Here is a 50,465-nt window from a genome sequence, read left to right as displayed (position 1 = left end):
AGGTCCGGGGCTTGAACGCCCCGCCGCGCAGCAGCGTCGCGCCGGCGGCCTTGGCCATCAACGCCGCCGCCAGTGTCTGGTCCGGCGTCTCCACCGCGCACGGACCCGCGATCAGCGTCACGGTGCCCGGCCCGATCGGCACCCCGCCCACCCGCACCGTCGTGCGGTCCGGATGGTTCTCGCGGCTCACCAGCTTGTAGGGCGCGGTGATGCGCATGACCTCGGCCACGCCGGTCATGCCCCCGAGGGCGAGGGTGCCGAACTGCGCCACGTCCCCGACCAGGCCGATGATCGTACGGCTCACGCCGCGGCTGACGAACGCGCTGCCGCCTGCCGCGGCGACGACCCCGACGACGGCGTCGACGTCCTCTTGGGTGGCCTCGGGGGCCATGACGATGACCATGGTTTTTGTCCCTTCTCATGCAAAAAGGCCCCGGGTCCAGACGGACCCGGGGCCTTTGCGACGTTTACCTGTCAGCGCAGCGTCTGACGGCGAACGGTCCACTCCACGGGTCCGTCGCCATACCAAAACTCGAACGCGGTACGCATCGCCGCCGAGTCTAGCGCAGCCGGATCCGGACTCGCCCCCGTGGGTGCCGATGCCGCGCGGCCGGGGACGCGGTGGGAGGATTGCCAGGTGCCGGACCCCACCGAGGAAGCCCGACTGCCCCCCGGGCAGTACGTCCCACGCGGCCGACCGGTCGTCCACTACGGCAGGATCCCCAAGTTCCGCCCGGAGACCTGGAGCTTCTCGGTGTTCGGCGCCACCGCCTCCGGCGCGGAGACCAGGTTCACCTGGCCCGAGTTCTCCGCGCTGCCGCACGACACGGTGCTCGCCGACTTCCACTGCGTCACCAAGTTCTCCCTGATGGGCAATGAATGGGGCGGCGTCCCCGCCGCCGCGCTGCTCGCCGCGGCACCGCCCGCGCGGGGCGTCAGGCACGTGATGATCTGGGGCGAGTACGGCTACAGCGCCAACCTTCGCATCGAGGACTTCGACCGCGAGACCACGCTGTTCGCCACGGAACTGGACGACAAGCCGCTCAGCGCCGACCGCGGTCATCCGGTGCGGATCATCGTTCCCCACCTGTACGCGTGGAAGAGCGTCAAATGGGTCCGCGCGGTGGAGTACATGCCCGAGGACCGCCGCGGGTTCTGGGAGGACCGCGGCTACCACAACATCGGCGACCCCTGGCTCGAGCAGCGTTACTCCTACCAGGAGGAGCCCGGCGAGGGCCCTGCGTAGGGTTCGCACCCGATCACGCCCCGTCACCCAATACGGTTTTCCGCATGCTCGACAGCGGATGGATCCTGCTGTGCGTCGCCACCGGCGCCGCCGGATACGTTCTCGGCCGCCGCGGCCGGGGACGCGGCCGTGACGACGCCGGCGCGGCCCACACCACCCTGCACGTCGCCGCGATGGCCGCGCCGTACCTCCGGGCCGGCCTCACCCGTGAGTCGGCCCGCCGGGCCGTGCGCCACCTGCGGGCCCTCGCCGGGACGTCCGCGCTGGCCGTCACCTCCACCGACCAGCTGCTCGCCTGGGACGGCGCCTGGGAGCCCATGGACGAGGCGCGGGTGCGCGACCTGCTCGGCCACGTCTCCGGCGTCCTCGGCGGCGGGCGGCCCCACCTGGTCGCCGGGGACGACCTGTTCTGCGAGGCCGACGACTGCGCCGTGCGCAGCGCCGTGGTGGTGCCCCTCATCGTCGGCGGCCGGGTCATCGGGGCGCTGGCCGCCTACCACGCGCAGGTCGACGCGGGGCTCGTACGGGCCGCCACCGAGCTCGGCCGGTGGGCGTCCGGCCAGCTGGAGCTCGCCGAGCTGGACGCCACCCGGCGCCGGGCCCTCGCCGCCGAGACCCGGGCCCTGCGCGCCCAGATCTCCCCGCACTTCGTGTGCAACTCGCTCGCCACCATCGCCTCGTTCACCCGCACCGAACCCGCCCGAGCCCGCGAGCTGCTGCTGGACTTCGCCGAGTTCGCCCGGCACGCGCTGCGCCGCGCCGGGGACTTCACCACGCTGTCCGACGAGCTGACCTGCGTGGACCGCTACCTGCTGCTGGAACGCGCACGGTTCGGCAGCAAACTCCGGTACGTCGTGGACGTGGTCCGCGAGGTGCTGCCCGTCCCCGTGCCGTTCCTGTGCCTGCAACCCCTGGTGGAGAACGCCATCACCCACGGCATCCGCCGGGGCGGCGGCACGGGCGAGGTCAGCGTGGTGGTCCGCGACGCCGGGGACGAGGTGCACATCACCGTCGAGGACGACGGCGCCGGCATGGACCCCGCCCGGGTGCGCGACCTGCTGGACGGCGAGCCGCCGAGCGGGGACAGTGGCATCGGTCTCGCCAACGTCGACGTGCGGCTGCGGCAGATCTACGGCCAGGAGTACGGGCTGTCCATCGACACCGCGCCCGGCGAGGGCACCACGGTGCGGATGCGGCTGCCCAAGCGGCACCCGCGTCCATAACTCAGTGCCGTCAGGCAACTACACAATGTCGCGACAGGTCTTGCCCGGCGGGCGGTCCGGGCGGCAGCGTAGGGGCCATGCTCCGTGTGCTGGCTGTTGACGACGAGGAACACGCGCTGTCGGAGCTCGCCTACCTGCTGCGGCAGGACAGCCGCGTCGAGCAGGTGCTGACCGCGTCCGACGGGGTCGCCGCGCTGCAGGACATGGTGGCGATGATCGGCGCGGGGGACCGGCTCGACTGCGTCTTCCTCGACATCCGCATGCCCGGCCTGGACGGGCTGGACCTCGCCCGGCTGATCGGCGCGTTCCCCGTGCCGCCGAAGCTCGTGTTCGTGACCGCGCACGACGACCGGGCGGTGCAGGCGTTCGAGCTGGAGGCGGTCGACTACCTGCTCAAGCCGCTGCGCCCCGACCGGCTCGCCGAGGCCGTCCGCCGCCTCGAACTCGCCACGTACGGCTCGGCCACCGACGCCGGCACCGAGGACGTCATCCCCGTCGAGCTGTCCGGCCGCACCAGCTTCATCCCGCAGCACGCCGTCAGCTACGCCGAGGCCAGCGGCGACTACGTCCGCCTCCACACCGCAGAAGGCACCCACCTGGTGCGGATGTCCCTCGCGGCCCTGGAGCGCCGCTGGGGCCCTCTGGGCTTCATCCGCGTCCACCGCAGCACCCTGGTCTCCACCCGCCACGTCACCGAGATGCGCTTCGAAGAGGGCCGCGCCCTCCTCCGCGTGGGCGACACGACCCTCCAGGTGAGCCGCCGCCACACCCGCCACGTCCGCGAACAACTGGTCCGCCAAACCCGCCCCCACGCCCCACCCCCCGACCTCCTCCCCCCACGCCCCGCCCCCTGACGACCCCCGCCCCCTGACGACCCCCGCCTCCGCCGGCTCGCCCCCGCCTCCGCCGGACGGCTCACCCCCGCCCCCGCCGGACGGCTCGTTCCCGGCCGCCCACCTTCAAGCCCCGCCGCTCGTCCCCGCCGACCGGCGCCGGGCTCCCGTATGTCCCGCAGACCGGGTGCTGTCCGGCCCGGTCACGAAAACGGCCCCGGCGCGAGCCCCCACGACACCGCTCGTCGTCCGCCGGGCGCCGCTCGTCGCGTCGGAGCGCTCCGTATACCGCTGACTACTGACCGTTGAGCGAGCGGCCTCCCAAGCACCTCACACGGCCCTGATGACCCAACGTAATGTCGTGCGCGTCGAAGAGCCACACCGCGTGACCAGGCCTGACGCAGTTCCCGGTCACGCGGTTCCAATGGTGGTCGCCACCGGGTGCCGCGCACCGGCGTACCCAGGCGACCGCCAGAGGCCACCGGGCCCTGACCGGGGGGTAGGGCCGGGTGGCCTCGGCGAGGTGGGGTGTTCGCCGACCGGCCGCAAGGCCTCTCACACGATCCGGCCCCAGGGGGGCGGCCGGATCGCGTCAGCGAACACCCCGCCCCCCGCCCCGCAAAACGGGGAGACCCCACCCCCGCCCCCGAAAACGGTGCCTTCGGCGCAGTCCTTTTTTGAGGCGACCCTCGCCGCACGGCGTGGCCGACCGCTCCGCAGCGTGCGAACGTCCCCGGGCATGGACCACCCGCCGGACCATGCACCCGGGCTCAGCGACTCCTCTGCGCCGGTCCGCACAACTCCCGATACGCCTCACGCAGTTCGGTGGCCTCGGGTACGTGGCGGGACTCCACAGACGTGACGACCTCGGCCGCGCGCCAGAAGTTCGACGGTACGAGGCGCCCACTGGTGATCGCCGCGAGCGTGACGTGGGCCGCCTCGTCCGGCTGGTCGGCGGCCAGCAGCGCCAGAGCCAGATCCAGGCGGGCGGACGCGGCCCTGCGAGGGCGGGGCGGGCCGTCCGTCGCCGACTCCAGCCGTTCGAGGACGCCGCGGGCGTACGGCTCAGCCGCGGGGTCGCCGAGCCACGACAGGGTGGTGGCGGTGTAGGCGTCGGACTTGGCGGGGTCGTACCGGTAGTGGTGCTCGGGCCGGTCGGGCGCCCGCAGCGGCGCCACCAGGCGGTCCACGCGGTCGAGGGAGTCGCGTGTCTCCCGGGCGGCGCCCAGCCGCGCCCATGCCCGCCCTTCCTGGGCAGCGGCCTGGATGTAGGCCGAGCCGTTCTTCGGCGCGACCCGTTGCGCGGCCTGAGCCAGCGAGAGGGCCCGTCTGTGATCCCCCGCGGTGAGCACCTGCCACGCCTCGGTCTCCAGGCACCAGGCCGCGATCTCGGCATGCTCGGCGTGCGCGGCCAGCTGTGATGCCGTACGCAGCCGTGCGCGGCCGGCGGAGAACTGGTGCAGGTCGATGTGGCACGTCGCGGCCAGCAGTGACAGCCACCCGCCGGCCACGAGCAGACGCCGATGCTCGGCGAGCGTCTTCCGTCCTTCGAGCAGGCGGGTCACGTAGCTCAGATGCCGCCTGACCCGTTCCAGCAGCACGGCCGGTGGTGTCCCCGGATAGGCGACGGCCAGTTCGTCCACGGCCATCTCCAGATGATCCAGCGTCTCCGACCCCACATCGCTCGCGACGGCACGACGGCACAACTCAAGACTCTCCGTGTCGTCGTCGCACGAGCCGCCGCCGAAAAGTTCCGTCTCGTCGAGGCCGAACACCCGGCAGTACAACATCCGGTAGGGATCGTCGGGCTGGTGCTCCCCGGCCTCGTGGGTCCGGACGCGACGGGCGATCGACTCCCGCGAGGGCAGATGAGCACGCGTGCGTTCGTCTGCGGCGTCGATCAGCCGACGAACCAGCTCCTTTTGCGACCATCCGTGCCTGCGCCGCTCGCTGCGCAGCCTCACCGCCCACGCGGGCCTGTCGCCGGTCATGTCCTGCACCTCTCCAAAGGCTCGGAGGACACCACGCCTGTCCTCCAGTGTCCCCCAACCGCCGCTCCCTCGGCGGCCGGACCTGCGGGTCTGATGGATGCGTACGCGAAATGGGCGGGACCCGCGTCGGCCGGGTCCCTTGATTGGGAATCGAGGTTCTGCGCCATGGCGAACGGCAGAGGCAGGCCATCCGATGAGACGGCACCGAGATGGCGGGTCTTCCGCAGCGACACCGGACGCTGGTGGGCGACACGTGAAGACCCGTTCGATCAAACTCAGCAAGCCGCCGGCGCCGCACGAACCGTGGACGCCGACGACGAACTCGCGCTCGCGCGAGCCATGGCCGAACAGGAAGCCTCGCCGTCCTCGCGGTGACGCCGTGATCGCGCCGACGGCCCGGCTGCCCCCCCAGATCGCTGAGCTGATCGCCCAGCAGATCGACGCACTCCGCCGCCTCTACCCAGCCTGGCCCCTCTGGACCCGTACCGAGTGGTCCACTGTGAGCCTCCTCACCCGGATGGCCGTTGCCAGAGGCGGCCCTGCTGAAGGAGGTTCGGACGTGACCACGTACGCAATGGGGAAAGAGGTTCGGGCGTGAGCGAGGTGTTCGATCGGATGCCGGAGTTCCGGCTTGAGACGTATCTGTCGCGGTGGGAGTTCGCCGCGCGTTATCACCTGACGGCGTCGGACGCGGAGACGTTGACCGTGGGGGAGTTGCTGGAGCTCGGGAGCGAGGAGGATCGGCGGGCGTTCGGGGAGCTGCCGCTGAGTTACACCGAGACGTGGGGGAGTGGGCGGCTGCGGGAGGCGGTCGCGGCGACGTACGGGACCTGTGCGCCGGAGGACGTGCTCGTGTTCGCGGGCGCCGAGGAGGCGATCTTCTGGGTCATGCAGGTGCTCGCGGGGCCGGGTGACCACGTGATCATGACGGTGCCGAACTACCAGTCGATGGAGACGGTGCCGCTGGTCACCGGGGCCGAGGTCACCGGGGTGCTGCTCGACGAGGCGGACGGGTGGCGGCTGGACGTCGACGCGGTGCGGGCGGCGGTACGGCCGTCGACCCGCGTGGTGGCGGTCAACTTCCCCAACAACCCCACCGGGGCCGTACCCGATCACGAGACCTGGCGGGCGCTGGTGGAGCTCTGCGAGGAACGCGGGCTGCGGCTGGTCTCCGACGAGGTCTACCGGGGGCTGGAGACGGACCGGGAGCGCATGCTGCCGCAGGCGGCCGACCTCTCCGGCACCGCGGTCTCGATCAACGTGATGTCCAAGTCGTATGGGATGCCGGGGCTGCGGATCGGCTGGGTCGCCAGCCACGACCACGCCCTGCTGGAGACCCTGGAACGGCACAAGCACTACACCTCGATCTGCAGCTCGGCGCCCAGCGAGTTCCTCGCCACGGTCGCCCTCGGCGCCGGGGAGCGCATCCAGGCCCGCAACCGGGGGATCATCTCGGCCAACCTCCCGGTGTTCGCCGAGTTCTTCGCCGCGCACGAGGACCTGTTCGCGTGGGCACCCCCGGACGGCGGCTGCGTCGCCTTCCCCCGCTACCTCGGCGCCGACGGCGTGGAGACGTTCTGCCGCGAACTTGTGGAGACCGCCGGGGTCGTGCTGCTGCCCGCGAGCATCTACGACTCCCGCCTCGCCGCCGTGCCCGCCGACCGGTTCCGCATCGGCGTCGGCCGCCGCGACCCGGAGCCCGCCCTGGCCGCGTTCGACCACTTTCTGGCCGGGCGGCGCGCGTCACGGGTGTAGTCAGGCGGTGCCGTCGCGGAGTCTCTTCAGGAGCAGGATGTCCTCGCGGTGGCGTTCGCCCTTGCCTGGGGTCTCGATGCACAGCGGCACCCCGGCGGCGGCCGGGTGGCGCATGAGGGCGGCGAAGGCGGCGGCGCCGATGTGGCCCGCGCCGATGTTCTCGTGGTGGTCGCGCTTGGAGCCGCAGGGGTGCTTGGAGTCGTTGGCGTGCACCAGCTTCAGGCGTCCGGGGGCGATGGCGTGCAGGTCGTCGAGCATCCGCACCATGCCGTCCGGCGCGGCCAGGTCGTGGCCGGCGGCGTAGGCGTGGCAGGTGTCCAGGCAGAGGCCGGCCCGGGGGTGGAACTCCAGCGCTCCCAGGTACGGCTCCAGGTCCTGCACGGTGGCGCACAACATCTTGCCCTGGCCCGCCATCGGCTCGAACAGCACGTCGGGCCCGCCGTCCGGGATCTCGTCCAGCAGCGGAAGCAGGTGCTCGCGCAGCCCGCGCAGCGCCGCCTCCCTGGGCTGGGTGACCGCCGACCCGGTGTGCACGACGACGCCGGCCGCGCCGATCTCGGCCCCCCGGCGCAGGGCGTGCCGGATGGACGTCAGGGACTTCTCCAGGATGGCCGGGTCGGGGGAGCCCACGTTGACCATGTAGGACGTGTGGATGAAGACGGGCACGCCGGACTCGCGCATCGTCGCGTCCTCGGTGCGATTCCCGTCGTTCAGCGCCCATCCACGAGGGTTGGTCACGAACACCTGGACGATCTCGGCGTGGATCTCGGCGGCGTACTTCAGCCCGCCCGTGGCGAGGCCGCCCGCCACGGTCACGTGCCCGCCGATGGGTGAGGTAGGGGTCATGGGTCGCTGGACCGCCGCCCCGGGCCGCGATGCCCCTGGGCCGGCGTGCCGTCTCCTTCGGGTGAGTCGTCGAGATCGATGATGATGAGCCGCGGCGCCCTGACGGCGGCCTTGGCGCGTCCATCTTGCCCGCCTCAGGGAGGACGCGCCGCCAGGACGGCGTCCGGCCGCCGAAAAGCGCAGGTCAGGCCAGCTCCAGCTTAGGGGAGGCGCGGTACCGGGACGGGGCGCCGGGGGCCGCTCGAGCCGCAGGGGTGCCCGGAGCCGACCGGCTTCAGGGGGTCGAAGGCGACGGTGCGCGGGGGCGGTTGGAGCATGACACGAAAAGTCCTGGGGATGTGTTGGGGCACTTGGGAGCTATCGCCGCTGGACCGATCGGCGTGGCGGGCGATCTACTGGCTGGCATGCCGAACGTCACACCGGTGCCCGCCGGGCTTGCGGCGCTCAACGGGCTCAGCCCGCCGGACGCCGAGCGCGAGCTGCTCGCCTGCTGCGCCTCCACGGCGTTCGCCGCTCGGGTCGTCGCGGGGCGGCCGTACGGCTCGGGGGAGGAACTGGCGGACGCGGCGGCCGCCGCCGTGCTCGCACTGGCCTGGCCGGACGTGGCGGAGGCCCTGGCCGCGCACCCCCGGATCGGCGAGCGCGCGTCCGGGGCGGGACGGGAGGCGTCCTGGTCCCGGGGGGAGCAGGCGGGGACCGGCGGAGCGGCCCGGGAGACGATGGAGGGGCTGGCGGCGGGAAACGCCGCCTACGAGCGGCGGTTCGGGCACGTGTACCTGATCTGCGCCACCGGGCTCTCGGCGGCGGAGATGCTCGAACGGCTGACGGCACGCCTGGACAACGACGAGGAGGCGGAACGGGCCGTGGTACGGGAGGAACTGTCCAAGATCACCCGGCTACGGGTCGCCAAGCTTCTGGCCACGGACATCGGCGGTGAGCCCCGATGACCCAAGGACCCGGCCGCGTCCCCCTCGGCGTGCAGCGCGCCGAGGGGGACGCCGGCCGACGGGGGGTGGGCCGATGAGCCTGTCCACGCACGTCCTGGACGCCATGCTCGGCCGTCCCGCCGAGGGGGTCGCGGTGCGGCTGGAGCGGGACGGGCGGGTGGTCGGGGAAGGGGTCACCGACGGGGACGGGAGGCTGCGGGACTGGCTGCCGGACGGGGAGCCGGGGGCGGGGGTGTACCGCCTGGTCTTCGGGACCGGCGCCTACTTCGCCGCCGCCGGCGTCGACGCGTTCTACCCCGAGGTGGTCGTCACGTTCGCCGTGGCCGACCCCACCGCGCACCACCACGTGCCGCTGCTGCTCAGCCCGTTCGCCTACTCGACCTACCGTGGGAGCTAAGCCAGTGACCGTCGTCCTCGGCGCCAACCGCTACGGCAAGGCGGAGACCCGTGTAGTCCGCGTCACCCGTGACGGCGACGTGCACCACCTGAAGGACTGCAACGTCAGCGTGGCACTGTCCGGTGACATGGCCGAGGTCCACCTGACCGGCGACAACTCCGCCGTGCTGCCGACCGACACGCAGAAGAACACCGTCTACGCCTTCGCCCGCGAGCACGGCATCGGCCAGATCGAGGACTTCGCCCTGCTGCTGGCCCGCCACTTCACCGCCTCGCAGCCCGCGATCCACCACGCCCGGGTCGCGATCGAGGAGTACTCCTGGGAGCGCCAGGGCCCGCACTCGTTCACCCGCTCGGCCACCGAGATCCGCACGTGCGTGGTCCACCACGACCAGGACGGCACCACGAGCGTCGTCTCCGGCCTGCGCGACCTGGTGCTGCTCAACACCACGGGCTCGGAGTTCCACGGCTTCGCCCGCGACCGGTACACGACGCTCCAGCCGGCCACCGACCGCGTCCTCGCCACCGCCGTCACCGCCGGGTGGCGTCACCTCCCGGCGGGCACCGGGGCGTACGATTACGGCAAATCGTACGACGACGTGCGGCGATGCCTGCTGGAGGCGTTCGCGGGCACGCACAGCCTCTCCCTGCAGCAGACCCTCTACGCCATGGGCGCCCGGGTGCTCACCGCCTGCGAGGAGATCTGCGAGATACGGCTGGCGCTACCCAACAAGCACCACTTCCTCGTCGACCTCACCCCGTTCGGACTGGACAACGACAACGAGGTGTACTTCGCCGCCGATCGCCCGTACGGCCTGATCGAGGGCACCGTCCGGCACGACCACGCCCCCGACCCCGGGCCCGCGTGGGACTGAGGAGGATCGACATGGAGTTCCTGCGTCCCACGACCTGGCAGGAGGCCCTGGCCGCCAAGGCCGAGACCCCCGAGGCGGTGCCCCTCCAGGGCGGCACCGACGTCATGGTGGAGATCAACTTCGATGCGCGCCGCCCGGTGGCGCTGCTGGACCTCGGCCCGGTCGCCTGCCTGCGCGACTGGGAGGTCGCCGCGGACGGGCGGCTGCGGGTCGGCGCGGGGGTCCCGTACGCGCGGATCATCACCGAGCTCGGGGACCGGCTGCCGGGCCTCGCCCAGGCATCCCGCACGGTCGGGTCGCCGCAGATCCGCAACCGGGGGTCGGTGGGCGGCAACCTCGGCGCCGCCTCCCCGGCCGGGGACAGCCACCCGCCGCTGCTGGCCGGGGACGCGGTCGTGGAGGTCGAGTCGGCGGCCGGCGGCGTGCGGATGATCCCGGCCAACGAGTTCTACCTCGGCGTCAAGCGCAGCGCCCTGCGGCCCGGCGAGCTGATCCGCGCGTTCTGGATGAGCCCCGCCGCCGGGCCGCAGTACTTCTCCAAGGTCGGCACCCGCAACGCCATGGTCATCGCCGTGTGCTCCTTCGCGGTCGCGCTGCACCCGGCGGAGCGGCGCGCCGGGACCGGCCTCGGGTCGGCGGCCCCCACCCCGAGGCGGGCCCACGCCGCCGAGGAGTTCCTCGCCGCCGAGCTGGACTGGGACGGCGCCCCGCCGCTCGGCGACGCCCTGCTGACCCGGTTCGGCGAGCTTGCGGCCGAGGCGGCCTCCCCGATCGACGACGTGCGGGGCACCGCCGCCTACCGCCGCCACGCGGTGGCGGTGATGGCCAGAAGAACGCTCGGCTGGGCGTGGAACGACTACCGCGAAGGGGTGGCGGCATGCGCGTGAACTTCACCGTCAACGGCCGGGCGGAGACGGCCGACGGCGTCTGGGAGGGGGAGAGCCTTCTGTACGTCCTGCGCGAACGGGTCGGCCTCCCGGGGTCCAAGAACGCCTGCGAGCAGGGGGAATGCGGGTCCTGCACGGTGTACCTCGACGGCCTGCCGGTGTGCGCGTGCCTGGTGGCCGCCGGACAGGTGGAGGGCCGCGAGGTGCGCACCGTCGAAGGGCTGGCCGACGGGGACCGGCTCGACCCGCTGCAGGAGACGTTCGTCGAGTGCGGCGCCGTCCAGTGCGGCTTCTGCACGCCGGGCCTGATCGTCCAGGCGCACGACCTGCTCCAGCGCACGCCCGAGCCGTCGGACGCCGAGATCCGCGAGGCGCTGGCGGGCAACCTGTGCCGCTGCACCGGCTACGAGAAGATCCTGGACGCCGTGAAGCTGGCCGCCGCCCGCAAGGCCGGCCGATGACGGGCACGCGGGCGACGGTCGTGGAGAACGTCGCCGTCGCCCCCGTCGCCGGCCCCGAGATCTCCAACGGCTACATCCACATCCAGGACGGACGGATCGCGGCCCTCGGCCCCGGGCCCGCGCCGGACGTCCCCGGCGCGGAACGGATCGACGGCACCGGCTGCCTGGCCACCCCCGGGCTGGTCAACACCCACCACCACCTGTACCAGTGGGCCACCCAGGGCGTCGCCCAGGACGCCACGCTGTTCGAGTGGCTCACCGCGCTGTACCAGGTGTGGGCCGCCATGGACGCCGAGGTGGTCAAGGGCGCCGCGACGGCCGGGCTCGGCTGGCTGGCGCTGTCCGGCTGCACCACCACGACCGACCACCACTACGTCTTCCCCAAGGGCCGGGGCGACCTGTTCGCCGCCGAGATCGAGGCGGCCAGGGACATCGGGGTGCGTTTTCATCCCTGCCGGGGCTCGATGGACCGGGGCGTGTCCGACGGCGGGCTGCCGCCGGACGAGGTCGTGGAGACCCTGGAGGAGATCCTCGACGCCACCGCCGAGGCCGTCGACACCTACCACGACCCCTCGCCCGGCTCGATGCTGCGGGTCGCGGTCGCGCCGTGCTCGCCGTTCTCCGTCACCGCCCGCCTGATGACCGAGTCGGCCGCGCTGGCCCGCGACAAGGGCGTGCGCCTGCACACCCACCTGTGCGAGACCCTGGACGAGGAGGAGCACTGCCTGGCGCAGATGGGCTGCGCACCGGTCGACTACATGGAGAAGCTCGGCTGGCTCGGCCCCGACGTCTGGGTCGCGCACGCCGTCCACCTGCGCGACCGCGACATCACCCGCTTCGCCGAGACCGGCACCGGCTCCGCCCACTGCCCGAGCTCCAACGGCCGTCTCGGCGCCGGCATCGCCCGCGTCTCCGAACTCCTGCGCGCCGGCGCCCCCGTGGGCCTCGGCGTGGACGGCAGCGCCTCCAGCGAGCTCACCGTCCTGTCCGGCGAGATGCGCCAGGCCCTGCTGTTCCAGCGCGCCCGCTACGGCCCCGCCGCCCTGACCGCCCGCCAGTCCCTGGAGATGGCCACCCTCGGCGGCGCCCGCTGCCTGGGCCGCGCCGACGAACTGGGCTCCCTCGAACCCGGCAAACTGGCCGACCTGGTCCTGTGGCGCGTGGACGGCTTCGCCTCCGCCGTGGCCGACCCCGTCTGCGCCCTGGTCTTCGGCCCGCCCCCGCCCATCTCCCGGGTCCTGGTGGCGGGCAAGACCATCGTCGGCGACGCCGAACTCCGCACCGTCCCCCAGGACCAGGCCGCCGCAGCCGGTACCAAGGCCCACCACCGCCTCCTGGAACTGGCCGCCACCCAGGGCCACACCGTCTCCCGGCAGGTCCACCGTTGACCCCCGCCACGCCGCGGCCGGTGTGCGGCTGGAGGGGGCCGTGACCTCGGGACATGTGCTGGTCGCACCGGACAAGTTCAAAGGGTCCCTCACCGCGGTCGAGGTGGCGGAGCGGGTGGCCGCCGGGTTCCGCGCCGTGCGGCCGGAGGTGGCGGTGGTGACCATGCCGGTGGCCGACGGCGGGGACGGAACGGTGGACGCCGCCGTCGCCTGCGGGTTCTCGCGGATGGAGGCGACGGTCACCGGGCCGGTCGGTGATCTCGTGAGAGGCGCGTACGGGCTGAGCGACGGGGTGGCGGTCGTCGAACTGGCGGAGGCGTCAGGGCTCCGGCGCCTTCCCGGGGGACGGGCGGCGCCGCTGACGGCCACCAGCGCGGGGACCGGCGACCTGATCGCGGCGGCCTTGGCGCACGGGGCGCGCCGGGTGGTGATCGGGCTCGGCGGGAGCGCCTGCACCGATGGGGGCGCGGGCATGATGCGAGCCCTCGGTGTGCGTCTGCTGGACGCGCAGGGGCACGATCTGGCGTCCGGGGGAGCCGCGCTCACCGGTCTCCACGCGCTGGACACGACGGGCTTCACCCGGCCGGACGGCGTCACGTTCGCCCTGGCGAGCGACGTGGACAACCCTCTGCTCGGGCCGGACGGCGCCGCCGCCGTCTACGCACCGCAGAAGGGGGCGAGTCCGGCGGACGTGGCCAGGCTGGAGGAAGGGCTGGCCCGGTTCGCCGACGTCGTTGAGCGCGAGCTCGGCGTCCGGGTGCGGGACGCGCCGGGGGCGGGCGCGGCCGGCGGGACGGGGTTCGCCGCGATGGCCTTCCTCGGCGCCACCTCCGGCTCGGGCATCACGCTCCTCCTGGACCTAATGGGCTTCGCGGCCCACCTCCCCGGCGCCGCCCTCGTCGTCACCGGAGAGGGAAAACTGGACGACCAGACCCTCCGCGGCAAGGCCCCCGCCGGAGTCGCCGCGGCCGCGGCCGGCGCCGGGATCCCGGTGATCGCGGTGTGCGGCCGCAACACCCTCACCCCCGGCCGCCTCCACCAGGCGGGCATCGCCCAGGCATTCGACCTCGCCGCCATCGAGCCCGACCCGGAACGCAGCATGACCCAGGCCGGCCCCCTGCTGGAACGGCTGGCCGCCACCATCGCCACCCAGTGGCCGACCCCATCAGTCAGGGAGTGGAGCCGATGAGCGCGTTCGACCTGGTCGTGCGGTCCCGCCGGGCCGTGACCCCGGACGGCGAGCGCCCGCTGGCCGTGGCCGTCCAGGACGGGAGGATCGCCGCGCTGGCCCCGTACGACGAGCCACCCGAGGCGGCCGTGCGGACGGACCTCGGGGACACCTGCCTCCTCCCCGGCCTCGTCGACACGCACGTGCACGTCAACGAGCCGGGACGCACCGAATGGGAGGGCTTCGCCACCGCCACCAGAGCCGCCGCCGCCGGCGGCGTGACCACGATCGTGGACATGCCCCTCAACTCCCTGCCCCCCACGGTGGACGCCGCGGCCCTGGCGGTGAAACGAAAGGCCGCCGCCGGCCAGTGCGCGGTCGACGTCGGCTTCTGGGGCGGGGCGATCCCGGGGAACGTCCCCGCCCTGCGGCCGTTGCACGAGGCGGGGGTCTACGGGTTCAAGTGCTTCCTGTCCCCGTCCGGAGTGGACGAGTTCCCGCCCCTGGACGACGCCGGCCTGCGCGCCGCCCTCACCGAGATCGCGGCGTTCGACGGCCTCATGGTGGTGCACGCCGAGGACCCGGCCCTGCTCACCGAACCCACAGGCCCGGGATACGCCGAGTTCCTCGGCTCCCGGCCGGGGGAGTCCGAGCGCCGGGCCGTGGAGAGGGTCATCGACGCCGCCCGGGACACCGGCGCCCGGGTCCACATCCTGCACGTCTCGTCCGCCTCCTGCCTGGACCCCCTGGAGGCGGCCAGGCGGGACGGGGTGCGGATCACCGCCGAGACCTGCCCCCACTACCTGACCCTCACCGCCGACCAGGTCCGCGGCCCCGAGTTCAAGTGCTGCCCCCCGATCCGCGACGGCGGCAACCGCGACGCCCTCTGGGAGGGCCTGGACCGAGGCGTGCTCGACTGCGTCGTCTCCGACCACTCCCCGTCCACCCCCGACCTCAAGGTCCCCGACTTCGCCGCCGCCTGGGGCGGCATCTCCTCCCTCCAGCTCGGCCTCCCCGCCGTCTGGACCGAGGCCAGGGAACGCGGCCACGCCCCGGCCCGCGTGGTGGAATGGATGTCCGCCCGCACGGCCGCCCTGGCCGGCCTCACCGCCAAGGGCGCCATCGCCACAGGCAGGGACGCCGACCTGGTCGCCTTCGACGACACCGCCGAGTTCACCGTGGACGCCGCCCACCTGCGCCACCGCAACCCGATCACCGCCTACCACGGCCGAACCCTGACCGGTGTGGTCCGCGCGACCTGGCTCCGCGGCCGTCCAGTGACCGACGCCACCCAGCCGTTTGGAGACCTCCTGTGACCCATCTTCGCCCGCCGGGCACCACCGACGGCCGGCGCCCGTCGCGCGGCCGCGAGGCCGGTGACCGCACGTGAGCGACGTCGGCAGGCTGCCCGACCTGGCGTCCCGCGCGTACGGCGGGTCGGTACTCGCCGCCAGCGACGAGTCGTTCGCCGAGCGCCAGTCGCTCATCCTCCCCGGCGCCTCCACCTTCCGCCCGCACACCTTCGGCGCCCGGGGCCAGGTCTACGACGGCTGGGAGACCCGCCGCCGCCGCGACCCCGGCCACGACTGGGCGATCATCCGCCTGGGCCTGCCCGGTATCGTCCGCGGCGTCGTCGTCGACACCGCCTGGTTCACCGGCAACCACCCCGCCTTCGCCTCCGTGGAGGCCTGCGCCGCCGACGGCCACCCCACGGTGGCCGAAGTCCAGCACGCCACCTGGACGGAGATCGTCCCGAAGAGCCCCCTCACCGGCGACACCGCCCACGAGTTCGCCGTGGAACACCCCCACCGCGTCACCCACCTGCGCCTCAACATCCACCCCGACGGCGGCGTCGCCCGCCTCCGGGCTCACGGCGAGGTGATCCCCGACCCGGCCCGCTACGAGGGCCTCACCACCGACCTCGCCGCCCTGGAGAACGGCGGCCTCGTCATCGCCTGCTCCAACGAGTTCTACTCCTCGCCGTCCAACGTCCTCGCCCCCGGCCTCCCCCGCACCCAGGCCGAAGGCTGGGAGACCGCCCGCCGCCGCGACGACGGAAACGACTGGCTGATCATCCGCCTGGGCCTCCCCGGCGTGATCCACCTGGCCGAACTGGACACCACCAACCTCGTCTACAACGCCCCCGCCTCCGCCACCCTCACCGCCACCCACCTCCAGCCAGGCGCCCCCCTCGAAGACGCCTCCTGGTTCCCCCTCCTGGAGAAAACCCGCCTCCAGCCCGACACCCGCCACCACTTCCGCCTGCCAACCCCACCCCCCGCCACCCACGTCCGCCTGGACATCCACCCCGACGGCGGCCTGGGCCGCCTCCGCCTGCACGGCACCCCGTCCCCATGACGAGGCCCGGCCGCGCCACGATGCGGCCCGGCCGGGAATCGACGCGTCAGTCGCTGCTGAAGATCCCGTCGCGGAACAGCTCGTCGACGGAGTTCACGCTGCCGGAGCGCAGCAGCCACACCTCAAGCCGGTTGAGGCTGGCGCACGACATGATGCGCGTCCGAGCGTCCTCGGAGACATGAAGCTCACGACCCGTCAGAACCATCAGCAGGGCCTCGGCCACGCCCTCCAGGCGTCCCTCGGCCTTCCCTTCGGCCTTCCCCTCGGCCTTCCCCTCCAGGCGTCCCTCGGCCTTGCCCTCCCGCTTGCCTTCCTCTAGCCCCGCCGCGCGGCCCTTGCCGAAGTGCTCGCGGGCGAACGGGCTGTAAACGGGCCAGTCGGTGGATGACATGATCTCCTCCAGGGTGCGCCGTGCGGCCTTCGACTGCGGAGCGTGTTCGGGTGGCGACCTTGGCGTCACCACAGACCACCAGGACGGTGACCGGGCAGTCCAGCCGCAGCCAGAGAGCCGCGGCGTACCGGGCCAGCGCACGCCTCTTGGACTCCCTGATCTCCTGCTGGATCTCGACGACGATGCCGTGCACCGGCTCACGCCGGGTACCGAGCACGATCACCGTGTCGGCGTGGAAGTCCACGGACGGCCGGTCGTTGAAGTCGCTCCCGGCCAGCTCCACCGGAGCGTTGCAGGGAAGCGGTATGTCGAGCTGTTCCCGGAGGAGCTCCACGGCGAACTCGGGCCGGTTCCGGAACAGTGAATTGAGAGTGTCGTGTACAGCGGATGGCATGTCACGGGAAGTTAGCAGGGGAACACTTTACGTGACGGGGTTTCGCGTTCGGCGGCGGTGATCGGACCGGACCCGGTGCGTCAGTGCCAGATGGTGATGCGGGTGCCGGCGGGGGCCTGGCCGAGGGGGTTTTCGGCGATGACGGCGCCGGAGCCGGCGATGCGGCGGACCTTTACCTGGAAGCCTGCCTGGCGGAGTTCCAGGGTGGCGTCTCTGATGCTCTTGAAGCGGACGTCGGGGATGGCGACCAGGGTCTGGCCGGGCTGGACGTTGTCGTCGCGTTCCCAGGGCCAGCGGAAGCCTGTGTCGGGGCCCTTGGAGCAGGTCAGCTGGACCTGCTGGCCGGCTGTGACCTCGGCACGGGGGGCGGGGTTCTGGGCGATCACGGTGCCGGGCTGGGCGTCGTCGACCTGCTGGACGACGGTGGGGGTGAAGCCCTTCTGGCGGAGGAAGGCGTCGGCCTGGTCGCACTGCATCTCGCTGACGTCGGGCATCAGCTGGCCGGCGCTGAGGACGAGGCCGACCTTGCCGCCCTCGCGGACCTTGGTGCCCACCTGGGGGCTGGTGCGCAGGACCAGGCCGCGTTGCACGGTGTCGCTCGGGACCTTGCTGACCGAGCCGGCGGTCAGGCCGGCTTCGGAGATCTTGGCGCGGGCCTCGGCCTCGGTGAGGTTCACGACGTTGGGGACGGCGATCTTGACGGGGCCGGACGACGGGACCAGCGTGATGGCCGAGCCGCTCAGCACCTCGCGGCCCGCCGCGGGGTCGGTGCGCAGCACCTTGCCCTCACCGAGCTTGCTGTCGTGCTCGGCGGGGCCGACCTTCACCTCGAACCCGCGCTTGGCGGCCTCGGCCTTGGCGACCGTGAGGTTCATGCCGAGCAGGTCGGGGACCTTGTCGTAGCGGCCCTCGGAGAACCACCACCCGGTCCCCACGATGGCGCCGATCATCACCACGGCCAGCGCGACCAGGAACCAGTTGGGGCGCAGTCGCCGGGACTCCCGCGGCGGCCGGAGCGGCGCGGGCGGCGCGGTCAGCAGGTCGGCCGCGGGATGGATCAGCGTCGGGTTGGCGGGCGGGGCATGCCCCGCCGGGCCGGCCGGGACGGCGTGCCGCGCGGGGACACCGCCGCCGGCGGGCAGGGTGCGGTGGGCGTCCACGGCGGCGACCAGCAGCGCGGTGGCGTCGGGCGGGCGCCGGTCGGGCTCGCGGTCGGTGGCGGCCAGCACAAGGGCGTCCAGCCGCGGCGGCGTGTCGGGCACCAGCGCCGACGGGGCGGGCACCCGGTCGTGCACGTGGCGGTACGCCACCGACATGGGGTTCTCCGCCTCGTACGGCTGCCGGCCGGTCAGCAGCTCGTACAGCATCACCCCGGCCGCGTAGACGTCGCTGCGCGCGTCGGTGTGCCCGGCGGTGACCTGCTCGGGCGACATGTACGCGATGGTGCCGATCATGACGCCGGTACGGGTCTGGTGGCTGCCGCCCTCGATGGCCCGCGCCAGCCCGAAGTCCACGACCTTGACCCGGCCGTCGTCGGTGAGCAGGACGTTCTCCGGCTTGACGTCGCGGTGCACCATGCCCGCCTGATGGGCCGCGCCGAGCGCCGCCAGCACCGGGATCATGATCTCCAGCGCCTCGCGGGCGGGCAGCCGGGTGCGGCGGCGCAGCACGTCGCGCAGCGTGCTCCCCGGCACGTACTCCATGGAGAGGTACACGTGGTCGCCGTCGGTGCCCTGGTCGAAGACGTGCACCACGTTCGGGTGCGACAGGCTCGCCACGGACTTGGCCTCGCCGATGAACCGCCGCACGAAGTCGGGGTCCTCGGCCAGCGAACGATGCATGACCTTCAGGGCCACCGTGCGGTCGAGGCGGATGTCCAGCGCCAGGTAGACCGCCGCCATCCCACCCCGGGCGACCCGGGACTCAACGCGGTAGCGCCCGTCCAGCAGCCGCCCTACGAGGGGATCCGCAACCGTCGTGTCCACAGGAGTGAGTTTACGGGCGGTTTGCCAGGCTGAGGGTGGGGTCATCCCAAACCGATGCCGACATGTTTCCCCACCCCAGCTCAGCGATCCCGGTCGGCCGGCGCGACCGCCGGCGAGGACGCCTCAGCGTACCGGCGGCGGGGGATCCTGCCCGCCAGGCGCGCCCGGCGACCGGCCACGACGGCGTCGCGCATGGCCGCCGCCATGAGGCCGGGCCGCTTGGCCCGGGTGACCGCGCTGGCCAGCAGCACCGCGTCACAGCCGAGCTCCATCGCCAGTGCGGCGTCGCTGGCCGTGCCGATGCCGGCGTCCAGGATCACCGGCACGCCGGCCGCCTCGACGATGAGCTCGATGTTGTGCGGGTTGCGGATGCCGAGGCCGGACCCGATGGGGGAGCCGAGCGGCATGACGGCCGCGCACCCCGCCTGCTCCAGCCGCCGGGCCAGCGCCGGGTCGTCCCCGATGTACGGCAGCACGGTGAAGCCGTCGGCCACCAGCCGCTCGGCGGCGTCGAACGTCTCGATGGGGTCGGGCAGCAGCGTGCGCTCCTCGCTGATCACCTCGAGCTTCACCCACGACGTGCCGAGCGCCTCGCGGGCCAGCCGCGCGGTGAGCACGGCCTCCCCGGCGGTGAAACACCCCGCGGTGTTGGGCAGCACCTTGATGCCCCGCTCGCGCAGCACGTCCAGCACCGACCCCTGGGCGGCGGGGTCCAGGCGGCGCATGGCCACCGTGGTGATCTCGGTGCCGGACGCCTCCAGCGCGCGGTCCAGCACGTCCAGGGACGGCGCGCCGCCGGTGCCCATGATGAGGCGGGAGCCGAACTTCTCCCCGCCCAGGATCAGCGTGTCGTCGTCCGTCATGTCCGCCTTCCCGTACACCTGTTCAGCCACCCTGCACCGCCGTCAGCACCTCGACGCGGTCGTTCTCGCCGAGCGCGGTCGACTCCCAGTCGCCGCGCCGGACCACCTCGTCGTTCAGCGCCACCGCCACCCCGCCCGCGGCGGGGGTCAGCTGCCGTACGGCCTGCCCGACCGTGGTGCCGTCAGGCAGATCGCGGGCCTTGCCGTTGATCGTCACCTTCATATGCCTTTACGGGGCGCGTCCCGGCCGAGGGGCCGGGGACGGCGCCCCATCCTCCTTGCCGTCTGTTCAGGGGTACGGGTGCGCGGCCCGGCCGGCGAACCGCATGGGCGAGCAGATGGCCGCCACCGGCGGGTCGCCCTCGGGACGCCCGCCCGCGAGCTCGCCCGCCACGTGCTCGGCGGTCAGCGGGGCCAGCAGGACGCCGCCGCGGTGGTGCCCGGTGGCGAGCATCAGGCCGGGCAGGGACGTGGGGCCGATCACCGGGAGGTTGTCCGGCGTGCCGGGGCGCAGGCCGGCGAAGGTGTCCACCACCTCCAGCTCGGTGATGCCCGGCACCAGCTCGCGGGCGTCGCGCAGCAGCTCGTACAGCCCGCCCGCGGTCACCCGGGTGTCGAACCCCATCTCCTCCTGCGAGGCGCCGAGCACGACCTCGCCGTCCCCGCGCGGCACGAGATACGCCGACGAGCCGTGCACCACGCCGCGCACGCAGTGCCCGAGGAACCCCGGCGCGCCGCGCAGCCGCATGATCTGCCCCTTGACCGGCCGCACCGGGGGCAGCACGCCCGGCGGCAGCCCCTCCAGCGCGCCGGACCACGCTCCGGCCGCGAGCACGACGTGGTCCGCGTGGACCGTCCCGCCGCCCTCCAGCCGCACGCCCCGCGCCGCGCCGCCCTCGGTCGTCACCCCGGTCACCCGCGCGGGCACCAGCGTCACCCCGCGCCGCCCGGCGGCGGCCAGCAGGGCGGCGACGACCCGGCGCGGGTCCACCCAGGCGTCCCCCGCGGCCAGGATGCCGCCGCGCACCGACGGGGCCAGCATCGGCTCGGCCCGGCGGCACTCGCGGCCGGTGAGCCGTTCCACCGGCAGTCGCAGCTTGTCCATGAAGTCCGCCAGCTCGCCGAGCGCCGTCACGTCGTCGGCGCCGAACGCCACGGCCAGGGTGCCGTCCGACCGGTGGTCGACGTCCATGCCGGACTCGGCGGACAGCTCGGCGGCGAACGCGGGCCACCGGGCCAGGGACGCCATGCCGAGCCGCAGCAACGGCTCCTCGGTGTAGGTCACCTCGCTCACCGGGGCGAGCATCCCGGCCGCCGCGTGGGTGGCGCCCGACCCGGGGGAGGGGTCGGCGACGACGACGGACAGGCCGAGCGCGGCGGCGCGCCAGGCGACGGACAGGCCGATGAGCCCGCCTCCGGCGACGCACACGTCGGCCCGGTAGGTCCCGGAGGCCATGGCGGCACCGTCTGCGTGCGGCACGTTCACGTGGGTCCCGCTCCCTTCGCCGGTATGATCCGGATCAGGTCTCTGGCGGTCGAGGGCCGATGAGCCCTCCTCTCAGCCCGGTCTCGCCGGACTCCCGCGCGTACTGGATGGCACCAGCCTATTCCTGCCCTCCTACGGCATGCGCACCCGGTTGAGTAGTCTCATTACCGCGCGTGCAGGGTGGTGAGCCAATTTGTTATCAAATCGCCGTTGGCAAGTTACCGGCCCGGCCGCTTAGGGTCGAGTTGTGAATCATGTCGCGGTAGTAGGCGCCGGGCTGGCCGGTGTGCGGAGTGTCGAGGCGCTACGGGCCCGAGGATTCAAGGGACGCATCACCCTGATCGGGGAGGAGTCCCATCGTCCCTACGATCGGCCCCCCCTTTCCAAAGCGGTGCTGCAGGGAGATCTGGACTCGACGGTCGTCGACTCCGACTTCGGCTCGCTCGACGTCGACCTGCGGCTCGGCGTCGCGGCCAAAGGGCTGCACGAGGGCACGCTGGAGACGACCGAGGGCGAGCTGGAGTTCGACGGCCTGATCATCGCGACCGGCGCGACGCCGATACGGCTGCGCGGCGAGGGCCCGCAGCACGTGCTGCGCACCATCGACGACGCCCTCACCCTGCGGGAGCTCATGACGTCCGGCACCAAGGTCGTGATCGTCGGCGCCGGCTGGATCGGCGCGGAGGTCGCGACGGCGGCCCGCCGGGCCGGCTCCGAGGTCGTGGTCGTGGAGGCCGCGACGTCGCCGCTGGCCACGGCGCTCGGCCGCGAGGTCGGCTCCCGCACCGCCGCGTGGTACGCCGAGGCGGGTATCGAGCTGCGGCTCGGCACCATGGTCGGCTCGGTCGACCCGGGCGGGCTGACCATGATGGACGGCACGTGGATCCCCGCCGACGTGGTGGTGACCGGCGTCGGCGTGCGGCCCAACGTGGCGTGGCTCGCCGGGTCGGGCGTCGAGCTGAACAACGGCATCGTGGTCGACGAGCACCTGCGCACGTCCATGCCGGGCGTGGTCGCGGTGGGCGACTGCGCCAACTGGTGGTCGCGCCGCTTCGGCCGCCGCCTGCGGGTCGAGCACTGGGACACCGCGCTGCACGCGCCGGAGACCGCCGTGGCCACCATGCTCGGCGGCACCGCCGTGTACGACCCGGTGCCCTACTTCTGGTCCGAGCAGTTCGGCCGCATGCTGCAGTACGCCGGGCACCACGACGGCGCGCGGCTGGTGCTGCGCGGCGACCCGGACGCCGACGCCAAGTGGGCGGCGTGCTGGCTGACCGGCGACGACCGGCTGGCGGCCATCCTGACCGTCGACCGGCCGCGTGATCTGGTCCAGGGCCGCCGCCTCGTCGAGGGCGGGCAAAGACTCGACGTCGATCGCTTGAGGGACCCCGCGACACCCTTGCGCGACTGTACATGACCTCTCTGGGGTGTTTGCGGAGTCCCGGGACGTGGTAATTGTGGTTTCGTGACGCTTTCTGTTGCGCAGATCGACCGGGAAACCGACCAGTTAGTGGGCGAATGGCTCCCCCTCACCGAGGTGGGCAGACGGCTCGGGCTCAGCACCGGCCGCGCCAAGCAGCTTCTGAAGGACAAGAAGCTGATAGGAGTCCGCCGGGGCGGTCCCGAGCCGGAGGTTCCGGCCGTGTTCATCCACCGCGACGACGTGGTCAAGGGCCTCCCGGGCACCCTGACCGTCCTGTCGGACGCGGGGTACGACGACGTGGAGGCCCTGCGGTGGCTCTTCACGTCCGACGATTCCCTGCCGGGGGCGCCGATCGACGCGATCGTCGCGGGCCGGCACACCGAGGTGAAGAGGCGTGCCCAGGCGCTCGCTTTCTGACGCCAGGCTCTACCTCTGCACCGACGGACGTCGCGCGCGGGGCGACCTGGAACCCTTCCTGGACGCCGTGCTCGGCGCGGGCGTGGACATCGTGCAGCTCCGCGAGAAAGGCCTGGAGGCCGGCGAGGAGCTCGCACTGCTGGAGGTGTTCCGCGCTGCCTGTGACCGGCACGGAGCGCTGCTGGCGGTGAACGACCGGGCCGACGTCGCGTACGCGGCCGGCCCGGACGTGCTCCACCTCGGCCAGGACGACCTCCCGGTCTCCGTCGCGCGCGCGATCGTCGGCCAGGACATGCTCATCGGCCGCTCCACCCACGCCTCCGCAGAGGCGTCGGCCGCGGCCGTGGAGGACGGCGTCGACTACTTCTGCTGCGGCCCGGTGTGGCCCACCCCCACCAAGCCCGGCAGATCGGCCCCCGGCCTGCCCTTGATCGACCAAGCGGCAGCCCTGGAGACCGACCGCCCGTGGTTCGCCATCGGCGGCATAGACCTCACCACCCTCGACGAGGTCATGTCCCACGGCGCCACCCGCGTAGTAGTCGTCCGCGCCATAACCGACTCCGACAACCCCGCCGCCATCACCAAGGAGTTCCTCCGCCGCCTGCACACGGCCTGAGCGGCCGTGTGCAGGCGGGAGCCTTGGCACGGGAGCACCCCCTCCCGCCCCCCTGTCGCTGCACTTCCGCCCCGCACGCCCGCTCCCGCCCCCATGCGCCCCACCCCGGTCGCTCTCCAGGACGGCGCCGCGACGGCGAGACGCGGCGCGGCGAAATCGGCGCCGCCGTACGGCGGATAATCCGGCGTGGGCGTGGCGCCGGTGAAATGGTCCTCGCGGGAGGCCGCGCTCCGCGCGAAGGGCGCAAGGGCTGTGCCTGTGCGGGGGACACCCCCGCACCCCCGGCCCTGCCGGGCTCATGGTGCTCCCCCCACGACGCGTTCCGCCGGGCCGGTGTCCCGCCGTATGACGGCGCCGTGTTCACCGTCCGCCCTCCCGCCGACCCGGCGCCGGTAAGACAAACCCGACGGGTGCTTCGGCGGCGCCTTTCGGCGCCCCGCCGGTTCACCCCCCACGGCCCCGCGCGGTCCCCCCGCCATCAAGACCTCACCTATCTGGCGCCGCAGCGGCGAGACGTGGGGCGGCGAATCCGGCGCCGCCTTACGGCGGTTAACCCGGGGTGTGCGGGCGCCGCCTGACATGGTCCTTGCAGAGGGCGCGCTCCGCGCGAAAGGCGCAAGGGCTGTTTTCATGCGGTGGGACACCCCCGGGCCTGCCGGGCTCCTTGTGCCCCGCCGCTACTAAGGAGTTGCTCCGCCGTCTGCACACGGCCTGAATGGCCGTGGGCGGACGGGGAGTCTTTGCGTGGCTGGGGGCTCTTTGGACGGCGCCGCGACGGCGGAGCGTTGTACGTGAATCCGGCGCTGCCGTACGGCGATGCACCCAAGGTCGTGCGGTGGCATAGTCCTTGCAATGGCGCGCTTCGCGCGAAAGGCGCACGGGCTGTTCTTATGCGGGGGACCCTCCGCACCCCTGGCCTGCCGGGCTCGTCGTTCCCCGTTGCGACCCATCCCGGTGGGGTGTGTCCCCGCCGTCCGGGCGGCGCCGAGATGGCCACTCGATGTCCCACCGCCCCGTTGCCGAAGGAAGACCTCGGCGGCCTCGGCCGTAGACGCGGCGACAGGTCGCGCTGCGCGGTCACGTGAGGTGAGATGGGGGGAGGTGACGTCCCTGGAAGTGGTGCAACTCCTGGGGATCTACTTGAAGGGTCTCGATGGCCGGCCGGCTGGCACCGAGGGCGGCGCGGTCATGATCACGGCAGCGGAATTCACACCGCCTGACGGGACGTCACTTGGGTGAGGTGATCTGCCGTGGGGAGGTTGTGGGTTCCCGGGGCGCCGCCGCTCGTGCGCGGGCGGTGCGTCGCAGGGGAGTTGGATGGGCGCTGATGCCAAGCTCGGACACGACAACGGGTGAGCCAGATCACGCCTACCGGATAGGGGTTGCTCCTGTGTTCACCGCCAAGATCACAGCTGTCCCTGGCCGATCATGTGCGGAATCGCCTATAGGAAAAGAACGCGGGACCGGCCGCCGTACAGCGGTGCCAGGTGGGGCGGATCTCCCGGCGGGGATGTGGGTGGGTGTCGCTCGGGTGGGACGTGGTGGGGTTTCTCGCCGTGCTGGTCTCGCCGTCGCGGCACAGCCGGAACGGTGCGATACATCCCACCGGGATGTGTCGCGGCGGGTCACGATGAGCCCGGCAGGCTTGGGGGTGCGGGGGTGTCCCCCGCAGGACACAGCCCTTGCGCCTTTCGCGCGGAGCGCGCCCTCTGCAAGGACTATGTCTGGCGGCGCTCGCACCCCCCGGGTTTACCGCCGTACGGCGGCGCCGATTTCGCCGCGCCGCGTCTCGCCGTCGCGGCGCCGTTCTGGAGAGTGACCGGGTGGGGTGGCGCTGCGAGGACCGTGTGAGGCGGCGCCCGCACCCTCCGGGGTTGCCGCCGTATGGCGGCGCCGATTTCGCCGCGTCTCGCCGTCGCGGCGCCGTCCTGGAGAGTGACCGGGTGGGAACGGGGTGGGAGGTAGCTCTGACGGGGGTGCAGTGGCGGCGGGGTGGGGGCAGGTGTGACGGGGGTGCGGTGGCGGTGGGGTGGGGGAGGGGGGGTTAGCTGCGGCGGGAGGTGGCGGCTATGGCTAGGTCGGTTAGGGCTTGGTGGGATTGGGGGGTTAGGGGGGCGTGGTCTAGGGAGGTCAGGGCGTCGTAGAGGTATTGCTTGATCATTTCTTCGCTGGCGGTCAGGGCGCCGGTGTCCTCGATGATTTGGCGTAGGCGGGACAGGCCCTCGTCGTCCAGGGCGGGGTCGCCCAGGAGGCGGTGGACGTCGGCGGACTGGGCGGGGGTCGCGGCGGCCAGGGTGCGGGCCACCAGCATGGTGCGCTTGCCTTCGCGGAGGTCGTCGCCGGCGGGCTTGCCGGTTTCGGCGGGGTCGCCGAAGACGCCGAGGACGTCGTCGCGCAACTGGAACGCAATGCCGACCTTGTGGCCGTACTCGACGCACAGGCGGTCGATCCACGGGCCCTGCTCACGGGCGGCGAGCACCAGGCCGAGGCGCAGGGGCTGCTCCACCGAGTACTTGCCGCTCTTGTGGAGCGCTACCCGCAGGGCGCTGTCGAACGTGCCGCCGCCCTGGGCCTGCTCCAGCAGGTCGAGGTACTGGCCGCACATCAGCTCGGTGCGCATGCGGTCGTGCACGGGCTGGGCGGCGGCGATCGCCTCATCGGGCAGCCCGCTGGTGCGCCACATCTCGCCCGACCACACCAGCAGCAGGTTGCCCAGCAGCACCGCGGCGCCCTCGCCGAACTGCCGCCCCGAGCCGTGCCACCCGGACGCCTCGTGCAGCGCCTGGAAGCGGCGGTGCGCCGACGGCTTGCCGCGGCGCAGGTCGCTGGCGTCCATGACGTCGTCGTGGATCAGCGCGCTGGCCTGCAGCAGCTCCAGTGAGGCGGCGGCCGTGAAGATCGCCGGATCGTCGTCGCCACCGGCCCCGCGCCATCCCCAGTAGCAGAACGCCGGGCGCAGCCGCTTGCCCCCCGCCAGGAAGTCCTCCGCGGTCTCGAGCAGCGGCGCCAGCTCGGGCGCGCTGACCAGGGGACGCTGCCGGTCGACGAACGCCCGCAGCCGGGCGTCCACTTCGGAGCGCAGGGCGTCCGACACGGCGAAGGAAGTGGTCATGTTCCGAGACTAATGTCCCTGTCGCCGCGACCTGCCCCACGGGGCGCCCCCTGTCACCGCCTACCGGACCCGAGCCTTTGAAGTGAGGGCCACGTATCGGGGCCGCGGTACGGGCCGGAGCCGGGGATCCACCTGTAGCCTGGGACCCATGGCTTTGGGTCGTTCTTCCGTCCTGCCGGGCCGCGTGCCCACCGTCCGCGAGCTCCTCGCCGACGGGGACCGGTCTTTCTCGTTCGAGTTCTTCCCCCCGAAGACCGACACCGGGGAGCGGCAGCTGTGGCGCGCGATCCGCGAGCTGGAGGCGCTGCGCCCCACGTTCGTCTCGGTCACCTACGGCGCGGGCGGCTCCACCAGGGACCGCACGGTCGACATCGTCGAGCGCCTCGCGCACGAGACTACGCTCACCCCCGTGGCCCACTTCACCGCGGTGGACCACTCGCTGCGTGAGCTGCGCCACCTGATCGGCAGGTTCGCCGACGCCGGGGTGCGCAACATCCTGGCCGTCCGGGGCGACCCGCCCGGTTCCGACCCGCTCGCCGAGTGGGTCGCGCATCCCGAGGGGGTGCACTACGCCGAGGATCTCGTTCGGCTGATCCGTCAGGCCGGGGAGTTCTGCGTCGGCGTGGCCGCGTTCCCGTACCGGCATCCGAGGTCGCCGTCGGTGGAGTCCGACACCGACTACTTTGTCAGGAAGTGCCGGGCGGGCGCTGATTACGCCATCACCCAGATGTTCTTCCGCGCCGAGGACTACCTGCGCCTGCGCGACCGCGTGGCGGCCCAGGGCTGCGACACCCCGATCATCCCCGGCATCATGCCCGTCACCCAGATGAGCACCATCGCCAGGTCGGAGAAGCTCTCGGGCGCCCCGTTCCCCTCCGAGGTGGCCGACCGCTTCGAGGCCGTCGCCGACGACCCCGCCGCCGTCCGCGCCCTCGGCATCGAACACGCCGCCGAGCTGTGCCAGACCCTGCTGGACGAGGGCGCCCCCGGCATCCACTTCATCACCTTCAACAAGTCCAGCGCGACCCGCGAGGTCTACCAGGCCCTCTCGCCGTCCCGCCGCCCCAGCGCCACCGCCGTCGTCTAGCGGTCCACGGAGACGTCGCCGCCGCCCGGGAGAAGGCCGGAGACCGCCGTGCCGCGGTGAACGGCTTGCCCGCGGGGCCGTGGACCGGCCGGGCGCGCGGCCTGCGGAAGGCCGCGATGATGGGGAGGCGCCCCGTGGAACAGCGCGCCGGGCCGAGCAACGTGCCCGCGGGGGGAGCGCGCCGGGTCGAGCGACGTGCCCGTGAGGGAAGCGCACTGGGCCGAGCAGTGTGCCCGTGTGGGGGGGAGCGCGCCGGGTAGAGCAATGTGCCGCTGGTGGAGCACGCCAGGTCGAGGAGCGTGCCCGTGGGGGAGCGCACTGGGCCGAGCAGTGTGCTCATGTGGGGGGAGCGCGCCGGGTAGAGCAGTGTGCCGCTGGCGGAGCACGCCGGGTCGAGGAGCGTGCCCGTGGGGGAGCGCGCTGGTTGAGAAACGCGCCGGTTGAGTGGCGCACCCGGGAGAAACGCGCCTGTGGGGGATCGTCCTGCCTGTAGGGGAACGTCCCGGGGGACAGGTGTGGTGGTTCAGCCTGCGAGGGGTGCGCGGACCGGGAGGGTGGACTGGCCGGGGACGCCGAGGATCTCTTCGACGACGCGGACGAAGGTGTCGGCCTCGGTGATGAGCTCGTCGGCGTCGCGGGCCGACACCGCGCGGACCATGCCGGCCTCGGCGGCGGCGCGCTTGGTGGCGCTGACGGCGAAGTAGGCGGCCCACTGGGCCAGGCGCGGCTCGGCCTCGGGGAGCAGTTCCCAGGCGCTGCGCAGGCGGCGCCTGCGGCCGTCCATCGGGCGGGGGAGTGCCGCGATGATCGCGGCGGCGGCGCGCAGCGCCGCCAGGTGCGCGGAGACGTACCGCTCGGCGGCTATGGATGCCGCGGCGGCGTCCGCGAGGCAGGAATGCGCGTCGGCCAGGTGCGCGCGCACGGTCTGGGAAACCCGGGGGCCTTCTCCGGACGTTCGAGTCATGTCACCCTCCTTGGGGTCGTGACCCCGGCGGTCACCGCCGGCGAGAAACACAGTCGCAGATTCCACCGACAATTCAGATGGCCCTGCATTTCGTGGTCGCTCGGACGTTCGCTCCTCGCTCTCTCCCCGAGGCACGCCCCGTGCCGCGGGCCCGCGATTCCTTTCCGCCTTTTCCGTCTGTCTCGTCGCGCGCGTGCGTATCGTGGTGGACGGGCCGGGGTGCCCGCCCAGGGCCGGACGAGGAGCTTCCCCTCTCCCCGCCCGGCCGACGCCACTTGGCCGAGGCCGCCGACGGCCGTCGCCAATAGGTGAGGGCGGGCCGCGAGTCCCACCCTCACGGTATCGAACATAGATTCGATGCGCGGGTGTGTCAAGCAACACGCGAACATGAGTTCGATCGCGTGATCGGCCGTCTCCGGGGCTCGCCGTGCCGCTTCGCGTCCTCCCGCCTGATGCCTTGACTAAAGACCCATGAATGGTGAACTTCGGCCCCTGCCTCCAGGAATGGCCGATGCCTGACTCTGTTCATGGAACGGCCGGTGATCGGGAAACTGGGCCCGGGCTTTCCCTCCCTTTCTCCTACGGGAGGACCCATGTTCAAGGCATCCGAGAACGTCACCGCCAATCAGCAGACGATTCTCACCGACCAGGAAACGATCCTCGGCAATCAGCGAGTGATCGTGAAGAACCAGGAGAAGCTCGACACCGTGCTGGGCGACCAGGCCACGATCGAAACCAACCAGGCACGCATCCTGGCCGGCCAGGACATGATCGCCAAGTCCCTGCAGGAGCTGCTCGCCAGGCAGCGGGACGAGGTGTGCGATCACCGGTGACCCGCGGGACGCAGCGCCGTGGACCTGACGGTGGGCGATCTCCGGGGTGCTCAGCGTTCCGGGCGCCCTGATCGGATGACGGAGCCGTGGACGGCGCGGGCCGCGGGCGGCGCCGCGCCGTCCGGTGTGTCAGCGGCGGAACTTGCCGCGGACGTGCACGGGGACGCCGGTGCCGAGCATGCCGGGAAGGATCTCCGCGACGTGCATGGGCAGGCGTACGCAGCCGTGTGAGGCGGGGTAGAGCGGTACCGACAGCGCGCCGTGCAGCGCGATGCCGCCGTTGAAGAAGATCGGGTTGTACAGCTGGCCCAGGTAGGACTTGTGCCAGCCGGGCCGTCGCCATGTCGTCTTGAAGTTCCCCGTGGGCGTCCGGGCGTCGCCGCAGAACCTCTGCTCGCGACCCTGCCAGACGGCCGTCTCGCAGTAAGGGATGCCGCTGCCGGAGGAGATGTGCGTGATGAGCTTCACCAGCCCTTCGTCGTAGAGCACGGCGATCTGCTTGGTGAGGTTCACCTCCACCCGGTCCGGCTTGCCGCTCGGGACCAGCACCTTGGGCGCCTTGGGATTCTCCAGGGCGTTCCACGTGCGGGAGGAGATGGTGCTGGTGGGCGTGATGCCCTGCACCTTCTGGAACGCCCAGACGGCGGACTGCGTGGTCCCCCCGTACTTGGCGTCGATCTTGCCGGGCACGTAGCCCAGCTCGCGCAGCCGGGTCTGCAGGGCCTTGACCGCCGCGCCCTTCGCGCCGAGCTTCAGCCGCCGGCCCGGCGCCGTGAACGGCGTCGGCGCCAGCGCCGGGCTCGCGGACGCCACCTGGAAGGTGACCGCCGCGCCCGCGGCCGCGCGCGCCGTCGCGGTGGCCGGGACCGGTGCGGCCGAGGCCGCCGTCCCGCCCGCGAGGAGCACGGCCGTCGCGGTCATCGCCGCCGCGGCGGCGAGCCGCGTTCCAACCCCCATGTCGGTTTTCCTTTCCCCTTCTCCATGATCTGGTCAACGGACATTAGCGCACCGATCATGACCGAACGCGCTCTGTTCCGCAGATGTAATCAATGGCCCATCTCTCGTCATGGTGTTTAGAGTGTGCGGATGCCAGAAAAGTTGCATCCGAGCGTGGTGAGGGTGTCCGCGGCGCTGCGCGGCCTGGGTGTGGAGGGCGAGGTCGTGGTTCTCACCGACCCGGCTCCCACCGCGGTGACCGCGGCGGCGCAGGTGGGCTGCGAGGTCGGCGCCATCGCCAACAGCCTGGTGTTCGACGCGGACGGCGAGCCGCTGCTGGTGCTGACCAGTGGCGCCCATCGGGTGGACACCACGCTCGTGGCGGGGCTGGTCGGCGTGGCCAAGGTCAAGCGGGCCACGCCGGAGTTCGTGAAGGCCGCGACCGGCCAGACGATCGGCGGGGTGGCGCCCGTGGGGCACCCGGCGCCGATCCGTACGCTGGTCGACAAGTGGCTGAGCCGGCACGGGGTGGTCTGGGCCGCCGGCGGCCATGCGCACACCGTGTTCCCCACGACGTTCGACGAGCTCGTCCGCATCACCGGCGGGACCCCGGTCGAGGTGGAGTAGACCCGGTCACGGGATTCGGCGGGCGGGCCCCGCTGTGCGGCGGGCGGAAAAGTTGATGCGCCGAGCGGGGGCGGCGGTGCGCCGGGTGGGGAAATCGGGGGGCAAGATCGCTTTGACCCGGTTTCGACCCTGGGGGTATCGGAGCCCTGCTAATGTGCGAAAAGTGATCGAACTGCGACGCACCGGTCCGGAAGGGTTCACTGCCGCACTGGACACCGTGATCGAGATCTACACGGCGGCCATGCGCCCCCCGGCCGAGCAGCTGACCGGGCGGCAGGGCATCATGCGCAACCACGCGACGTTCCCCGACTTCACCTGCCTGCTCGCCGAGACCGACGGCGACGTGGTCGCGGGGTTCGGCTACGCGTTCCACGGCGCGCCCGGCCAGTGGTGGCACGACGTGGTGCGCCGCGCGCTGGAGGACCGGGCGGGCCGGGACGCGGGCCTGGCGTGGTTCGGCGACGCCCTGGAGATCGCGGAGATCCACGTGCGCCCCGACTACCAGGGCAAAGGCATAGGACGGCGCCTGGTGCAGGGATTGTGCGAGGGCCGGGCCGAGCGCACCGCCGTGTTGTCCACCCACGACCAGCCGACGGCGGCACGCCATCTGTACCGGCGGCTGGGTTTCGTGGACCTGCTCGGCGCCTTCGTGTTCCCCGGTGGCTACGAGCGCTACGCGATCGTGGGGGCGACGCTCCCGCTACGGCCTGTGGCGTAGCGGGCGGCCCGGCCCGTCGCGGTGCGTCAGAAGGACTCGACGGCGCGGCGCGCCTCGGCGTCCAGGACTCCCCAGTTGATGAGCTCCTCGGTCAGCTCGGTGGGGGACTTGTCATAGATGACGGCAAGCGAACGCAGGTCCTCCTGGCGGATCGACAGCACCTTGCCGTTGTAGTCGCCGCGCTGGCTCTGGATGGTGGCCGCGTACCGCGCGAGCGCGCCGGCCTTCTCCTTCGGCAGCTGGGCGAGGCGCTCAAGGTCGATCACCAGCTTGGGTGTCGGTCCAAGCGGGCTCGGCGCGGAGCCGCCGGGGAGCAGCTCCGAGACCGGCACTCCGTAGAAGTCGGCCAGCTCGGCCAGCTTCTGCACGGTCACAGCCCGGTCACCACGCTCGTAGGAGCCGACGACGACGGCTTTCCATCGCCCCCGCGACTTCTCCTCGACTCCGTGCAGCGAAAGTCCCTGCTGGGTGCGGATGGCGCGAAGGCGCGCCCCCAGCGACTTGGCGTAGTCAGACGGCATGTGTGGCCCCCCGGCTTTCTATGAACGTTCTCACTAATTGTGCGCCTTGCGACGTATCACCCGACGCGCGGGTCTGGTGCCCGGGGCAGGCACCAACCGTGACCACTGCGTCGGGGTTTATCCGAGAACGTCGCGAGGTGTGGTTACGGACAGTGACGGTAAAGGTGTGGGCGTGATTGGTCAAGCTGATTGGAAAAAAGATGCCGAATCCTGTCCGGTTCGGCCCTGATCTGGTCAGTCACCTACGCAGCGTCGGTTTCACCGGCCGAAGCCGCCCCGCTCGGACCCGCCGCGGCGCGCCGCGCCGTCGGGAGGCACGGCACGGGGCCGGGTGGCCCGCTGGTCGGCGCCCACTATACGGGCATCTGCGCAGCTTGCGGGACTGTACACCCGGACGGAGCCTTCCTCGGAGGGCTGCTACGGTGGTGGGGTCAAACTTCCTTTAAGACCCGTCCTGTGAGGCGGGAAAGGCGGTGACCTTCATGGACGGCGCCCAAAAGACGGCGCACGACGGTGACCAGGCGCGCGAAGGCGAGCGGGCAGTGCTCGAGGCCCCGGACATCAACCGGGCCCTCACCCGCATCGCCCACGAGATCCTCGAACGCGCCAAGGGACCGGAGAACCTCCTCCTGCTCGGCATCCCCACCAGGGGCACCATCCTGGCGCGCAGGCTCGCCGACCGCATCGAACAGGTCGAGGGCCACGCGGTGGCCTTCGGCTCCCTCGACGTCACCATGTACCGCGACGACCTGCGGCTCAAGCCCGCCCGCGCCCTGGGCCGCACCGACCTGCCCGCCGAGGGCGTGGACGGCCGCATCGTGATCCTGGTGGACGACGTGCTGTACTCCGGCCGCACGGTCCGCGCGGCCCTGGACGCCCTCAACGACCTCGGCCGCCCCACGGCCGTGCGGCTCGCCGTGCTGGTGGACCGCGGCCACCGGGAACTGCCCATCCGCGCCGACCACGTCGGCAAGAACCTGCCCACCTCGCGCGCCGAGACCGTGCGCGTGTGCCTGCGGGAGACCGACCAGAGGGACGCCGTCCTGCTGCGGGGAGGCCACTGATGAAACGCCATCTGCTGTCCACGGCCGACCTGTCACGCGACGACGCCCTGCTCGTCCTGGACACCGCCGAGCAACTGGCGCGGGTCTCGGACCGTTCCATAAAGAAGCTGCCCACCTTGCGCGGGCGCACCGTCGTCAACCTCTTCTTCGAGGACTCGACCCGCACCCGCATCTCGTTCGAGGCCGCCGCCAAGCGCCTGTCCGCCGACGTGATCAACTTCTCGGCCAAGGGCTCCAGCGTCTCCAAGGGCGAGAGCCTGAAGGACACCGCGCTCACCCTGCAGGCCATGGGCGCCGACGCCGTCGTGATCAGGCACGGCGCCTCCGGGGCGCCGCACCGCCTGGCCACCTGGGTGGACGGCAGCGTCGTCAACGCCGGCGACGGCACCCACGAGCACCCCACCCAGGCGCTGCTCGACGCCTTCACCATGCGCCGCCGCCTCGGCGACCTGGACGGCCGCCGGGTCACCATCGTCGGCGACGTGCTGCACAGCAGGGTCGCCCGCTCCAACGTCCACCTGCTGCACACCCTCGGCGCCCAGGTCACACTGGTGGCCCCGCCCACGCTGCTGCCGGTCTCCATGGACGGCTGGCCGTGCGAGGTCTCCTACGACTTCGACGCCGTGCTGCCCAAGTCCGACGTGGTCATGATGCTGCGCGTCCAGCACGAGCGGATGAACGCCTCGTTCTTCCCCTCGGCCCGGGAGTACAGCCGCCGCTACGGCCTGGACACCGACCGCCTCGGCAGGATGCCCGACGGCGCCATCGTGATGCACCCCGGCCCGATGAACCGCGGCATGGAGATCGCCGCGGACGTGGCCGACTCCGTCCGCTCGACCATCGTCGAGCAGGTCACCAACGGCGTGACAGTGCGCATGGCCGTCCTGTACCTGCTGCTGTCCGGTTCCGAGCCCGCCATCGGGGGAGACAAGTGACGTACCTTCTCACGGGCGCCCGCCTGCTCGGCGGCGACCCGTGCGACATCCTGATCGACGGCGCCCACATCGCCGAGGTCGGCGCGCCGGGCGAGGTGGACGGCGGCCGCGCGGCCCGCGTGGACGCCGGCGGCCTGGTCGCGCTGCCCGGCCTGGTCGACCTGCACACCCACCTGCGCGAGCCCGGCAGGGAGGACGCCGAGACCGTCGGGTCGGGCACGGCCGCCGCCGCGCTCGGCGGCTACACGGCCGTGCACGCCATGGCCAACACCTCCCCGGTCGCCGACACCGCCGGCGTGGTGGAGCAGGTGTGGCGGCTCGGCCAGGAGGCCGGGCACTGCGACGTGCGCCCGGTGGGCGCGGTCACCGCGGGCCTGAAGGGCACCCAGCTCGCCGAGCTCGGCGCGATGGCCGACAGCGCGGCACGGGTCCGGGTGTTCTCCGACGACGGCGTGTGCGTCTCGGACGCGGTGCTGATGCGCCGCGCGCTCGAGTACGTCAAGGCGTTCGACGGGGTGATCGCCCAGCACGCCCAGGAGCCCCGGCTGACCGAGGGCGCGCAGATGAACGAGGGCGAGGTGTCCGGCAGGCTCGGCCTGGCGGGCTGGCCCGCCGTCGCCGAGGAGGCGATCATCGCACGCGACTGCCTGCTGGCGGCGCACGTCGGCTCCCGGCTGCACGTCTGCCACGTCTCCACGGCAGGCTCGGTGGAGATCATCCGCTGGGCCAAGTCCAAGGGCTGGGACGTCACCGCCGAGGTCACCCCGCACCACCTGCTGCTCACCGACGCCCGCGCGGAGAGCTCGCCCGCGGGCCCGTACAACCCGATCTACAAGGTGAACCCCCCGCTGCGCACCGCCGCCGACGTGCGGGCGCTGCGCGAGGCCCTCGCCGACGGCACCATCGACTGCGTGGCCACCGACCACGCGCCGCACCCGGTGGAGGACAAGGAGACCGAGTGGCCCGCGGCGGCCATGGGCATGATCGGCCTGGAGACGGCCCTGTCGGTGGTCCAGGAGGCCATGGTGGAGACCGGGCTGCTCGACTGGGCGGGCGTGGCCGACCGCATGTCCGTCCGCCCGGCCCGCATCGGCCGGGTGGCGGGCCACGGCGCCGCGCTGCGCGCCGGGGCGCCCGCCAACGTCACCCTGGTCGACCCCTCCGCCCGCGCCGAGGTGGACCCCTCGGGGTTCGCCTCCCGGAGCCGTAACACGCCCTACGTGGGCATGACGCTGCCGGGGAGGGTCGTGGCGACGTTCCTGCGCGGCCGCCCCACCGTTTCTGAAGGGAAGCTCACGTGACGCGCGCGACCACGGGCACGGCCGTCCTGGTGCTGGAGGACGGCCGAGCCTTCCACGGCACGCCGTACGGCGCCGAGGGGGAGACGTTCGGCGAGATGGTGTTCTCCACCGGCATGACCGGCTACCAGGAGACCCTGACCGACCCGTCGTACCACCGGCAGATCGTCGCGATGACGTCCCCGCACATCGGCAACACCGGCATCAACGACGAGGACCCCGAGTCGTCCCGCATCTGGGTGGCCGGGTACGTGGTGCGCGAGCCCGCGCGCATCGCCTCCAACTGGCGCTCGCGCCGCACCCTCGACGAGGAGCTGCGCGCCCAGGGCGTGGTGGGCATCGCCATGCCGGGCACCCGGGCCCTGACCCGCCACCTGCGCGAGCGGGGCGCCATGCGCGCCGGGGTGTTCACCGGCCCGCACGCCCCGGTGGAGGAGCTGGCCGAGCGGGTGCGCCTGAGCCCCTCGATGGTGGGGGCGGACCTCGCCACGCAGGTGTCCACCGCCGAGCCGTACGTCGTGCCCGCGCACGGCGAGAAGAGGTTCACCGTCGCCGCGCTGGACCTCGGCATCAAGGCCATGACGCCCTACCGCATGGCCGAGCGGGGCTGCGAGGTGCACGTGCTGCCCGCGGCCACCCCCGCGGCCGAGGTGCTCGCGCTGCGCCCCGACGGGGTGTTCCTGTCCAACGGGCCGGGCGACCCGGCCGCCGCGGACTACGCCGTCCGGACGCTCGCCGGCGTGATGGAGTCCGGCACACCGGTGTTCGGCATCTGCTTCGGCAACCAGATCCTCGGCCGCGCGCTCGGCCTCGGCACCTACAAGCTGCGGTACGGCCACCGGGGGGTCAACCAGCCCGTCCAGGACCGCCGCACCGGCAAGGTGGACATCTCCGCGCACAACCACGGCTTCGCCGTCCAGGCGCCGCTGGACGGCCCGTTCGGCACGCCGTACGGCCGCGCGGAGGTCAGCCACGTCAACCTGAACGACGACTGCGTGGAGGGGTTGCGCCTGCTGGACTATCCCGCGTTCAGCGTGCAGTACCACCCCGAGGCCGCCGCGGGGCCGCACGACGCCGCCGGCCTGTTCGACGAGTTCTGCGCCCTGATGGCGCGTGCGGGCAACGGGGCGACGGAGGGGGACAGGCGTGGCTAAGCGCACCGACATCCGCTCGATCATGGTCATCGGCTCGGGGCCGATCGTGATCGGGCAGGCGTGCGAGTTCGACTATTCGGGCACCCAGGCGTGCCGGGTGCTGCGGGCCGAGGGCTACCGGGTGATCCTGGTCAACAGCAACCCCGCGACGATCATGACGGACCCGGAGTTCGCCGACGCCACCTACGTCGAGCCGATCACCCCCGACATCGTCGAGAAGATCATCGCCAGGGAGCGCCCCGACGCGCTGCTGCCCACCCTCGGCGGCCAGACCGCGCTCAACACCGCGGTGGCGCTGCACGAGGCGGGTGTGCTCGAACGCTACGACGTCGAGCTGATCGGCGCCGACATCGACGCCATCCAGGCGGGGGAGAACCGCGAGCTGTTCAAGGGCATCGTGGCCCGGGTGGCCGCCGAGTACGGCCTGAACGCCGAGTCGGCCCGCTCGGTGATCTGCCACACCCTGGAGGACTGCCTGGCCGCGGTGGACGAGCTCGGCTACCCGCTGGTGGTGCGGCCGAGCTTCACCATGGGCGGCGCGGGCTCGGGATTCGCCTACGACGAGGTGGACCTGCGCCGCATCGCGGGCGCCGGCCTGGACGCCTCGCCGACCAGCGAGGTGCTCCTGGAGGAGTCCATCCTCGGCTGGAAGGAGTTCGAGCTGGAGGTGATGCGCGACCGGGCCGACAACGTCGTCATCGTGTGCTCCATCGAGAACATCGACCCCATGGGCGTGCACACCGGCGACAGCGTCACCGTGGCCCCCGCGATGACCCTCACCGACCGCGAGTACCAGAACATGCGCGACGTGGCCATCGCGGTGATCCGCGAGGTCGGCGTGGACACCGGCGGCTGCAACATCCAGTTCGCCGTCGACCCGGCCACCGGGCGCATGATCGTCATCGAGATGAACCCCCGGGTGTCGCGGTCCAGCGCCCTGGCCTCCAAGGCGACCGGCTTCCCCATCGCCAAGATCGCCGCGAAGCTCGCCGTCGGGTACACCTTGGACGAGATCCCCAACGACATCACCCGCGAGACCCCCGCGTCGTTCGAGCCGTCCCTGGACTACGTCGTGGTCAAGGTGCCGCGCTTCGCGTTCGAGAAGTTCGCCGGGGCCGACCAGACCCTCACCACCCACATGAAGTCGGTCGGCGAGGCCATGGCGATCGGCCGGTCCTTCCCCGAGGCCCTGCAGAAGGCCCTGCGGTCGCTGGAGAAGAAGGGCTCGTCCTTCGGCTGGGCGGGCGACGTCGGGGACAAGGAGGCGCTCCTGGCGGCCTGCCGCGTCCCGCACGACGGGCGGCTGCGCACCGCCCAGCAGGCCATCAGGGCCGGGGCCACCCTGGAGGAGCTCTACGAGGCCACCTCCATCGACCCGTGGTTCCTGGACCAGCTGTACCTGATCGACGAGGAGGCGCGGGCCCTGCGCGAGGGCGGGCTGTCGGCGGACGAACTGACGCGGGCCAAGCGGCACGGCTTCTCCGACGCGCAGATCGCCGAGATCCGCGGCCTGCCCGAGGCCGAGGTGCGCGCGCTGCGCCACGGGCTCGGGGTGCGGCCGGTGTACAACACCGTCGACACCTGCGCCGCCGAGTTCGCCGCCCGCACGCCGTACCTGTACTCGACCTACGACGAGGAGACCGAGGTCCCCTACGGCGACCGCCCCAAGGTCATCATCCTCGGCAGCGGGCCCAACCGCATCGGGCAGGGCATCGAGTTCGACTACGCGTGCGTGCACGCCTCGTTCGAGCTGTCGTCCGCCGGGTACGAGACCGTGATGGTCAACTGCAACCCCGAGACGGTGTCCACCGACTACGACACCTCCGACCGGCTGTACTTCGAGCCGCTCACCCTGGAGGACGTCCTCGAGGTCGTGGCCGCCGAGCAGGAGACCGGGCCGGTCGCCGGGGTGATCGTCCAGCTCGGCGGGCAGACCCCGCTCGGGCTGGCCCAGGCGCTGAAGGACGCGGGGGTGCCCGTGGTCGGCACCAGCCCCGAGTCCATCCACCTCGCCGAGGACCGCGGCGCGTTCGGCCGGGTGCTCGCTGAGGCCGGGCTGCCCGCCCCCAAGCACGGCACCGCGATGACGGTGGCGCAGGCCCAGCAGGTGGCCGAGGAGATCGGCTACCCCGTGCTGGTCCGCCCGTCGTACGTCCTCGGCGGCGCCGGGATGGCCATCGTGTACGACGAGAACACGCTCGCCTCGTACATGGAGCGCGCCGCGGGCGACCACCCCGTGCTGGTCGACCGGTTCCTCGACGAGGCCATCGAGATCGACGTGGACGCCCTGTTCGACGGCGAGGAGCTGTTCCTCGGCGGCGTCATGGAGCACATCGAGGAGGCCGGGATCCACTCGGGCGACTCGGCCTGCGCCCTGCCGCCCATCACGCTCGGCGGCCACGACATCAAGCGCATCAGGGCGGCCACCGAGGGCATCGCGCGCGGCGTCGGCGTGCGCGGCCTGCTGAACGTCCAGTACGCCCTGGCGACGGGCGTCCTGTACGTCCTGGAGGCCAACCCGCGGGCCAGCCGCACGGTGCCGTTCGTGTCCAAGGCCACGGCGGTGCCGCTGGCCAAGGCGGCGGCCCGGGTGATGCTGGGCACCACCATCGCGGAGCTGCGCGCCGAGGGCATGCTGCCGCGCACCGGCGACGGCGGCAGCATGCCGCTGGACGCGCCCATCGCGGTCAAGGAGGCCGTGCTGCCGTTCAACCGGTTCCTGGGGGTCGACACCATCCTCGGGCCCGAGATGCGCTCCACGGGCGAGGTCATGGGCATCGACGAGGTGTTCGGCACGGCCTTCGCCAAGTCGCAGGCGGCGTCGTACGGCTCGCTGCCCACCAAGGGGCGGGCGTTCGTGTCGGTGGCCAACCGCGACAAGCGGGCGATGATCTTCCCGGTGAAGGCGCTGGCCGACCTCGGGTTCGAGATCCTCGCCACCGAGGGCACCGCGGAGGTGCTGCGCCGCAACGGGGTCCATGCCAAGATCGTGCGAAAGCAGAGCGACGGCGCCGGCCCCGGCGGCGAGCCCACCATCGTGACCCGCATCCTGGACGGCGAGGTCGACCTCATCGTGAACACCCCCTTCGGCGGACCCGGCCAGTCCGGGCCACGCCTCGACGGCTACGAGATCCGCACCGCTGCCGTCCTGCGCGGCATCCCATGCGTCACCACTGTGCAAGGGCTCGGTGCGGCCGTGCAGGGCATCCAGGCGATAACGGCGGGCTCGGTGGGCGTACGGTCGCTGCAGGAGCACGCCGAGCGGCTGCGGGGCTGAACGACGCGGCGGGAGGTGGAGGAGACGGCCGGTACCGCGGTACAGGTGACCGGCACGGTGCTGACCACGCGCCGTGTCGACGCCTATCACGCCCTCACGGTGGTCGCGCCCGGCATCGCCGAGCGCTTCCGTCCCGGCCACTTCGTCTCGGTGGCCGTCGGCGGGCCGTACACCTCGATGCCGGCCCGCCGCGCGTTCGCCGTGCACGACGTCAAGCCCGACTACGGCGGCACGGTGGAGCTGGTCTTCGCCGTGCGCGGCCGGGGCACCGCCTGGCTGGCCGACCGCAAGGCCCGCGACACCCTGGACCTGGTGGGCCCCCTCGGCCGCCCGTTCCCCGTGCCGCGGGACCCCGTGGTGTGCGTGCTGGTCGGCGGCGAGTACGGCTCGGCGTCGCTGTTCGCGCTCGCCGACGTGCTGCAGCGGCGCGGCTGCCGGGTCGACTTCGTGCTCGGCGCCGCGTCCGCCGACCGCGTGTTCGGCGCGCTGCGCGCCCGGCGCATCGGGGAGACCACCACGCTGACCACCGAGGACGGCTCGCTCGGCCTGCGCGGCCGCGTCACCGACGCCCTGCCCTCGGTGATCGCCGACGCGCGGGCCGACGTGGTCTACGCGTGCGGCCCGATGGACATGCTGCGCGGGGTGACGGCGGTCGCCGTCGAGTTCGACATCCCCGTCCAGGTCTCCGTCGAGGAGTCCATGGCCTGCGGCTACGGCGTGTGCATGACCTGCGTGCTCCCGGTGATCGGTGACGACGGCGTGACCCGCATGGTGCGATCCTGCGTGGAGGGGCCTGTGTTCCGCGGCGAGCGCGTGCGGTTCGAGGACATCGGGACCATCCCGTTCGACGCCCTGGGCGCGCCTGGGGGACGAGCACAGGAAGGCGGTGCTCACACCCGAAATGTCAGTTGACATGCGGACGTACCTCGCGCACGTCGAACTGGCCAACCCGATCACCACGGCCGCCGGGTGCGCGGCCACCGGCGCCGAGCTCTCCCAGTTCGTCGACCTGTCGCGCCTCGGCGCCTTCGTCACCCCGTCGATCACCATGGCGCCCCGGGCCGGCCGGCCCACCCCCCGGATGGCCGAGACCCCCTCGGGCCTGCTGAACGCCGTGGGCCTCCAGGGCCCCGGCGTGGACGTGTTCCTGGAGCGCGAGCTGCCGCGCCTGGCCGAGCGGGGGGCGCGGGTCGTGGTGTCCATCGGCGGCGGCAGCGTGGCCGAGTACACCGCGCTGGCCCGCAGGCTCGCCGACGCGCCCGGCGTGACGGCGATCGAGGTCAACCTGTCGTGCCCCAACGTCGAGGACCTCGGGCGGGTGTTCGCGCGCGACCCGGCGGCCTCGGCCGAGGTGGTCTCGTCGGTGCGCGCCACCATGCGCTACGACGTGCCCGTGGTGGCCAAGCTCGCTCCCGACGCCGCCGACATCGTGGCCGTGGCCCGCGCCTGCGTGGACGGCGGCGCCGACGCCCTCGCGATGATCAACACCCCGCTCGGCATGAGCATCGACGTCGACACCATGCGTCCCGCGCTCGCCGCGGGCACCGGCGGGCTGTCCGGGCCCGCCATCCGGCCGCTGGCCGTGCGCTGTCTGTGGCAGGTGCACGCCGCGCTGCCCGGCGTACCCATCGTCGGCATGGGCGGCGTGTTCACCGGCAGGGACGCCCTGGAGCTCATCCTGGCGGGCGCCTGCGCCGTCTCGGTGGGCACCGCCCTGTTCCACGACCCCTACGCGTGCCTGCGCATCCTGCGGGAGCTGGAGGACCTCCTGAAGGAGCGCGGGTTCGAGCGGCTGGCCGACGCCGTCGGCCTGGCCCAGCGACCACCCGGGGCCGGGCCCCGGCACCGCATCGACCTGGAGGAGAGCTCTCTGTGACGTCCGCACCCATCGCCGTCGCCTTGGACGCACCGGATCTGGAGACGGCGGCCCGCTGGGCTGCCCTGGTCACACCGCACGTGAGCACGGTGAAGGTCGGCCTCGAACTCTACCTGCGCTACGGCCCCGACGTGCTGGCCTCGGTGCGAGGGGCCAGCGGGGTCCAGGTCTTCCTCGATCTCAAGCTCCACGACATCCCGAACACCGTCGCCGGGGCCACCCGGGCGGTGGCCCGGCTCAAGCCCGCCATCCTGACCGTGCACGCCGCCGGCGGGCGCACCATGATCAAGGCGGCGGTGGAGGCCGCGCCGCACACCAGGATCGCCGCCGTGACGGCCCTGACGTCGCTTTCCGAGGCCGATCTGGAGCGCATGGGGGTGCGGGGACCCGCCGGGGACGCCGTGCGCCGTCTGGCCGTCGAGGCCGTCGGCGCGGGCGCCCAGGCGCTGGTCTGCTCGCCCCGCGAGGTCGCCGCGGTGCGGGCGGAGGTCGGGCCGCAGATCATGCTCATCACCCCGGGGGTCCGCCCCGCCGGCTCGGACACCCAGGATCAGGCAAGAGTAGCGACTCCCGAGGAGGCCATCGCCGACGGGGCCGATCTTCTCGTGATCGGCCGCCCCATCACGGCCGCCACCGACCCCGGCGCCGCCGCCGCGGGCATCGCCGCGGCCCTGCGCCGCGTCGTCCCCGGCTGACCACCGCGGTGCGACACCCACCGCGGCGCGACACCCACCGCGGCGCGACACCCACCGCGGCGCGGCCCCCGGCCCGGCACGAAAACCCGCGACGGAGCGTTCCCAGCCGGTCACCGATTGTGCCCGGAGGTAGCCCCGATTCGTGCCCCGTTCGCCGTCGGGCCGTCCGCGGATGATCACGCCCCGTGGTGGCCCGGTGGCGGAGACGGGTCGAAGGAGGGCTGCTCGCGGGCGGTCACTGGCTGTGGCGGATCGGTCAAAAAGCCCACATTCCGGCAAAGCGTGCGGGTGGGATGAAACGCCTGTTGAGCTGCTAATCGGGCATTTTCATTGGTTGGGCCGGTGAGACGCGCCCGGGCTCCGCCGCGTCCTCGCGCGGCGTGTCCCGGGTCGCGGGCCGGCTCGGCGCCCCGGTCGGTGAGGGGCCTGTACAGGCGGGTTTTGTCGACACAGAGCGATGTGTCGGCTACGAAGGGTGATGAAATGAAGTTTATGTGGGGAGAAACTGGTCTTGACGTTGCCTGAAGGGCCCAAGACCAGCTAGTTTCCCCTCCCGTCCGAGTACATCGACAGAAATTCGAGGTGACCCGGCGTGGCTCTTCCTCCCCTGACCCCCGAGCAGCGCGCCGCAGCCCTGGAGAAGGCTGCCAAGGCCCGCAAGGAGCGTGCCGAGGTCAAGAACCGGCTGAAGCACGGCGCGGTTTCTCTGGCTGAGGTGCTGAAGGATGGTCAGACCGACGACGTCATCGGCAAGATGAAGGTGTCGGCCCTTTTGGAGTCGCTCCCCGGCGTGGGCAAGGTCCGCGCCAAGCAGCTCATGGAGAGACTCGGTATCGCCGAGTCCCGTCGCGTACGGGGTCTCGGTGCGAACCAGCGCGCCGCCTTGGAGCGCGAGTTCGGCGGCGCCGAGAGCTGATCTCGGCGGACGCCGGCACGAACTATCGGGGGTGTGGAGTGACCGGTACGTCCTGGCCCGAAGAGAGGGGCGCTCGACAAGCGCCCGTTTTCGAGGGGTTCGGGACACGTGGCGGTGACCCCATGCCTCCATCCGGGAGTCCGGAGGGGACCGACCTCTCCTCCGGACCGAAGGGAAACCGCCTGACGGTCCTTTCCGGCCCGTCGGGCGTGGGCAAGTCCACGGTCGTCGCCGAGCTTCGGCGGTCCCACCCAGAGGTGTGGCTGTCGGTCTCGGTGACCACCAGGGCTCCCCGCCCGGGGGAGACGCACGGAGTCGAGTACTTCTTCGTGTCCGGCCCCGAGTTCGACGGTCTGGTCGCCGACGGCGCTCTGCTCGAATGGGCCGAGTTCGCCGGCAACCGGTACGGCACCCCACGCCGGCCGGTCGAGCGCAAGCTCGCCGACGGGGTGCCCGCCCTGCTCGAGATCGACCTGCAGGGCGCGCGGCAGGTGCGCGACACCATGCCGGAGGCGCTCCTGGTCTTCCTGGCCCCACCGAGCTGGGAAGAGCTGGAGAGCCGCCTGCGTGGCCGCGGCACCGAACCCGAGGACGTCATCGCCCGTCGCCTGGCCGCCGGCCGCGTCGAGATGGCGGCCGAGAAGGAATTCGACCTCACCCTGGTCAACACCGCCATCGGGGACGTCTGCGGCAGGCTCCTGGAGCTGCTCGTCCGCGACGACCCTCCCCCCGGCCGCTTCTGAGCGGCGCCGCGCCCACCCCGCCCGCCCGGTACGCCCGTACCTGAGCGGCGGCGACTCGTCGTGAGGGGTGCGCGTCACTTGGTATCCTTCGCCGAGACGTATTTCACGAACCGACTGAGAGGCGACGACGTGGCAGGCACCGCCCCTGTTGCCGAAGGCATCACCAACCCGCCGATCGACCAGCTGCTCGAGGTCGTCGACAGCAAGTACAGCCTGGTCATCATGGGCGCCAAGCGGGCGCGCCAGATCAACGCCTACTACTCCCAGCTCGGCGAAGGCCTGCTGGAGTACGTCGGCCCCCTGGTCGAGACCCACGCCCAGGAGAAGCCGCTCTCCATCGCGCTGCGCGAGATCTCCGAGGGCCTGCTGACCTCCGAGCCGGTCGAGGGCTGACCTCCGGCCGAGGGCCAGCGGAGCCACACGAGTCACAGGGACCGAGGCCATGACCGCCGGCCAGGGCGCCCGCCCGCGTGTCGTTCTCGGCGTGGGCGCCGGCATCGCCGCGTACAAGGCGTGCGAGCTGCTGCGGTTGTTCACCGAGTCCGGCCACGACGTGCGGGTGGTCCCCACCCGCGACGCGCTGCGCTTCGTCGGCGAGCCCACCTGGGCGGCCCTGTCGGGTAACCCGGTGACCAGTGAGGTCTGGGAGTCGGTGCACGAGGTGCCGCACGTCCGCATCGGCCAGCACGCCGACCTGGTCGTGGTGGCGCCCGCCACCGCCGACATTCTCGCCAAGGCCGCGCACGGCCTCGCGGGCGACCTGCTCACCGGCACGCTGCTGACGGCGCGCTGCCCGGTGGTGTTCGCGCCCGCCATGCACACCGAGATGTGGGACCACCCCGCCACCCGCGCCAACGTCGCCACGCTGCGCGAGCGCGGCTCGATCGTCGTCGACCCCGCCGTGGGACGCCTCACCGGCGCCGACACCGGCCCCGGGCGGCTGCCCGACCCCGCCGAGATCTTCGAGGTCTGCCGCCGCGTCCTGTCCGGCCGCGCGCCCGACCTCGCCGGGCGCCACGTGGTCGTCTCCGCCGGGGGCACCCGCGAGGCCATCGACCCGGTGCGCTTCATCGGCAACCGCTCCTCCGGCCTCCAGGGGTACGCCCTGGCGCGCACCGCCGTCGCGCGCGGCGCTCGGGTCACCGTCGTGGCCGCCAACGTCGCCCTGCCCGACCCCGCGGGGGCCACCGTGGTCCGGGTCGAGTCCGCGGCGCAGATGCGCGCCGCCGTGCTGGAGGCCGCCGAAGGGGCCGACGCCGTGGTCATGGCCGCCGCCGTCGCCGACTTCCGGCCGGTCGCGGCCAGCGACTCCAAGATCAAGAAGACCGACGGGGAGCCGGAGCCGATCCGCCTGGCCAAGAACCCCGACATCCTCGCCGAGCTGTGCGACCGGCGCCGCCAGGGCCTCAAGCCGTACCCCGAGGTGATCGCCGGTTTCGCCGCCGAGACCCACGACGCCCTCGCCAACGGCCAGGCCAAGCTGGAACGCAAGGGCTGCGACCTGCTGGTCGTCAACCAGGTGGGTGAGGGCCTGGCGTTCGGCACCCCCGACAACGCCGCCGTGATCCTCGTGGCGGGCGGCGACCCCGTCGACGTCCCCAGGGGCCCCAAGGAGTCCCTGGCCGACGCCCTGTGGACCCTGGTGGCCGCCCGCCTCACCTGAGCGCCCCGCCCGCTACCCGCCCGCTGTCCGCCCTCGCCGCGCCCGCTGCCCGTCCCTGACGCGCTTACTGCCCGTCCCCGGCTCTCCCGCGGGACAGGGGCGTCCCATCCTCCGATCCCGCGCGCGATTTTCGCTTTCCGTCCGCTGGATCGCTGCGAACCGGTCACGCTATAGGGCCCGCATCTTGCTGTCCGTGTCCCCCCGGCGGATACTCCTTCCCAAAGGCCGAGCGAGAGGGCCTGGACGATGCCGGTGACCGCAGCCATCAGGCAACGATGCCGAGAACTCCTGCCCGCGGGCGAGAACATCCACTACGTCTTCCCGGTGAGCCTGGTCGGGTCCGGCGGGGTGGCCAACTTCATGATCCTGGTGAGCGACCGGTTCATCACCGTGCTCGCCACCAAGGTGTTCAGCCGTTATGAGCCCGCCGCGGTGTGGGCGACGCACCCGCGCAACACGAGACTCGGCCCGGTCGAGTTCGCCGCCGGGCCCAGGATCAAATTGGGTGGTACGGTTTTCGAGGTCGACGAGGAGTACGTCGCGGTCGTGGGGGCGGCGGACACCGAAGCGTTCTCGCCGGGGGACCTGCCCAGAGATCCGCTTCCCGATCTGTAGGTCGCCGGCCGACCACCGGTCGAGACGGTAGAGCGTTGCCGCGCGGGGTGAGGCTACACTCAGCGGAGCGCTCGGGCCGTTCGTTCCCCGAGCCATGTCGCCAGCAGCCGCTGCATGAGGAGCCACTGAGTTGTCCCGCCGCCTGTTCACCTCCGAGTCGGTCACCGAAGGCCACCCGGACAAGATCGCCGACCAGATCAGTGACGCGATCCTCGACGCGATGCTCAAAGACGACGCCCGGAGCCGGGTCGCGGTCGAGACGATGATCACCACCGGCCAGGTCCACGTCGCCGGTGAGGTCACCACCGAGACCTACGTCGACATCCCCGGCGTCATCCGGGAGAAGATCCTGGAGATCGGCTACGACGCCTCGCACAAGGGCTTCGACGGCGCCTCCTGTGGCGTGTCGGTGTCCATCGGCGCGCAGTCGCCCGACATCGCCCAGGGCGTGGACGACGCCTATGAGCACCGCGAGGGCGAGGGCGTCGACGAGCTCGACCGCCAGGGCGCCGGCGACCAGGGCCTGATGTTCGGCTACGCCTGCCGCGAGACGCCCGAGCTGATGCCGCTGCCGATCCAGCTGGCGCACCGCATGTCCCGCCGCCTGTCCGAGGTCCGCAAGAACGGCACCGTGCCCTACCTGCGCCCCGACGGCAAGACCCAGGTCACCGTCGAGTACGACGGCGACCGCCCTGTGCGCCTCGACACCGTCGTGGTCTCCACGCAGCACGCCCCTGAGATCGACCTCAAGGAGATGCTCGCGCCGGACATCAAGGAGCACGTCGTCGACCCGGTCGTCGCCGAACTCGACATCGACACCGACGGCTACCGCCTCCTGGTCAACCCCACCGGCCGCTTCGAGATCGGCGGCCCCATGGGCGACGCCGGCCTGACCGGCCGCAAGATCATCGTCGACACCTACGGCGGCATGGCCCGCCACGGCGGCGGCGCCTTCTCCGGCAAGGACCCCTCCAAGGTCGACCGCTCCGCCGCCTACGCCATGCGCTGGGTAGCCAAGAACGTCGTAGCCGCCGGCCTCGCCGACCGCGCCGAGGTCCAGGTCGCCTACGCCATCGGCAAGGCCCAGCCCGTAGGCGTCTTCGTAGAGACCTTCGGCACCGAAAAGGTAGACGTAGACACCATCCAGCGCGCCATCCTGGAAGTCTTCGACCTAAGGCCCGCCGCCATCATCCGCGACCTGGACCTCCTCCGCCCCATCTACTCCTCCACCAGCGCCTACGGCCACTTCGGCCGCGAAGAGCCCAACTTCTCCTGGGAACGCACCGACCGAGTAGACCAACTCCGCCAGGCCACCGGCCTCTAACCCCCCCAAGAGTTTCGCGGCCCGCTGAACGGGCCGCGAAACTCCTCCCTGCCCACGCCCCCCACGGCACCACCTACGCCTGGCCCACCGCATACGACGGTTCCAGCGCATCCCGATACGAACCGACGCCACACCGCCAGACCCCCTACCCAGCCAAGCCACCGCCGCCTCACGGCGGCAAGCGGACGAGAATCGGAGTCGTTCACCCCCTCCGACCCACGCGGTGCTCAGGGTCTTGCGCGTCGCCGCGAGCGTCTCGCCACAATAAGGCTGGTGCACGCCAACAGGATGTAAATCGGCGCCCGGTCGGCGGGCACCCTGTACGGCGAAGTCGGCGCCGTCTTGCGGCGGCAAGCGAGTGGGGATCGTGGGTCGTTCATCCTCACTCGGCCCCTCGCGGTGCTCGGGATCCTGCGCGTCGCCGCGGGTGGGCTCGCCGCGGTACGGCTGGTGCACGGCAGCAGGGTGTGATCTCGGCGCCGGGTCGGCGGGCACCCTGTACGGCGATGTCGGCGCCGTCGTACGGCGGCAAGCGGCTAGGGACCGGGGGTTGCTCATCCCACCGGGTCCTTGCGGTGCTCCGGGTCCTCGCGGGCTCCGGACTCTGGCGGCAATCCGCTTGTCGGCTTGCCGCAATGGGGCCGGTGCACGGCAGCAGGGTGTGAATCGGCGCCGGGTCGGCGGCCACCCCGTATGGCGAAGTCGGCGCCGTCTTATGGCGGCAAGCGGGTAGGGATCGGGGGTCGGTCCCCACCGATGGATTCTCCCGGTGCTCCGGGTTCTCCCGGTGATGCGCTGCCTGGTCTGTGGCACACGGGTGGCCCACGCAAAATGGCTGGCCCATGGCTCACGGTTGGCCTGCGGTAACGCAGGTGCGCTCAATCGGCGCCGGGTCGGTGGGTACCTTGTACGGCGAAGTCGGCGCCGTCTTGCGGCGGCAAGTGGGTGGGGGAGGCGGCGGTCGCGCTCATGGGATTCTCCCGGTGCTCTGGATTGTCCGGGCGACGCCTATGGCGGGTGTGCGGCAACATGGCAGGCCTGCGGTGACGAGGGTGGGGCTTAATTGGCGCCGGGTTGGCGGGCACTTTGTACGGCGGGGTCGGTGTCGCTGTATGGCGGCGAGTGGGTGATGGGGCGGGGGTCGGTAATGTCGGTGGAGTGGGATGGTGGGGGGCTGTGTGGTGAAGGCGGTGGTGTCGTGGGGGGTGGTGCTGGGCTGTTGGTGCCGGGCGGTGGTGGGGTCTGGTAGGACCGAGAGGTGAACGAGACCAGCTCGTCTGATGACTTCTCGCCTGAGCCGGTGGCCGATGGGCAGACGGCTCTGGAGGGTGTGCCTGCTCCGGGGGAGGGGCGGGGGAAGGCGAAGGGGGCCTTCGTCGCGGCGGATGTGGCGCCGGTGGCTCGCGTGGTGGTGGATACGCCGTTGCCGCATCTGGATCGGCCGTTCGACTATCTCGTGGGTGCGGGGATGGATGCGGACGCGGTGGCCGGGTGCCGGGTGCGGGTGCGGTTCGCGGGGAAGCTCACGGATGGGTTTCTGCTGGAGCGGGTCGAGAGCAGTGAGCACGAGGGTGCCTTGCTCGGGCTGGAGCGGGTGGTGTCCCCGGAGGCTGTGCTGACGCCCGAGATCGCGGCCCTGTGCCGCGCGGTCGCCGACCGTTACGCGGGCACCATGTCGGACGTCCTGCGCTTGGCCGTTCCCCCGCGACATGCCCGCGTGGAGGCCGAACAGGCTTCGGGCGGCCCTGCTCGCGGGGGGGCTGCTCTTGGCGGGTCTGCTTCTGGCGGCCCTGCATCGGGTGTGCCCGCGACAGGTGAGTCCAGTTCCGTCGAGTCCAGTTCAGCGGTGCGCGCGCCGGCCATGCCCCCATCAGCCATGCCCCCATCAGCCATGCCCCCATCAGCCATGCCCCCATCAGCCATGCCCCCATCAGCCATGCCCCCATCAGCCATGCCCTCATCGGGCGTGCCTGCCTCAGGCCTGCCTGCCTCAGCCGTCCCTGCCTCAGCGATTCCTGCCTCGGTGGTGCACGCTACGGTGGGAGGGCGTGTACCCGTGCGGGAGATCGCTGGTGGGGTGGAGGGGGCGGGGGCGGAGTTTGTGGCTGAGTTGGAGGCTGCGGGGTTGCTTGGGGTTTGGGGGGAGTATTCGACTGGG

48 protein-coding genes, 1 pseudogene and 1 riboswitch are annotated in these 50,465 nt (G+C 72.4%); of the genes and pseudogenes, 37 read left to right on the top strand and 12 right to left on the bottom strand.

Annotated elements, in window-relative coordinates:
• Window positions 1-403, bottom strand: a pseudogene (locus ACFP1K_RS31430) (3-deoxy-7-phosphoheptulonate synthase); the annotation flags it as partial.
• A 234-nt stretch (window positions 404-637) separates the two neighbouring features.
• On the opposite strand from ACFP1K_RS31430, the gene ACFP1K_RS31425 reads away from it, so the two are divergent.
• From ACFP1K_RS31425 to ACFP1K_RS31415, 3 genes are all read left to right on the top strand, one after another.
• Complete coding sequence (locus tag ACFP1K_RS31425) at window positions 638-1,246, top strand: molybdopterin-dependent oxidoreductase (RefSeq protein WP_380760140.1); 609 nt, start codon at window positions 638-640, stop codon at window positions 1,244-1,246.
• A gap of 44 nt (window positions 1,247-1,290) precedes the next feature.
• Window positions 1,291-2,469 carry a histidine kinase gene (locus ACFP1K_RS31420; protein WP_380760137.1) on the top strand — a complete coding sequence of 393 codons (1,179 nt, stop codon included), beginning with the start codon at window positions 1,291-1,293 and terminating at the stop codon, window positions 2,467-2,469.
• A 77-nt stretch (window positions 2,470-2,546) separates the two neighbouring features.
• Entirely contained in the window at window positions 2,547-3,323 is a 777-nt protein-coding gene (locus ACFP1K_RS31415) for a LytR/AlgR family response regulator transcription factor (protein WP_380760135.1), read from the top strand.
• A 749-nt stretch (window positions 3,324-4,072) separates the two neighbouring features.
• Here ACFP1K_RS31415 and ACFP1K_RS31410 read toward each other — a convergent pair.
• Window positions 4,073-5,293, bottom strand: coding sequence for a hypothetical protein (locus ACFP1K_RS31410; protein WP_380760133.1), 1,221 nt, complete (start codon window positions 5,291-5,293; stop codon window positions 4,073-4,075).
• A gap of 165 nt (window positions 5,294-5,458) precedes the next feature.
• Here ACFP1K_RS31410 and ACFP1K_RS31405 point away from each other — a divergent pair, with 165 nt between their 5' ends.
• Complete coding sequence (locus ACFP1K_RS31405; RefSeq protein ID WP_380760131.1) at window positions 5,459-5,668, top strand: hypothetical protein; 210 nt, start codon at window positions 5,459-5,461, stop codon at window positions 5,666-5,668.
• 219 nt (window positions 5,669-5,887) lie between these two features.
• Window positions 5,888-7,048 carry an aminotransferase class I/II-fold pyridoxal phosphate-dependent enzyme gene (locus ACFP1K_RS31400; protein ID WP_380760129.1) on the top strand — a complete coding sequence of 387 codons (1,161 nt, stop codon included), beginning with the start codon at window positions 5,888-5,890 and terminating at the stop codon, window positions 7,046-7,048.
• On the opposite strand, the gene ACFP1K_RS31395 is transcribed toward ACFP1K_RS31400, so the two are convergent.
• On the bottom strand, window positions 7,049-7,894 hold the full coding sequence (locus ACFP1K_RS31395) for a deoxyribonuclease IV (RefSeq protein ID WP_380760127.1): 846 nt from the start codon (window positions 7,892-7,894) through the stop codon (window positions 7,049-7,051).
• Between the two features lie 404 nt (window positions 7,895-8,298).
• Between ACFP1K_RS31395 and uraD the strand changes: the two genes are divergently transcribed.
• The 9 genes from uraD (at window position 8,299) to alc (ending at window position 16,374) form a co-directional block, all read left to right on the top strand.
• Window positions 8,299-8,841, top strand: coding sequence for a 2-oxo-4-hydroxy-4-carboxy-5-ureidoimidazoline decarboxylase (gene uraD, locus ACFP1K_RS31390; RefSeq protein WP_380760125.1), 543 nt, complete (start codon window positions 8,299-8,301; stop codon window positions 8,839-8,841).
• 73 nt (window positions 8,842-8,914) lie between these two features.
• Window positions 8,915-9,238 carry a hydroxyisourate hydrolase gene (gene uraH / locus ACFP1K_RS31385; RefSeq protein WP_380760123.1) on the top strand — a complete coding sequence of 108 codons (324 nt, stop codon included), beginning with the start codon at window positions 8,915-8,917 and terminating at the stop codon, window positions 9,236-9,238.
• Between the two features lie 4 nt (window positions 9,239-9,242).
• Window positions 9,243-10,112, top strand: coding sequence for a factor-independent urate hydroxylase (gene pucL / locus ACFP1K_RS31380; protein ID WP_380760121.1), 870 nt, complete (start codon window positions 9,243-9,245; stop codon window positions 10,110-10,112).
• An 11-nt stretch (window positions 10,113-10,123) separates the two neighbouring features.
• Entirely contained in the window at window positions 10,124-10,999 is an 876-nt protein-coding gene (locus ACFP1K_RS31375) for an FAD binding domain-containing protein (protein WP_380760119.1), read from the top strand.
• A complete protein-coding gene (locus ACFP1K_RS31370) occupies window positions 10,990-11,460 on the top strand; it encodes a (2Fe-2S)-binding protein (protein WP_380760117.1) in 471 nt (156 codons plus the stop codon). The genes ACFP1K_RS31375 and ACFP1K_RS31370 overlap by 10 nt, the downstream gene beginning before the upstream one ends.
• The gene (locus tag ACFP1K_RS31365; protein WP_380760115.1) at window positions 11,457-12,848 is read left to right on the top strand and encodes an 8-oxoguanine deaminase; all 1,392 of its coding nucleotides are present in this window, start codon (window positions 11,457-11,459) and stop codon (window positions 12,846-12,848) included. Before ACFP1K_RS31370 ends, ACFP1K_RS31365 begins: the two co-directional genes overlap by 4 nt.
• Window positions 12,849-12,888: 40 nt before the next feature.
• Window positions 12,889-14,037: a glycerate kinase gene (locus tag ACFP1K_RS31360; protein WP_380760113.1), complete on the top strand. Its 1,149-nt coding sequence runs from the start codon at window positions 12,889-12,891 to the stop codon at window positions 14,035-14,037.
• Window positions 14,034-15,332 (top strand): allantoinase AllB, encoded by a 1,299-nt coding sequence (allB, locus tag ACFP1K_RS31355; RefSeq protein ID WP_380760111.1) that lies wholly within the window; start codon window positions 14,034-14,036, stop codon window positions 15,330-15,332. The genes ACFP1K_RS31360 and allB overlap by 4 nt, the downstream gene beginning before the upstream one ends.
• A 70-nt stretch (window positions 15,333-15,402) precedes the next feature.
• A complete protein-coding gene (gene alc, locus ACFP1K_RS31350; protein WP_380760108.1) occupies window positions 15,403-16,374 on the top strand; it encodes an allantoicase in 972 nt (323 codons plus the stop codon).
• A 46-nt stretch (window positions 16,375-16,420) separates the two neighbouring features.
• On the opposite strand, the gene ACFP1K_RS31345 is transcribed toward alc, so the two are convergent.
• Window positions 16,421-16,765: a hypothetical protein gene (locus tag ACFP1K_RS31345; protein WP_380760106.1), complete on the bottom strand. Its 345-nt coding sequence runs from the start codon at window positions 16,763-16,765 to the stop codon at window positions 16,421-16,423.
• Between ACFP1K_RS31345 and ACFP1K_RS31340 the strand changes: the two genes are divergently transcribed.
• The gene (locus ACFP1K_RS31340) at window positions 16,764-17,129 is read left to right on the top strand and encodes a hypothetical protein (protein ID WP_380760104.1); all 366 of its coding nucleotides are present in this window, start codon (window positions 16,764-16,766) and stop codon (window positions 17,127-17,129) included. The genes ACFP1K_RS31345 and ACFP1K_RS31340 overlap by 2 nt on opposite strands.
• Window positions 17,130-17,239: 110 nt before the next feature.
• Here ACFP1K_RS31340 and pknB read toward each other — a convergent pair whose 3' ends face one another.
• From pknB to thiO, 4 genes are all read right to left on the bottom strand, one after another.
• Window positions 17,240-19,144, bottom strand: a complete 1,905-nt coding sequence (gene pknB / locus ACFP1K_RS31335; RefSeq protein WP_380760102.1) for a Stk1 family PASTA domain-containing Ser/Thr kinase — start codon at window positions 19,142-19,144, stop codon at window positions 17,240-17,242.
• Window positions 19,145-19,224: 80 nt separating this feature from the next.
• Entirely contained in the window at window positions 19,225-20,007 is a 783-nt protein-coding gene (locus tag ACFP1K_RS31330) for a thiazole synthase (protein ID WP_380760099.1), read from the bottom strand.
• Window positions 20,008-20,029: 22 nt separating this feature from the next.
• The gene (gene thiS / locus ACFP1K_RS31325) at window positions 20,030-20,230 is read right to left on the bottom strand and encodes a sulfur carrier protein ThiS (protein WP_380760097.1); all 201 of its coding nucleotides are present in this window, start codon (window positions 20,228-20,230) and stop codon (window positions 20,030-20,032) included.
• A gap of 66 nt (window positions 20,231-20,296) precedes the next feature.
• Complete coding sequence (thiO, locus tag ACFP1K_RS31320; RefSeq protein ID WP_380760094.1) at window positions 20,297-21,463, bottom strand: glycine oxidase ThiO; 1,167 nt, start codon at window positions 21,461-21,463, stop codon at window positions 20,297-20,299.
• A gap of 24 nt (window positions 21,464-21,487) precedes the next feature.
• Window positions 21,488-21,601, bottom strand: a riboswitch (TPP riboswitch).
• A 139-nt stretch (window positions 21,602-21,740) separates the two neighbouring features.
• On the opposite strand from thiO, the gene ACFP1K_RS31315 reads away from it, so the two are divergent.
• The 3 genes from ACFP1K_RS31315 to thiE are packed head-to-tail and all read left to right on the top strand — an operon-like array spanning window position 21,741 to window position 23,949.
• Window positions 21,741-22,910 carry an NAD(P)/FAD-dependent oxidoreductase gene (locus ACFP1K_RS31315; RefSeq protein WP_380760092.1) on the top strand — a complete coding sequence of 390 codons (1,170 nt, stop codon included), beginning with the start codon at window positions 21,741-21,743 and terminating at the stop codon, window positions 22,908-22,910.
• A gap of 48 nt (window positions 22,911-22,958) precedes the next feature.
• A complete protein-coding gene (locus tag ACFP1K_RS31310) occupies window positions 22,959-23,333 on the top strand; it encodes an Rv2175c family DNA-binding protein (RefSeq protein WP_380760090.1) in 375 nt (124 codons plus the stop codon).
• Window positions 23,311-23,949, top strand: a complete 639-nt coding sequence (thiE, locus tag ACFP1K_RS31305) for a thiamine phosphate synthase (protein ID WP_380760087.1) — start codon at window positions 23,311-23,313, stop codon at window positions 23,947-23,949. The genes ACFP1K_RS31310 and thiE overlap by 23 nt, the downstream gene beginning before the upstream one ends.
• 2,044 nt (window positions 23,950-25,993) lie before the next feature.
• On the opposite strand, the gene ACFP1K_RS31300 is transcribed toward thiE, so the two are convergent.
• Complete coding sequence (locus ACFP1K_RS31300; protein WP_380760085.1) at window positions 25,994-27,061, bottom strand: polyprenyl synthetase family protein; 1,068 nt, start codon at window positions 27,059-27,061, stop codon at window positions 25,994-25,996.
• A 148-nt stretch (window positions 27,062-27,209) separates the two neighbouring features.
• On the opposite strand from ACFP1K_RS31300, the gene metF reads away from it, so the two are divergent.
• Window positions 27,210-28,148: a methylenetetrahydrofolate reductase [NAD(P)H] gene (gene metF, locus ACFP1K_RS31295; RefSeq protein WP_380760082.1), complete on the top strand. Its 939-nt coding sequence runs from the start codon at window positions 27,210-27,212 to the stop codon at window positions 28,146-28,148.
• Window positions 28,149-28,671: 523 nt separating this feature from the next.
• Here metF and ACFP1K_RS31290 read toward each other — a convergent pair.
• On the bottom strand, window positions 28,672-29,112 hold the full coding sequence (locus ACFP1K_RS31290; protein ID WP_380760080.1) for an SAV_6107 family HEPN domain-containing protein: 441 nt from the start codon (window positions 29,110-29,112) through the stop codon (window positions 28,672-28,674).
• A gap of 593 nt (window positions 29,113-29,705) precedes the next feature.
• Here ACFP1K_RS31290 and ACFP1K_RS31285 point away from each other — a divergent pair.
• The gene (locus ACFP1K_RS31285; protein WP_380760078.1) at window positions 29,706-29,945 is read left to right on the top strand and encodes a hypothetical protein; all 240 of its coding nucleotides are present in this window, start codon (window positions 29,706-29,708) and stop codon (window positions 29,943-29,945) included.
• Window positions 29,946-30,074: 129 nt separating this feature from the next.
• Here ACFP1K_RS31285 and ACFP1K_RS31280 read toward each other — a convergent pair whose 3' ends face one another.
• Window positions 30,075-30,902, bottom strand: a complete 828-nt coding sequence (locus ACFP1K_RS31280; protein ID WP_380760076.1) for a L,D-transpeptidase family protein — start codon at window positions 30,900-30,902, stop codon at window positions 30,075-30,077.
• A 129-nt stretch (window positions 30,903-31,031) separates the two neighbouring features.
• Here ACFP1K_RS31280 and ACFP1K_RS31275 point away from each other — a divergent pair, with 129 nt between their 5' ends.
• Together ACFP1K_RS31275 and ACFP1K_RS31270 are read left to right on the top strand one after the other, a co-directional pair.
• Window positions 31,032-31,508, top strand: a complete 477-nt coding sequence (locus tag ACFP1K_RS31275) for a YbaK/EbsC family protein (protein ID WP_380760074.1) — start codon at window positions 31,032-31,034, stop codon at window positions 31,506-31,508.
• A gap of 163 nt (window positions 31,509-31,671) precedes the next feature.
• Entirely contained in the window at window positions 31,672-32,226 is a 555-nt protein-coding gene (locus tag ACFP1K_RS31270; RefSeq protein WP_380760072.1) for a GNAT family N-acetyltransferase, read from the top strand.
• 26 nt (window positions 32,227-32,252) lie between these two features.
• Here ACFP1K_RS31270 and bldD read toward each other — a convergent pair whose 3' ends face one another.
• Entirely contained in the window at window positions 32,253-32,747 is a 495-nt protein-coding gene (gene bldD / locus ACFP1K_RS31265) for a transcriptional regulator BldD (protein WP_189166358.1), read from the bottom strand.
• A gap of 482 nt (window positions 32,748-33,229) precedes the next feature.
• Here bldD and pyrR point away from each other — a divergent pair, with 482 nt between their 5' ends.
• The 15 genes from pyrR to ACFP1K_RS31190 form a co-directional block, all read left to right on the top strand.
• Window positions 33,230-33,811, top strand: a complete 582-nt coding sequence (gene pyrR, locus ACFP1K_RS31260; protein ID WP_380760069.1) for a bifunctional pyr operon transcriptional regulator/uracil phosphoribosyltransferase PyrR — start codon at window positions 33,230-33,232, stop codon at window positions 33,809-33,811.
• A complete protein-coding gene (locus ACFP1K_RS31255; RefSeq protein ID WP_380760067.1) occupies window positions 33,811-34,746 on the top strand; it encodes an aspartate carbamoyltransferase catalytic subunit in 936 nt (311 codons plus the stop codon). Before pyrR ends, ACFP1K_RS31255 begins: the two co-directional genes overlap by 1 nt.
• Window positions 34,743-36,047, top strand: coding sequence for a dihydroorotase (locus ACFP1K_RS31250; protein WP_380760065.1), 1,305 nt, complete (start codon window positions 34,743-34,745; stop codon window positions 36,045-36,047). Before ACFP1K_RS31255 ends, ACFP1K_RS31250 begins: the two co-directional genes overlap by 4 nt.
• Window positions 36,044-37,198: a glutamine-hydrolyzing carbamoyl-phosphate synthase small subunit gene (gene carA, locus ACFP1K_RS31245; RefSeq protein WP_380760063.1), complete on the top strand. Its 1,155-nt coding sequence runs from the start codon at window positions 36,044-36,046 to the stop codon at window positions 37,196-37,198. The genes ACFP1K_RS31250 and carA overlap by 4 nt, the downstream gene beginning before the upstream one ends.
• Window positions 37,191-40,475 carry a carbamoyl-phosphate synthase large subunit gene (gene carB / locus ACFP1K_RS31240; RefSeq protein ID WP_380760061.1) on the top strand — a complete coding sequence of 1,095 codons (3,285 nt, stop codon included), beginning with the start codon at window positions 37,191-37,193 and terminating at the stop codon, window positions 40,473-40,475. The genes carA and carB overlap by 8 nt, the downstream gene beginning before the upstream one ends.
• Window positions 40,476-40,490: 15 nt before the next feature.
• Window positions 40,491-41,387 (top strand): dihydroorotate dehydrogenase electron transfer subunit, encoded by an 897-nt coding sequence (locus ACFP1K_RS31235; protein WP_380760059.1) that lies wholly within the window; start codon window positions 40,491-40,493, stop codon window positions 41,385-41,387.
• A complete protein-coding gene (locus ACFP1K_RS31230) occupies window positions 41,377-42,351 on the top strand; it encodes a dihydroorotate dehydrogenase (RefSeq protein ID WP_380760056.1) in 975 nt (324 codons plus the stop codon). Before ACFP1K_RS31235 ends, ACFP1K_RS31230 begins: the two co-directional genes overlap by 11 nt.
• Window positions 42,348-43,046, top strand: a complete 699-nt coding sequence (gene pyrF / locus ACFP1K_RS31225) for an orotidine-5'-phosphate decarboxylase (protein WP_380760054.1) — start codon at window positions 42,348-42,350, stop codon at window positions 43,044-43,046. Before ACFP1K_RS31230 ends, pyrF begins: the two co-directional genes overlap by 4 nt.
• Window positions 43,047-43,638: 592 nt before the next feature.
• On the top strand, window positions 43,639-43,962 hold the full coding sequence (mihF, locus tag ACFP1K_RS31220) for an integration host factor, actinobacterial type (protein WP_114031276.1): 324 nt from the start codon (window positions 43,639-43,641) through the stop codon (window positions 43,960-43,962).
• Between the two features lie 122 nt (window positions 43,963-44,084).
• Window positions 44,085-44,705: a guanylate kinase gene (gene gmk, locus ACFP1K_RS31215; RefSeq protein ID WP_380760050.1), complete on the top strand. Its 621-nt coding sequence runs from the start codon at window positions 44,085-44,087 to the stop codon at window positions 44,703-44,705.
• 129 nt (window positions 44,706-44,834) lie between these two features.
• Window positions 44,835-45,098 carry a DNA-directed RNA polymerase subunit omega gene (gene rpoZ / locus ACFP1K_RS31210; protein ID WP_380760048.1) on the top strand — a complete coding sequence of 88 codons (264 nt, stop codon included), beginning with the start codon at window positions 44,835-44,837 and terminating at the stop codon, window positions 45,096-45,098.
• A 49-nt stretch (window positions 45,099-45,147) separates the two neighbouring features.
• Complete coding sequence (coaBC, locus tag ACFP1K_RS31205) at window positions 45,148-46,368, top strand: bifunctional phosphopantothenoylcysteine decarboxylase/phosphopantothenate--cysteine ligase CoaBC (RefSeq protein WP_380760046.1); 1,221 nt, start codon at window positions 45,148-45,150, stop codon at window positions 46,366-46,368.
• Window positions 46,369-46,620: 252 nt separating this feature from the next.
• Window positions 46,621-46,983 (top strand): hypothetical protein, encoded by a 363-nt coding sequence (locus tag ACFP1K_RS31200; protein ID WP_449329167.1) that lies wholly within the window; start codon window positions 46,621-46,623, stop codon window positions 46,981-46,983.
• Between the two features lie 130 nt (window positions 46,984-47,113).
• Window positions 47,114-48,307 carry a methionine adenosyltransferase gene (gene metK, locus ACFP1K_RS31195; protein ID WP_380760042.1) on the top strand — a complete coding sequence of 398 codons (1,194 nt, stop codon included), beginning with the start codon at window positions 47,114-47,116 and terminating at the stop codon, window positions 48,305-48,307.
• 1,258 nt (window positions 48,308-49,565) lie between these two features.
• The coding region (locus ACFP1K_RS31190) for a primosomal protein N' family DNA-binding protein (protein ID WP_449329166.1) at window positions 49,566-50,465 on the top strand (900 nt) is incomplete at its 3' end.

The sequence above is a fragment of the Sphaerisporangium aureirubrum genome, from assembly GCF_042658925.1.
In the GTDB taxonomy this organism is placed as follows: domain Bacteria; phylum Actinomycetota; class Actinomycetes; order Streptosporangiales; family Streptosporangiaceae; genus Sphaerisporangium; species Sphaerisporangium aureirubrum.
This window is presented reverse-complemented; position numbering and strand designations above follow the sequence as displayed.

What these genes read in the sequence shown, in the direction of transcription:
- ACFP1K_RS31420 (WP_380760137.1), top strand. Translation starts at nt 1,291, where the DNA reads ATGCTCGACAGCGGATGGATCCTGCTGTGCGTCGCCACCGGCGCCGCC.
- ACFP1K_RS31415 (WP_380760135.1), top strand. Translation starts at nt 2,547, where the DNA reads ATGCTCCGTGTGCTGGCTGTTGACGACGAGGAACACGCGCTGTCGGAG.
- ACFP1K_RS31410 (WP_380760133.1), bottom strand. Translation starts at nt 5,293, where the DNA reads ATGACCGGCGACAGGCCCGCGTGGGCGGTGAGGCTGCGCAGCGAGCGG.
- ACFP1K_RS31405 (WP_380760131.1), top strand. Translation starts at nt 5,459, where the DNA reads ATGGCGAACGGCAGAGGCAGGCCATCCGATGAGACGGCACCGAGATGG.
- ACFP1K_RS31395 (WP_380760127.1), bottom strand. Translation starts at nt 7,894, where the DNA reads ATGACCCCTACCTCACCCATCGGCGGGCACGTGACCGTGGCGGGCGGC.
- uraD (WP_380760125.1), top strand. Translation starts at nt 8,299, where the DNA reads ATGCCGAACGTCACACCGGTGCCCGCCGGGCTTGCGGCGCTCAACGGG.
- uraH (WP_380760123.1), top strand. Translation starts at nt 8,915, where the DNA reads ATGAGCCTGTCCACGCACGTCCTGGACGCCATGCTCGGCCGTCCCGCC.
- ACFP1K_RS31375 (WP_380760119.1), top strand. Translation starts at nt 10,124, where the DNA reads ATGGAGTTCCTGCGTCCCACGACCTGGCAGGAGGCCCTGGCCGCCAAG.
- ACFP1K_RS31370 (WP_380760117.1), top strand. Translation starts at nt 10,990, where the DNA reads ATGCGCGTGAACTTCACCGTCAACGGCCGGGCGGAGACGGCCGACGGC.
- ACFP1K_RS31365 (WP_380760115.1), top strand. Translation starts at nt 11,457, where the DNA reads ATGACGGGCACGCGGGCGACGGTCGTGGAGAACGTCGCCGTCGCCCCC.
- allB (WP_380760111.1), top strand. Translation starts at nt 14,034, where the DNA reads ATGAGCGCGTTCGACCTGGTCGTGCGGTCCCGCCGGGCCGTGACCCCG.
- ACFP1K_RS31340 (WP_380760104.1), top strand. Translation starts at nt 16,764, where the DNA reads ATGATCTCCTCCAGGGTGCGCCGTGCGGCCTTCGACTGCGGAGCGTGT.
- ACFP1K_RS31345 (WP_380760106.1), bottom strand. Translation starts at nt 16,765, where the DNA reads ATGTCATCCACCGACTGGCCCGTTTACAGCCCGTTCGCCCGCGAGCAC.
- ACFP1K_RS31330 (WP_380760099.1), bottom strand. Translation starts at nt 20,007, where the DNA reads ATGACGGACGACGACACGCTGATCCTGGGCGGGGAGAAGTTCGGCTCC.
- thiS (WP_380760097.1), bottom strand. Translation starts at nt 20,230, where the DNA reads ATGAAGGTGACGATCAACGGCAAGGCCCGCGATCTGCCTGACGGCACC.
- thiO (WP_380760094.1), bottom strand. Translation starts at nt 21,463, where the DNA reads ATGGCCTCCGGGACCTACCGGGCCGACGTGTGCGTCGCCGGAGGCGGG.
- ACFP1K_RS31300 (WP_380760085.1), bottom strand. Translation starts at nt 27,061, where the DNA reads ATGACCACTTCCTTCGCCGTGTCGGACGCCCTGCGCTCCGAAGTGGAC.
- metF (WP_380760082.1), top strand. Translation starts at nt 27,210, where the DNA reads ATGGCTTTGGGTCGTTCTTCCGTCCTGCCGGGCCGCGTGCCCACCGTC.
- ACFP1K_RS31290 (WP_380760080.1), bottom strand. Translation starts at nt 29,112, where the DNA reads ATGACTCGAACGTCCGGAGAAGGCCCCCGGGTTTCCCAGACCGTGCGC.
- ACFP1K_RS31285 (WP_380760078.1), top strand. Translation starts at nt 29,706, where the DNA reads ATGTTCAAGGCATCCGAGAACGTCACCGCCAATCAGCAGACGATTCTC.
- ACFP1K_RS31280 (WP_380760076.1), bottom strand. Translation starts at nt 30,902, where the DNA reads ATGGGGGTTGGAACGCGGCTCGCCGCCGCGGCGGCGATGACCGCGACG.
- ACFP1K_RS31275 (WP_380760074.1), top strand. Translation starts at nt 31,032, where the DNA reads ATGCCAGAAAAGTTGCATCCGAGCGTGGTGAGGGTGTCCGCGGCGCTG.
- bldD (WP_189166358.1), bottom strand. Translation starts at nt 32,747, where the DNA reads ATGCCGTCTGACTACGCCAAGTCGCTGGGGGCGCGCCTTCGCGCCATC.
- pyrR (WP_380760069.1), top strand. Translation starts at nt 33,230, where the DNA reads ATGGACGGCGCCCAAAAGACGGCGCACGACGGTGACCAGGCGCGCGAA.
- ACFP1K_RS31255 (WP_380760067.1), top strand. Translation starts at nt 33,811, where the DNA reads ATGAAACGCCATCTGCTGTCCACGGCCGACCTGTCACGCGACGACGCC.
- ACFP1K_RS31230 (WP_380760056.1), top strand. Translation starts at nt 41,377, where the DNA reads ATGTCAGTTGACATGCGGACGTACCTCGCGCACGTCGAACTGGCCAAC.
- gmk (WP_380760050.1), top strand. Translation starts at nt 44,085, where the DNA reads ATGCCTCCATCCGGGAGTCCGGAGGGGACCGACCTCTCCTCCGGACCG.
- coaBC (WP_380760046.1), top strand. Translation starts at nt 45,148, where the DNA reads ATGACCGCCGGCCAGGGCGCCCGCCCGCGTGTCGTTCTCGGCGTGGGC.